The sequence below is a fragment of the Actinomadura macrotermitis genome, assembly GCF_009604375.1.
Classification (GTDB): domain Bacteria; phylum Actinomycetota; class Actinomycetes; order Streptosporangiales; family Streptosporangiaceae; genus Spirillospora; species Spirillospora macrotermitis.
The window spans coordinates 392,476-446,913 of the sequence record NZ_WEGH01000002.1; the positions used below are offsets into that span (position 1 = coordinate 392,476).

Consider the following 54,438-nt stretch of genomic DNA (forward strand, 5'->3'; position numbering starts at 1 on the left):
ACGGCGGGAGGTTCGTGCTCCGGGTCATCGCGGGCCGGCCACCGCTCGTGCTCCACGAGGACGGCACGACGTTCAGCGACGTGGTCGGCACGCCCTGGCGGGTCGGCGAGCGGGCGTCGCGCCTGGTCGTCCTCCGCGAGGGGCGGCGCTGCACGATCGTCCTGGCGATCCACCACGCGGTCGCGGACGGGCGGCTGATCACCGCGCTCCTGCAGCGGCTCGTCGAGTACTACGACGCCCTGACCCGCGGTGTCCCGGTGCCCGTCGTCCACCGCGACGACCTGGACCCACCGCTCGAAGAGGTGCTGCGCCGGGCGGGGCCCCCGCGGGCCGCCCCGCCGCCGCAGACCGCCCCGCCCCCGGAGATCGCCACGCTGGCGCCGCAGTCCGCGCCGGCGAACGGACCGGTGGGCTTCGGCTTCCGCAACCTCCCGTTCGACCGGGAGACCACGGCCCGGTTCATCGCAGCGGCCAAACGGCACGGGCTGTCGGTCGGCAGCCTGGTCGCGGGGGTCATGGCGGCATCGCTGCGGGCCCTGCACGAGTCCGGGGAGCCGCTGGTGCTGGCGCTCTGCCTCCAGGTGGACCTGCGCGGCCGGCTGACGCCGCCGATCCCGCCGGAGGCGGCCATGAGCGCGGTCGGCAGCGTGATCATCAACCTGCCGGTGCCGCCGGGCGCGTCCCCGGCCGAGGTGGGCGTCCAGGTGGACGGCGAGATGGAGGTCGCCGCGGAGCGCGCGCTCCACCAGGCGCGGCTGCTCGCGGCCGGAAGGCTGGACCTGCCGCGGACCCAGGAGATCTCGGTGAGCATCTCCAACCTCGGCCGGCTGGCCTTTCCGTCCACCGCCGGCGACCTCCGGTTCGGGACGATCCGCTCCGTGGCCACCATGCCCTTCATGCGCGTCCCCGCCCTGGTCTCCAACACCACGAACGGCTCGCTGAACCTGGACCTCATCTACAACCGCGCGTTTTTGACCGACGAGCTGGTGCGGCGCCTGACACGGGAAATCGAGAACCGCATGGCAGCGCCGGCCGCGACGGGTGCGAGTTCCCCCGTCTGAGGCGTTCCCTTCCCTACAGCTGGGAGACAACTATGCAAGTCACAATGGAACAGGCCGAGCTTCTCATTCTCGCCGCGGGCGGGCGCGAAACCGAACTCGCCGCCGCCATCGAGGAGGTCGGGGCGAAGGCCGTCTGCTCCCTCGCCGTGGAAGAGCTGGTGTTCCGCTGCCGGCTGCCGTCCAACAAGACCCACGTCCACGTCCGGCTCGACCTGCTCCACGGCGGGGAGAGGTTCACCCACACGATCGGCGTGCAGGCCGGCCGGCCGGTCACTCTGGTCGAGGGCGAGCCGGACACGGCCATCTTCCTGCTGGAGTTCGAGCTCGCCGAGCTCGTCCGGAGCCTCTACGGCCCGCTGCGGGAACGCCGCCCCGGCACGCACCGCAGCAGGCTGCTCGTGGAGCGGCCCACGGCGAAGGCGTTGTACGACGGGCCGCTGCGCGGGGACTGGTACTCGGTCGGACGCGCGGTCGACACGGTGCTCAGCGGCTGCTCCGCCGGGCCGTCCGACCTCGGCGAGCTGTCGGTCCGGCACGGCACCGACAAGTGGGGCACCTGGCACTGGTACACCCCGCACTACGAGCGGCACCTGCGCGCCCTGCGCGGCGAACCGGTGCGGCTGCTGGAGATCGGGATCGGCGGGTACGACGACCCCGGCCTCGGCGGCTGGTCGCTGAAGATGTGGAAGGCCTACTTCCCGCGCGGCCTCATGACCGGGCTGGACGTCTTCGCCAAGCACGGGCTGGACGAGCCCCGGCTGCGCACCGTGCGGGGCGACCAGAACGATCCCGGTTTCCTCCGGGCGTTCGGCGAGGAACACGGGCCGTTCGACGTCATCGTGGACGACGGGAGCCACGTCAACGAACACATCCTCACCTCGTTCGAGGCGCTGTTCCGGTACGTCCGGCCGGGCGGCTTCTACATCATCGAGGACATCTGGACCGCCTACTGCACCAAGTTCGGCGGGGACGAGAGCCCCGTCTCCCCGCCGACCACGTCGATCGGGATGCTCCAGGCGCTGCTCGACAAGCTGCACTACCAGGAGCGGCCGGGCGAGGCGGGCGACGACATCGCCCAGAGCGTGGTGGGCGTGCACGTCTACCACAACATCGCGTTCATCGAGAAGGGCCACAACGCCGAGGGCGGGATCGCGCCCGCGGTCTCGCAGCTCTTCGAGTCCTCGCCCTCCACACCGCGATGATGAAGATCGAGCCGATGTCCGTCCTGGACGCCTACCGCATCACCCCGACGCATCTGGAGGACCGGCGCGGCAGCTTCTACGAGTCGTGGCGGTTCGAGGAGCTGGCCTCCCATCTCGGCCGCCCGTTCGTGGTGCGCCAGGCCAACTTCTCGGCGTCCAGGCGCAACACGCTGCGCGGCATTCACGGGACCACCAGCCCGCCGGGCCAGGCCAAGCTGGTGACCTGTGTCAGGGGGGCCGCGCTCGACGTCGTGGTGGACCTGCGCGTGGGCTCGCCGACCTTCGGACGGTTCGACATCACGCCGCAGGAGGCGGAGTCCGGCATCGGCGTCTACCTGGCGGACGGGCTCGGCCACGGCTTCCTGGCGCTGACGGACGACACGTGCATGAACTACCTGTGCGACACCGAGTACGTCCACGGAACGATGCTCGACATCCAGGCGCTGGATCCGCAGCTGGGCATTCCGTGGAATCTGGACGGTGAGCCGATCAGGTCGGACAAGGACGCGGCGGCGCCGACGCTGGCCGAAGCGGCGGCGGCGGGCCTGCTGCCCCGCTACCGGCCGGGCGGCACCCTACCTGGGGAAGAGGAGGCTCATGACGGACGGACGCGTCCCGGTCCGGTTAGGGGTGATCGGTTGCGCTGACATCGCCCTGCGGCGGACCCTGCCCGCGATGCGGGCGGACGGCGGTATCGAGGTGCGCGCCATCGCGAGCCGCGACGTCGCGAAAGCGGAGAGGTTCGCCGGCGCCTTCGGCGCCGGGACGGCGTTGGGCGACTACGCGGAGCTGCTCGAACGCGACGACGTCGACGCCGTCTACATCCCGCTTCCGGCCGCGCTGCACGCCGAATGGGTCGAGCGGGCGCTGCTGGCGGGCAAACACGTCCTCGTCGAGAAACCGTTCACCACCGAGCGGCGGGAGACCGAGCGGCTCATCGCCCTGGCGCGCGAACGAGGGCGCCTGCTGCTGGAGAACATGATGTTCCTGCACCATACGCAGCACGCCCGCGTTGACGATCTGGTCTCGGGCGGGGCCATCGGCGAGGTCCGGGCGCTGGCGGCCGGCTTCACCATCCCCCCGAAGCCGCGTGACGACATCCGGTACCGGCCCGACGTCGGCGGCGGCGCCCTGGTGGACATAGGCGTCTATCCGGTCGCCGCCGCGCTCCGGTTCCTCGGGCCGCACCTCAGGCTCGTCGGCGCGGTGCTCCGCGCCGAAAGGGAGGGCGGGGCCGTGGTGGGCGGCGGCGTCCTGCTGTCCGATCCGCAGGGGGTCACCGCCCAGCTCACCTTCGGCATGGAGCACTCCTACCACTCCGGTTACGAACTGCGGGGCAGCTCCGGCCGGCTCGGGCTGGAGCGGGTGTTCACGCCGCCGCCCGCGTACAGCCCGGTCGTCCGGATCGAGCGCCAGGACCACCGGGAGGAGATCGTCCTGCCACCGGCGGACCAGTTCGCCAACGTCGTCGGCCTCTTCGCCGCCGCCGTGCGCGAGGGCGGCGATCTGACGTCCTGGAACGAGGAGTCGCTGCACCGGGCAGGGCTGCTGGACGACATCCGCGACAAGGCCGAGTACACCCGCGTTTCCCGGGCTTGAACCGGACGCGGCACCGCCCGGGTGGGTCGGTGCCGCGTCCCTGCGAGGCGATGCCGTGCCGTCAGGCGGCGCCGCCCCGCACCGCGGTGACCACCAGGGTGGTGAAGTGATTCGTGAAGCTTCCGCCCGCCTCGTCGATGGCTGCGCCGATGCCCGCCAGCACCTGGTCCAGGACGTCGCGGGGGAGCCGGGTGTGGAGGCCGGTCGTCGGCAGCTGGTCCAGCCACTCGTCGCGGGTGTAGGTCTGCTCCCACGTGAAGTGCCACTGCTCCGCGTCGCCGAACGCGCCCGCCTGCCGCATGCCGTCGGCGGCCTTGTCCCCCAGCGCCGAGTACCCGCCCGCACCGGACGGCGCGGGCAGGCGGGCGGCGGGCGAGTCGGGGACGACCCGGCGGTAGACCTCGGCGAACGCCTCGCCGAGGTCGGGCGGCACCTCGGCCGCGTTCCAGAACACCGCCAGCCGGCCACCGGGCCGCAGCGCCTCGGCGGCCTTGGCCGCGCCGACGACCGGATCGACCCAGTGCCAGGTCTGCCCGGAGACGATCGCGTCGAAGTGCCGGCCGCGGGGGTCCCACTCCTCGAACGTCGCCACCTCGACCTCGAGTCCGGTGCGCCGCGCGAAGTCCGCCATGCGCTCGTCCGGCTCGACCCCGAGCACCGTGCAGCCGGCCGCCCGGAACTGCCGGGCGGCGATGCCGGTGCCGATCCCGACGTCGAGCAGGCGCGGCCCCGGGCTGGCGGCGGTGATCGCCGCCACCATGGCGTCGGGGTAGCGGGGCCGTGTCCGGTCATAGCGTTCGGCGTCCACGCCGAACGACTCCGCTGCCCGCTTGGCCTCCCCGGGCGTGAAAATCGAGGCGGGCGCGTTCTCCGGCGGTTGAGTGGTCATGCGCCCACTCTAAGAGGGCGCTTGCCCATTGGTCAATCGGGCGCCCCCGCGATTAGCAGCCGGAGCGCCGTCCGAATACCCCCAAAATTCGCAATTGCCACCCCCATGGCCATCCGCCAACGTCGATTCATGCGCATCCTTTTCCTTCCGTTCTCGGCGCCGTCGCACTACCTGCCGATGGTGCCGCTGATCTGGGCCTTCCGTGCCGCGGGCCACGACGTCCGGGTGGCGGCGCAGCCGTCCGTCACGGCCGCCGTCGTCGGTTCCGGCCTGCCGCTCGTCCCCGTCGCCGAGTCCTACGACATGGCGGTCGAGGTCCGCCGGAACCGCCGGCTCCTCGACGGGGCCGACAGCGACCCGATGGCGATGTTCCGGGCGATGACCGAGTCGCACACCGCGCTCGCCCGCGCCGTCGCCGCCGACGCCGTCCCGCTCGCCCGCGACTGGCGCCCCGATCTCGTCGTGGGCGATCCGCTCATGCTCGCCGCCCCGATCGTCGCCGCGCGGGCCCGGGTCCCGCTGGTGACGCAGCTGTGGGGGGCCGACATCATGCGGATGTTCGGCTACCCCGGCGCGGGCCAGCCGGTGGAGGACTGGCCCGAGTCTCTGCGGGCCCTCCACGCGGAATACGGATGCGAGCCGAAACCCGAGAGCGCCACCGCCACGATCGACGCCTGCACGACGCGCTTGCAGGTCAGCGAGATCCCGTCCCGGATTCCGATGCGGTTCGTCCCCTACAACGGCGCAAGCGTCATCCCGCCGGCCCTCGTGAGCCCGCCCCGGAAACGGCGCGTCCTGGTCACCTGGGGATCGATGCTGGTCCGCCGCGAGGGCATCGGAAGCTTCCCGCTGACCGACGTGATGGACTCCCTGGCGGACTTCGACGTGGAGATCGTCCTCGCCGTGGCGGGCCGGGACCGCGAGTTCACCGAGAGCCTGCCGCCCGCGGTCAGGGTCGTCGAGAACATCCCGCTCAACGAGATCCTGCCGACCTGCCACGCGATCGTCCACCACGGCGGCAGCGGCACGATGATGACGGCCGCCTGCCACGGCGTCCCGCAGGTTTCCCTCACGGCGACCCCCGATGTGGTCGCCTACTGCGACCGCATGGCCGCCACCGGAGCAGGCACCAACATCCCCGTGGCGACCGCGACCCCCGGCCTGGTGAAGTCCGCGATAACAGAAGCCCTGACCAACGAGAAGGTCCGGGACGCCGCCAACGATCTCCGCACCGAAATGGCGGCACAACCCGCCCCGGCCGAGGTCGTCGATCGCCTGGTCCGGCTGGCGTCCTCTGCCACCGGTTAGGTCGTGTTCCACAGTCCGGTGCGCCGTGATCGCTCATTGGGCGAGGTCTTCGGCAGAGGGCTCATCGACCGGCTCGATGGTGGGCCAGGGCAGCCGGCCCTTCTGGGTCACCAGCACCAGCCGGGGCTGAGCGCGGGGCCCCGGGCGGTGGGCGTCCGGGGCTTTGTGCGTTGGCGGGGGCGTTCGAGCAGGCAGGGTGATTCTCAACTAAAACGGTAGGAATAGTTGCGTGGCGGGGGCCGGGCGTGTTCTCATGACGGCATGCGCGTTCGGGTCTCTCTCGTTCGGCGGCGGCATGTCGACCTCCGCCGTGTCACTGCTGCGAGCTGTCCGGCGGTCTGATCCGCCCGCTCCCTCTCTTCCGAACCCGTTTTCAGGTCCGTGTGTCGCCGGGCCGTGCTTCAGGAGTGATCCCCCCATGCTCGACCACAGATTCCGTGTTGCCGGAGCCGCTGTACTCGGCCTTGCGCTCGCCGGGTGCGGGGCGTCCGCCACGGGCGCCACCGGCGGTGTCAAGATCGGCTACTTCCAGGGGGCCGTGGCCGGGCCCGAGGCTGTCGTGGCGGCCAACCCCGAGCTGGCCGCGAAGGTGCCCGGGAAGATCGAGCTGCGGCCCATCGACAGCGGGGTCGCCGGGATGGCGCAGCTGCGGGCCGGTGCCTTCCCGTTCGTGTCCGGGGTGGGCAACCCGCCGCTGGTGGGGGCGTTCAGCAACGGGACGGACGTCAAGGCGGTGTTCGTCGAGAGCATCGACGCGTCCGGGCTGGCCGTCAACGACAAGATCAAGGCGCCCGGCGACCTGACGAAGGTCGGTGTGCTGGTCGGGTCCACGCTGGACTTCCAGCTGCGGGGATGGCTCGCGTCGCAGCGGCTGACCGGCAAGGTGCAGATCGCCAGTTTCGCCAGTGAGGCCGCGGAGGCCGCCGCCTGGAAGGCCGGCAAGATCGACGCGGTCTACATCAGCCGGTCGTTCCTGCTGGAGCTGCAGAAGCACAAGGCGAGGGTGCTGGTGGCCTCGGCCGACGTCGCCAAGCTCGGGTACGCGGCGGTCAACCTGCTGGCTGTCACCTCGGCCTACGCCAAGCAGCATCCCGATGTCGTGCAGGGGCTCGTCTGCCAGATCTCCAAGGCGCAGACGCTGGTGAAGGGGCCTGACGTCGGCAAGTACGTGACGCCCGCGTCGCGGTTCCTCGGCGTGAAGCCGGAGGACGCGATCACGGCCACCAAGTCCTATCCGTATGTGCCGGCGGAGGAGGAGGGGGCTTGGCTGAAGGGAGCCGATGGGAAGGCTTCCTCGGGACGGCTCGCGCAGAACTTCAAGCTGACCGGTGAGTTCCTCGTCGCGCAGGGACGGGCGAAGTCCGTGCCCACCGCCGAGCAGATCGCCGCTCACATCGACCCCTCGTTCTGGGACAAGGCGCAGGCGGGAGGTTGCAAATGAGCGCCGTCGTCGAGAGTCCCGCCGTCGCCGAGCAGGCGACGGGGGTGCGGATCCGGGACGTCCATAAGACGTTCCATCGGAAAAGGCGCCCCGGCCGTGCCGCTCTGGAGGGGGTCAGCCTCGACGTCGAGCCGGGCGAGTTCCTCTGCCTGCTCGGGCCGTCGGGGTGCGGGAAGTCCACGCTGCTCAGCATCATCGCCGGGTTCACGTCCGCTGATTCCGGTGAGGTGATCGTTGGCGGGCGGGCGGTCACCGGGCCTGGTCACGAGCGGGGTGTGCTCTTTCAGACGCCGAACCTGTTCCCGTGGCTGACCACCTGGCAGAACGTTCTGTACGGGCCCAAGGCCCGGGGCGTTCTCACCGCCGAGGTGCGGGAGGAAGCCGCGGAGCTGCTGGAGACCGTGGGCCTCGCCGACGCGCGGGACGCCTATCCGCATGAGTTGTCCGGGGGGATGCGGCATCGGGCCGCTTTTGCCCGGGTGCTGATCAACCATCCGGGCGTCCTGCTGATGGACGAGCCGTTCGGCGCGCTCGACGCCATCACCCGGGCCGGCATGCAGCGCTTCCTGCTGGAGCTGTGGCAGAAGCGGCGCACCACGATCGTGTTCGTCACCCACGACGTCGAGGAGGCGGCCCTGCTCGGCGACCGGGTGTGCGTGCTGTCGGCGCCGCCCGGCGGCACCAAGGCCGTCCTCGACATCGGCCTGCCGCGGCCCCGCTCTTACGACGACACCGAGACGCTGGAGTTCGTGCAGGCCAAGCGGCGGATCAGGGAGGTGCTGGAGCGATGACCGCTGTGATCGAGGCCGTCGTCGTGCCGCGGCGGCGCCGCTCTTACCGGCGGGTCGGCACCGGGGCCGGCTCGCTCGTGCTGGTGCTGGTGCTCTGGGAGGCCGCGGCCCGGGTCATCGGTGATCCGGTCACGCTGCCGACCGTCACCGAGACCGTGCGCACCTTCGGCGAGTACCTCGCCAAGCCCTACCCGGAGGTGCAGGGCAAGACGCTGCTGCAGGACGCGCTGATCAGTACCGGCCGCATCCTCGCCGGGTTCCTGCTCGGGTCCGCCGCGGGGCTGCTGCTCGGCGCGTCGATGGCGGGCGTGCGGGTGGTCCGCGAGCTCGCCGATCCGGTCATCGCGGTCGTCCGGCCGCTGCCGCCGATCGCGTTCATCCCGCTGCTGGTCGTCTGGTTCGGCATCGGCGAGACCTCGAAGATCGCGCTGATCCTCTTCGGGGTGCTGCCGGTGGTGACCGTCGCGACGCTCGGCGCGCTGGACGCCGTCCCCGCCGAGCTGGGCCACGCCAGCCGCAGCCTCGGCGCCTCGCCGCTGCACACGATGCTGCACGTGCGGCTGCGCGCCGCGGTGCCCGGCGTCATCACCGGCATGCGCATCGCGATGGGCGGCGCCTGGACCGCCATCATCGCCGCCGAGATGATCGCCGCCACCGGCGGCGTCGGCTTCCTGATCCTGCAGGCCGGCAACTACCTCCAGACCCCGCTGATCTTCAGCGGGATCGCCGAGATCGCCGTCCTCGGCTTCGTCTTCGACGGCCTGCTGCGGCTGCTGCTGCGGCTGGCCGACCCCACCGCCCGCTGATCCCGAAGGAGAGACCCGTGTCCGAGCCCCGCCCGATCGGCGGCCGCCTCGGCGCCGAGTACACCGGCGCCGACCCCAACGCCCTGCCCCTGGAGGAGATCAACGCCGCGCTGCTGAAGCACCGGGTGCTGGTGTTCCGCGACGCCGGCCTGGACGACGAGGGCCAGCTGCGCTTCGCCTCCCGGTTCGGCCCGCTGACCAAGGCCCACCCGACCGTCCCCTCCGTCGAGGGGCAGCCCGACATCCTGCCGGTGCGCGGCGAGGAGGGCATCCGCTCCAACACCTGGCACACCGACGTCACGTTCATCCGCACCCCGCCGAGGCTGAGCACGCTGCGCGCCCTGGTCGTCCCCGCGCACGGCGGGAACACCCTGATCGCCGACTCCGCCGCGGCCTACCGCGACCTGCCCGAGCCGCTGCGCGAGTTCGCCGACCGGCTCTGGGCCGTCCACACCAACGACTACGACTACGCGCTGCCGCGCGTCAACGCCGACAAGGCGGCCGAGTACCGGCAGGTGTTCACCTCGCGCCGCTACCGGACCGCGCACCCCGTCGTGCGGGTGCACCCCGAGACGGGCGAGCGCGGCCTGTTCATCGGCGGGTTCGCGCAGAAGCTCGTCGGCCTCTCGGGGACCGAGTCGCGCGACATCCTGCGCCTGCTGCAGGCCTACGTGACGCGCCCGGAGAACGTCCTGCGCGTCCAGTGGAACCCGGGCGACCTGGTCCTGTTCGACAACCGCATCACCCAGCACTACGCCCCCGACGACTACGGCGACCAGCCGCGCGTCCTGCACCGTGTCACCGTCGCCGGGGACGTCCCGGTCGGCGTCACCGGCGACACCAGCTACATCATCGAGGGCGACGACGCCGACCACTACACGGCGCTCCCCCGGGAGGAGGCGCTCGCCGGCTGAGCCGCCTGAACGGGCCTGGGCGGCGTCGCCCAGGCCCGTTTCGGCGTCAGCGGGCCCAGATGGCGGCGTAGCGGGCGTTCGCGCCCGCGCCGCCGGCGGCCACCTGGATCGGGTGGAAGCCGCGGGCCTTGAAGTAGTCGAACCGCTGCTGGTAGCCCGACGACGACATGCCGGTGTACTCGTACCAGGCGCCGATCCGGTCGTTGCGCCAGATGGCGGTGTAGGTCAGGCCGGTGCCGACCGCCACGAACGACGGGCGCCAGCCGCGCTTCATCTGCGCCTGGAACAGCTTGTCGTGCGCGGCGAAGGACCTGGCCACCGACACGTTCCACTTCACGTGGCGCGGGTTGGCGTTCCAGACCGCGACGTAGCGCGGGGACTTGGCGCTGCCGTAGGCGTCCACCGACACCGGGATGAAGCCGTGCTGGGCGGCGTACTTGTTGTACTTGGCCAGCCCGGCGGCGGTGAGGTTGGCGTGGGCGGAGAACTTGCCGCCCTTCTTCTCGAAGATGCCCGCGTAGAGCGCCGTCTTGCCCTCGCCGGTGGCGGTGACGACGGTCGGCTGGTAGCCCTTCTTGCGCAGCGCGTTGAACGACGACTGGAAGCCGGCGGCGTTCTTCCCGACGACCTCGGTGAAGGCGGGCCCGGACCGCTTGACCCACACGGCCGCGTAGGCGGGGTTGGCCCGGTTGGAGACGTTCAGCGAGATGGGCCGGTAGCCGGCGCCCTTCAGCTTCTTGTAGGCCGCCAGGTGATAGGCGGCCGTCTTGCCGTGGTAGGCGTAGAACGCCGTGCGCGCCGCGGCGGCGGCGTCGGCGGCGACCGGCGCCGCGGTGCGCGGCCGGGCGTCGGCGGACGACCCCGACACCTGCGCGACGGTGACCGGCACGGCGATCCCGACGGCCAGCACGGCGGCCGCCGCGATGCCCCGGCGGCGGGTGAGGTACTGCTTCATCGACACACACTCCTGTTTCCGGCCGTGTCCGGAATGCATGGCGGGGACACGACCTAACCGGGCGATCGTAGCGATCGCCCGGCGCGCGGGGAGCGCCGATGGGCGAAGGCCGATGTTCCCCGCCGCGGCCACGGGGGAAGAGCCACCTGGTAAGAGGACGATCAGGCCAGGTCAGCGCCGGGCCGCCGGGCGAGGGGCCCGAGACAAGGAGACGACATGCAGGCCTTGACCGTGGTCCCGTCGCAGCAGGGCTCGCTGGCGGTCACCGAGGTGCCCGATCCGGTGCCGGCCGACGGGGAGCTGCTCGTCGACGGGATCGCCGTCGGCGTCTGCGGGACCGACCGGGAGATCGCCAACGGCGAGTACGGGTGGGCGCCGCCGGGGCGGGAGCGGCTCGTCATCGGGCACGAGTCCCTCGGGCGGGTCCGCGAGGCGCCCCCCGGCAGCGGGTTCGCGCCCGGCGACCTGGCCGTCGGGGTGGTCCGCCGGCCCGACCCGGTGCCGTGCGGCGCCTGCGCGCACGGCCAGTTCGACATGTGCCGCAACGGCCGCTACCGCGAGCGCGGCATCAAGGAGCTCGACGGGTACGCCTCCCAGGCCTGGACGGTGCCGGCCGACTACGCCGTCCGCCTCGACAAGGACCTGGCCGACGTCGGCATGCTGATGGAGCCGACCACCGTCGTGGCCAAGGCGTGGGACGAGATCGAGAAGATCGGCTCCCGGGCCTGGTTCGAGCCGCGCACCGTCCTGGTCACCGGCGCGGGGCCGATCGGCCTGCTGGCCGCGATGCTGGGGGCGCAGCGGGGCCTGGAGGTGCACGTGCTCGACCGGGTCACCGACGGCCCGAAGCCGGACCTGGTCGCCGGCCTCGGCGCGACCTACCACCACGGGGACATCGCCGACGTCGGGTTCGCCCCCGACGTCATCATCGAGGCGACCGCCGTCGGGAAGCTGGTGTTCGACTCCATGACGGCCGTCGGCCCCTACGGCATCGTCTGCCTCACCGGGGTGTCCCCCACCGGCCGCGACCTGACCGTCGACGCGGGCTCCATCAACCGGGACCTGGTGCTGGAGAACGCGGTGACCTTCGGCTCGGTGAACGCCAACCTGACGCACTACGCCATGGCCGCCGACGCGCTGGCCAAGGCGGACGTGAACTGGCTGCGCCGGCTGATCACCCGCCGCGTCCCGCTGGCGGACTTCGCCCGCGCGTTCACCGCCGAGGCCGACGACATCAAGGTCGTCATCGAGGTCGGCGGCTAGCCCTCACTTCGGCGGGGTCACCGTCACGGTGACCGAGCCGCCGCCGGGGCCGGACCGACCCGGGCCGGTGCTCGCGGCGTTGACGACCTTGTCGATCCGGACGGTGTAGCCGTTGGCCAGCCGCTGCGTGTGGCCGGCCCTGCCGCTCACCCGCCAGTTCCCCTCGGCCGGGACCTCGTAGCCGGCGAGGACGACGAGGGTGGCGGCGTCGTGCGCGGCCTGCCCCACGCCGAGGCGCAGGCCGCCCACCCAGCCGGTCGTGCCGCGGGCCAGGTCGACGGTCTCGCGCTGCGGGTTCACCGGCGGGCCGAGGCGGGCGGTGGGGATGGGCTCGGGGGACGTCTTCATCGCGGAACGGTGCTCCTTGGACGAACCGCAGCCGGCCGCCCCCGGCAGGGCCAGGGCGCAGGCGAGCAGGATCGGCGCCGCGCGGCGGAGGCTCCTGGGGGCCATGGCACGATTCTCCCTCACTTGATCGGGTTCATGTCCACGTCTTCGAAGTACTTGTGGAACTCCTCCATGGTGATGGTCGCGTGGTCGTACCCCCAGGGGTTGTACAGCTCGACCTTGCCGTCCTTGGTGATGCCCTTGACGACGTAGACGTGGTCGGCGTGCAGCCGCGAGCTCGGCCCCTCGTAGATCGGCTTGCCGCCGACCTTGTCGCTGTCGGGGGTGAGCAGCGTGACGCCGGCGCCGCTGTCCAGCCACTTCTGCAGCTGCTCCTGGCTCACGTTCTTGGGGTTCTTGGACTCCCCCGACTTGCCGGTGAGGATCTTCATGCCGTCGCCGCCGTCGCCGGAGACGAGCTTGCCGTAGCTGCCGCGCTTGGCGGCGAGCGCCTTCTCCAGCACGAGCGGCCAGACGACGGGCGGCTGCCCGGCCGGGCTGGCGTAGGACAGGCTCCCGTTCTTGTCGATCGGGAAGTAGGGGGTGACCGTCACCTTCTCGCCGTCGGGGAAGGTGACGGTGTAGGTGCCGTTCGGGTTCTGCCGGATCATGTTCTTGATCTGCTCGCGGCCGGCCGGGGTCTGCGACAGCGCGCCCATGCTCGCCAGCCACCAGCAGTCGCCGATGCCGCCCTGATTGATGTCGGTCAGCGACGGCTCGCCGGTCGTGCCGAACAGCTGCCCGTTCGGGACGGTGCCGTAGTCGGTGGCCGGGTTGGACGGCTTCTTGCCGTGATCGCGGACGTCGGTGAAGTCGGGGTCGATGGACTTGGGGGCGACGCGCTCGAGGTGGTGCAGCAGGGAGGCGTCGGCGCGCACCTTCAGCACGCCGACGACGCCGTCCTCCTTGAGCAGCCGGCGGATCTCGTCGTCGCTGAGCTCGGCGAACAGCGCGTTGATCTCGCCGGGCGACATGCCCGACAGGACGTCCTTGGGGCTCTGCGGCTTGTCGCAGCCGAAGAACTGGTACCAGGCGCAGTCGCTGTCCAGGTACTTGCGGACCTTGTCCGCCGCCTCCTTGCCCTTGCGGGTCTCGGCGTCGGTGGGCTTCGGCGGCGGCTTGTCGGGGTCGGTGTTGCGGTTGCCCCACTCCTGCTGGCTGGGCGGGTTCGGCTGCTGCCCCTCGTGCGCGGCCGGCTCCGCGCAGCCGGTCCTGCCGGCGACCTTGCAGATCCCGGCCTCGATGCCGCCGGCGACGGTGTCGCCCACGCCCGAGAGCGTGACGGCGGCGGCGATGCCGGCGATCAGCAGGATCACGGCGATGTAGGACACCGCCCCTTCGCCGCGGTCTGCGGTGCGCACGTCCACGCCCTCACCCCGTCTACCTGGAACGCGTTCCACCCAAGCAGGCGTGATCGTCGCGGACATGAGCCTTCGGACCCAACCTGGGCCCAGGGCGCACCGGTCCTTTCCCGGCCTGGCCGGGCCGCCGCCAGGCAGCGATAACCCGTTATCGGGGCGAACGTGCGCCGACGGCCGGAATAAGGCAGGTCAGCGGCCGGTTCGGGGTGATCATGACGAAGCTGAGCGTGCAGTACCTGGGCGGCCCGACCGTCCTGCTGGAGACCGGCGGCCGGCGGTTCCTGGTCGACCCGACCTTCGACGCCCCGGGCGACTACCCGGTCGGCGCGCGGAAGCTGACCAAGACGACGGCCGCGGTCCTCGGGCCGGACGAGGTCGGCGCCGTCGACGCGGTGCTGCTCTCGCACGACCAGCACCCCGACAACCTGGACGCCGGCGGCCGCGCCTACCTTCGGACCGCGCCGCTGACGCTGTCGACCGCCGCGGCGCAGGAGCGGCTCGGCGGCACCGTGCGGGCGCTGCCGAACTGGGAGAGCGTGCAGGTGGGCGGCGTGCGCGTCACCGGGGTGCCCGCGCAGCACGGGCCGGACGGCTCCGAGCACCTGGTCGGCGAGGTCACCGGCTTCGTGCTGGCCGGGGACGCGATCCCGACGACGTACGTGTCCGGCGACAACGCCTCGCTGGACGTGGTGCGGCGGATCGCCGAGCGGGTCGGGCCGGTGGACGTCGCGGTGCTGTTCGCCGGGGCCGCGCAGACCCCGCTGCTGGACTACGCCGACCTCACGCTCGGCAGCGAGCAGGCCGCCGAGGCCGCGAAGCTGCTCGGCGAGCCGGTGGTCGTGCCGGTGCACTTCGAGGGCTGGGCGCACTTCACGCAGGGGCGCGCCACGCTGGCCGGGCCGTTCGAGCGGGCCGGGCTCGGCGACCGGCTCCGGCTGCTCGAAGCGGGCGAGCGCTTCGAGTACTGATCGCTGCTCTGAGGGCCGGGACGATGTCGTCCCGGCCCTTCGTGCTTGCGGAATGAAGGGATTCCCGCCGGGTACAGGGGGTGCACCCGTGGAAGTGGGGGGACCTCGATGGACCAAGGGCTGGTGATGCTGGCCGCCTGGGCGCAGTTCCTGCTGCTGCTGGCGCTGCTCGGCTATTTCCTGGCGAGGGGCCGGTGAACGCCTGGAGGGCGCCCGCCGCCGCACTCGTGCTGGTGCTCGCCTGCGCGGGCTGCGCGAGCTCGTCGCGCTCCGATGAGGACTACCGGCGCAAGGCCGCCAAGACGGCCGAGGCCGCCGCGTCCGCGGTGCGGACGGCCGAGATCGGCGTGCGGGCGGCCGGGGACGGCAAGGCGACCGGGCCCTACCTGTCGGCGCTGCTGAACGAGGCCGACAAGGACCTGAACGAGGTGGCGGGCGGGTTCATGTCCCGCCAGCCGCCCGGCGGGGACGCCGACAAGGTCCGCGAGCGCACCGGGAAGCTGCTGGACCAGGCCGTCGACGTGCTGGACGACCTGCGGATCGCGGTCCGGCGCGGCCAGATCGGCCGGCTGCCCGAGGTCGGCAAGGACCTGCCGCAGATCGCGGACCGGCTGGAGTCGCTGGACAAGGAGCTCGCGTGAAACGCCTCCTCGCGGTGACGCTGGGCATCCTGACCGCCATCGGCGGGTTCGTCGACATCGGCGACCTGGTCGCCTCCTCGCTCGTCGGCGCCCGGTACGGGTTCGCGCTGGTGTGGATGCTGCTGCTCGGCCTGGTCGGCATCTGCGTGTACGCCGAGATGGCCGGGCGGGTCGCGGCGGTGTCGGGGCGGCCCACCTTCGACCTGGTGCGCGAGCGGCTCGGCCCGCGCGTCGGGCTGGCCAACCTGACCGCGTCGCTGCTGGTCACGCTGCTGACGCTGGCCGCCGAGCTGGCCGGCGTCGCGCTCGCGGTCGAGCTGGTCAGCGCGGTGCCCTACCTGCTGTGGGTGCCGGCCGCCGGGCTGCTGGTGTGGCTGGTGATCTGGCGGGTGCGGTTCGAGACGATGGAGCGGATCTTCGGGCTGCTCGGCCTGGTGCTGATCGTGTTCATCGTGGCGGTGTGGCGGCTCAGCCCCGACTGGGGCGACGTGCTGCACCAGGTGACCGCCCCGAAGGTGCCCGCGGACGAGCCGGTGCCGACCTACCTCTATTACGCCATCGCCCTGTTCTCCAGCGCGATGACGCCGTACGAGGTGTTCTTCTTCTCCTCCGGCGGCATCGAGGAGCGCTGGAAGGCCACGGACCTGGCGACCGTCCGGATCAACGCGTTCATCGGCTTCCCGCTCGGCGGGCTGCTCGCGCTGGCGATCATGTCGGCGGCGGCGCTGGTGCTGAACCCGGCGGGCGTCAGCGTCGACCACCTGTCGCAGGTGGTGCTGCCGACCTCGGTCGCGCTCGGGAAGTTCGGGCTGGGGCTGGCGCTGCTCGGGGTGTTCGCGGCGACGTTCGGGGCGGCGCTGGAGACCGCGCTGTCGTCGGGCTACACCGTCGCGCAGTACTTCGGCTGGACCTGGGGCAAGTCCGCCGCCCCGCGCCGCGCCGCCCGCTTCCACGTCGTGGTGCTGGTCGCGCTGCTGGCCGGGACGGCGCTGATCCTGACCGGCCTGGACCCGGTGAAGGTGACCGAGTACTCGCTGATCTTCGCGGCGGTGGCGCTGCCGCTCACCTACCTGCCCATCCTGGTCGTCGCCAACGACCGCGAGTACATGGGCGAGCGGGCCAACGGCCGGCTCGCCAACGTGATGGGCACCGTCTACCTGGTGATCGTGCTGCTCGCCGCCGTCGCCGCGCTGCCGCTGATGTTCGCCACGAAAGCAGGACAGTGATGACCACCCACGGACCCGACCCGCACGAGCGCGTCCAGGGCCACGCCTACAGCGCCCGCTTCCACCTGCTGGACCGGCAGGTCGTCGCCGGCGACGGCACCCCGATCTGCAAGGTCGACGACCTGGAGCTGACCGGCCGCGACGGGCGGCTGTACGCGACCGCCGTGCTCGTCGGCCCCGCCGCGCTGGCGCCCCGGCTGCGCGGGCGGCTCGGCCGGCTGGTCGCCGCGGCGCACCGGCGGCTGGTCGTCGGCGGCGACGGCGCGCCGCCGCGGATCCCGCTGGAGCGGGTGCGCGGGATCGGCGCGGCCGTGACGGTCGACGCGCGGGACCTGCGCGTGCACGCGCTGGAGGACTGGTGCCGCGACAACGTCGTCGGCCGGCTGCCGGGGGCGCGCCATGCGGCTGGCTGATCTGATCGGCGCGCTCGTGCTGGACCCGGAGGAACGGCGGGTGGGGCGGGTCAGCGACGTCCGGCTGGTCGACGAGGGCCCGGCCGGGCTGCGCGTCGACGGGCTGGTGGTGTCGCCGCGCCTGCGCGGGCAGCTGCTCGCCTACGACCACCGGCCGGTGGAGCGGCCCTGGCTGCTGGCGTACTTCGCCCGCCGGGGCTCGGCGCGCGCGCTGTGGGTGCCGTGGGACGACGTCGCCGGCGTGCGGCCGGACGAGCGGACCGGGGAGCCGGGCACGGTCCGGCTGACGCGCGGCGCGGGCGAACTGGGGCCGCTGGCGGAGGCCTACCGCTCCTGGTCGTGACGGGCGTTCTGCGCGGCGATCCAGGCGTCGACCTGTTCCCAGTGCGCGTAGAGCCAGTCGATCCGGGCCTGCTCGCCGGCCGGGACGTCCTCGGCCGCCACCCGCCACCAGTGGGCGCGGACGGCGCCGGTGAGGGGGACCTGCCGCCACACGTCGGCGGCGCCGGCCATGCCCTCCAGCCCGTGGTGCGCGACGAACACCACGTCGGCGTCGGGGGCGGCGGCGAGGGCGGCGAGGGCGCCGCCCGAGCGCGGCGGCATGACGTGCCGCATCCGGGCGGCGCGGGCGGCCTCGCGGGTGCGGCGGTCGCGGTTCAGGCGGCGGATCGCGCGGCGGCGGCGGTCGGGGGTGAAGTTGCCGCCCTCGGGGAAGATGACGAGCGCGTCGCGCGGGCCGAGGCCGGTGGCCAGCTCCCCGATCCGCTCGGCGGCGCCGTCACCGGGCGCGACGAACACGTTCGGCAGCCGGTTCCCGGCGATGTCGATGCACGGGTCGAGCTGCAGCAGCGCCTTCATGACGACGCGGGGGCGGCGCCGGTAGACGGCGAGCAGGTGGTGGACGAGCAGCAGCGCGTCGCCGGGCCCGGCGTGCCGGCTGAGCACGATCAGCGGCCGGCCGCGCGGGTTGGGCGGCTCCCAGCTGCCGCTCTCCTCGATGCGCAGGCCGAGGCGGCGCGTCGCGGCGCGGTGCAGCCCGGTGACGTAGCGGCCGATGACGGCGTAGTGCCGGTCGCGCAGGGCGTCCGCGCGGGCGCGGCCGGGGTGGCGCAGCCAGAGCAGGGCGAGGGTGAGGACCGCCGCCGACTCCAGCGTCGCCCAGGCGAGCGCGAACCACAGCAGCCGGACCGCGCGGTTGCGGCCGCCGCCGATCCGCGACGCCAGCGCCGCGACCGGCCAGACCAGCGGGAACAGCGCGACGAGCAGCAGCGTCAGCAGGAACAGCAGCGGGACGAACAGGACACGGCGGACGGGGGGCGGGGGCATCTCACGCCTGTTCCTTCAGGTAGCGCAGCGACGCCTGGTAGGCGCCCTCGATGTACGCGGCCATGCCCCCGGTGCGGCGGTAGCGCACCTGGGACAGGTCGACGCCGGCCTTCTTCGGCGGGCCGCCGGCGGGCAGGACGTGCACCACGACCTCGTCCGGCAGCGCCGACATCTCCTCGAAGAAGCGGTGCCGGCGCGCGATCTCGAACGCGACCAGGCCGACCTCCCAGGGGCGGCGGGGCGGCGCCAGGTCGCGTTCGATGCGGCCGACGTGCAGCACGTAGACGGTGGTGGCGCCGAGCTCGACGGCGCGGCCGACCGGGATGCTGTGTACCAGGCCGCCGTCGTAGTAGTGGCGGTCGCCGATGCGCACCGGCGGCAGCAGGCCGGGCGCGGCCGAGGACGCGAGCACGGCGGGCACGAGCGGCCCCTCGCTGAACCAGTGCGCCATCGCCTTCTCGATGCTCGCCGCGACGCACTGGAACGGGACGGCCAGCTCCTCGAACGTCGCGACCGGCAGCAGCTCCTCCAGCATCGTGCGCAGCGGCCCGGCCGAGTGCAGGTGGGTGCCCGAGCGGGCGAGCCGCAGCAGCCGCCCCCAGACGCCCGAGCCGAGCGCCTCGCGGACGGCCTCGTCGGACCACATCCGGCTGAGGCGGTCGACGGCGGCGCCGGGGTCGGCGGCGACGAGCACGCCGTTGAGGGCGCCGATCGAGGTGCCGACGACCAGGTCGGGGCGGATGCCCGACTCGTCGAGGGCGCGCAGCATGCCGACCTCGTGCGCGCCGAGCACGCCGCCGCCGCCGAGCACGAAAGCCGTCCGTGATGCCCGCTCCACCGGCGTCCTTTCGTCCGCGTCCTGCCGGGAGCCTCTCCCCCAGCGGAGCGGATAAACCGGACCGCCGAGCGGGCACCATGGAGGGGTGACCGGAACAGGGATGCTCGCCGAGCTGGTCTCGCGCGGGGACACGGTGGTCCTCAGCGGGGCCGGCCTGTCCACCGAGTCGGGCATTCCGGACTATCGGGGGCCGACCGGGCGGCGGCGGGCCGGGCAGCCGATGACCTACCAGGCGTTCACCGGCGATGCCGAGGCGCGCCGCCGGTACTGGGCGCGCAGCCACGCCGGGTGGCGGCACATCGCCGGCGCCGCGCCGAACGCCGGGCACCGGGTGGTGGCCGAGCTGGAGCGGCGCGGCCTGGTCGGCGGGATCATCACCCAGAACGTGGACGGGCTGCACGCGGCCGCCGGCGCGCACCAGGTGATCGAGCTGCACGGCGCGCTGGACCGCGTCGTCTGCCTGTCGTGCCGGGCCCGCAGCGCGCGCACGGAGCTGGACCGGCGGCTGCGCGCGGCCAACCCGGGCTGGGAGGCGGCGCCCGGCCGGGTGAACCCCGACGGCGACGCCGTGCTGGACGACGAGCGGGTCGCGGCGTTCCAGGTCGTGGGCTGCCCGCGCTGCGGCGGCCTCCTCAAACCCGACGTGGTGTTCTTCGGCGAGAACGTGCCGCGCGCCCGGGTGGACGAGTGCTTCGCGCTGGTCGCGGGCGCCGGGCTGCTGCTCGTCCTCGGCTCGTCGCTGACGGTCCGGTCGGGGTACCGGTTCGTGCAGCGCGCGGCGGCGCTCGGCGTGCCCGTCGCGATCGTCAACCAGGGCGCGACGCGGGGCGACGGCGACGCCGTGCTCACCCTCGACGCGCCGCTCGGCGCGGCCCTCACCGGGCTGCTGGCCGAGCTGGACGGGGCGGCCTCGCCGGCCCGGTGACCCACCCCGCCCTCCTCGCGCCGTCCGGGCCGGACGCACAATGGCGGGGCGTCTGCAGAAAGGACCAGGTCATGGAGGACGAGCACCTCCTGCTGATCTACCGCTCGCCCGTACGCCAGTGGCGCCGCACCGCCGGGTGGATCGCGGACGCGCTGGCGCGCGAGGAGAAGGTGTACTGCACGCACCGTCCCGGCGACGACGTGCTGGCCCGGCTGACCGGCGGGACCGCCCCCGAGTCGGTGGACCTGGCGCGCGGGACGCGCGAGCTGCTGGAGGAGGCGCTGCGCTCGGGGCGGCTGGAGCTGCTGGACGCCGCGCACCGGCACGACGGCACCGGCGGCGACCACCGGGCGCTGCGGGACCGGCTGCTGGAGCTGGTCGAGCGGGCCCGCGCCGACGGCCACGCCGGGGTCGCGATGACCGCCGACGAGGTCGCGATGCACATCCTGGCGCCCGACCCGGCCGAGCTCGTCGCGCACGAGCGGGACCTGGCCCGGCTCGCCGCCGGGCAGCGGGTCCGGCTGCTCTGCCGGTACCAGCTGGACGCCGGGCCGCCCGGGCTGCTCACCGAGGTGGCGGGCGCGCACGGCGGCGTCGACGACCTGCTGTGGTCGGCGCAGCGGCGCGGCGACCGGCTGCTGGTGTGCGGCGAGGTCGACGCCGCCGACGCGGACCGCTTCGCCGCCGTGCTGGCCGGCGCCGTGCGGGAGGGCGTCGCCTCCGTCGACCTGGCCGGCGCCCGGTACCTGTCGGCCGCCGGGATCGCGGCGCTGGAGGAGGCCGCGCGGCTGCGCGCCGGGCAGGGCGGCACGCTGGAGCTCACCGGCGTCCCGCCGCTGCTGCGCAACGCGCTGGAGGCGGTCGGCCTCACCGAGCGGGTGCCGGCGCTGATCAGCGCCGCGCCGCCGGACGGGTCCTGCCTGCCCGCCGAGGAGCTGGCCGAGGTCACCCAGCTGCTGCTGAAGGCCGGCAGCGTCGCCGAGGTCCTGCAGCGCATCGCCGACGCCGCGCTGCTGCTGGTCCCCGGCGCCGACGTCGTCAGCTTCACCCTGCGCGAGGAGGACGGCACCCTGCACACCCCCGTGCAGACCTCGCCGGCCGCCGGCGAGCTGGACCGGGTCCAGTACGAGATCGGCGAGGGGCCCTGCCTGGACGCCGTGCTCGCCGACGGGCCCGCGTTCGTCGAGAGCACCGGCCTGGCGGACGAGCCGCGCTGGCCCCGGTTCGGGCCGGTCGCCGCCGGGCACGGGATGAACGCCGTGCTGACCACGGCGCTGATCCCCGGCCCCGGCCCCGAGGTCGCGGCGGGCGCGCTCAACCTGTACTCGCGCGGCACCGGCGGCTGGGACGCCGGCAGCCGCGACGTCGCGCTGGTCCTGGCCGGCCACGCCTCGCTCGCCCTGGCCGGGCTGCGCGCCCGCGACGCCGCTGACCTGGCGGCCGCCGACCTGCGCCGCGCCATCGACAGCCGCGACGTCATCGGGCAGGCCAAGGGGATCTTGATGTCGCGGCGCGGGATCACCGCCGAGGAGGCGTTCGCGCTGCTGTCGCGCACCTCGCAGAACCTCAACGTCAAGCTCGCCGACCTGGCCCGGGTGCTGGCCGAGCGGCCGGGTGAGGTGGACCTCCCGGACGGCTGAAGCCCTGGTCAAGTGCCGTGTTTGGCCGCGTGACGCCGGGTAGGTGCCTGACCTGACCACCTACCGAGCCCGGGAGGCCCGGCGCATGCGAGCCGTCGTCATCAACTGCACGCTGAAGCCCTCGCCCGAAACGACCAACACCGGCGCGCTCGCCGAGGTGGTGGTGGGCGCGCTGCGCGAGCGCGGGGTGCAGGTCGAGACGGTCCGGGCCGTCGACCTGAACCTGCCGCCGGGCGTGCGGACCGACATGGGCGAGGGCGACGACTGGCCGGGCGTGCACCGCTCGCTGCTGGACGCGGAGATCCTGGTGATCGCCACGCCGACCTGGGCCGGGCACCCGTCCTCCATCGCGCAGCGGGTCATCGAGCGGATGGACGCGATGATGTCGGAGACCGACGACGCGGAGCGGCCGGTCGCCTACAACCGGGTCGCGGGCGTCGTCGTCACCGGCAACGAGGACGGCGCGCACCACGTCATCAGCGAGGTCGCCGGGGCGCTCATCGACTACGGCTACACCGTGCCCGGCCAGGCGTGGACCTACTGGAACCGCGGCCCCGGGCCGGGCCCGAGCTACCTGGACGCCGACAGCGGGCACGACTGGTCGGCCAAGACCGGCCGCGCGATGGCCGCGAACCTGGTGGCCGTCGCCGAGGCGCTCGCCGCCCGGCCCATCCCGGCGCCCCCGTCCTAGACCACCCCCGAAGCAGGGAGAACCTCCATGAAGGCCGTCACCTGGCATGGCAAGCGCGACGTTCGGGTGGAGTCGGTGCCCGATCCGGTGATCAAGGAGCCGACCGACGCGATCATCAAGGTCACCTCGACCGGGGTCTGCGGCTCGGACCTGCACCTGTACGAGGTGCTCGGGCCGTTCCTCAGCGAGGGGGACGTGCTCGGCCACGAGCCGATGGGCGTCGTGGAGGAGGTCGGCGCGGACGTCGCGCACATCTCCCCCGGCGACCGGGTGGTCATTCCGTTCACCATCGCCTGCGGGCACTGCCACATGTGCGGGCTGAAGCTCTACTCCCAGTGCGAGACGACCCAGGTCCGCGAGCACGGCATGGGCGCGGCGCTGTTCGGCTACACGAAGCTGTACGGGCAGGTCCCGGGCGGGCAGGCCGAGTACCTGCGCGTCCCGCAGGCCCAGTTCGGGCCGATCCCGGTACCCGAGGGGCCGCCGGACGAGCGGTTCGTCTACCTGTCGGACGTGCTGCCGACCGCCTGGCAGGCGGTCGAGTACGCGCAGATCCCCGTCGGCGGGTCCGTCACCGTCCTCGGGCTCGGGCCGATCGGGCAGATGTCGGCGCGCATCGCCCGGCACCGCGGCGCCCGCGTCATCGGCGTGGACCTGGTGCCCGAGCGGCTGGCGATGGCGCGGCGGCACGACATCGAGACCCTGGACCTGCGCGAGGCCGGCGACGTCGCGGCGGCGGTCCGCGACCTGACCGACGGGCGCGGCACCGACGCGGTGATCGACGCGGTCGGCATGGAGGCGCACGGGTCGCCGGCCGGCAAGCTCGCGCAGACGCTGACGGGGTTCCTGCCCGACCGGGTCGCCGCGCCGCTGATGACGCACGCGGGCGTGGACCGGCTGGCCGCGCTGACGCTGGCCATCGAGACCGTCCGGCGCGGCGGCACCATCTCGATCTCGGGCGTGTACGGCGGGACGGCCGACCCGATGCCGATGCTGCAGATGTTCGACAAGGGCATCACGCTGCGGATGGGGCAGGCCAACGTCCGGCGCTGGATCGACGACCTGATGCCGCTGGTCACCGCCGACGAGGACCCGCTCGGCGTGATGGACCTGGCCACCCACCGGCTGCCGCTGGACCAGGCCCCGCACGCCTACGAGATCTTCCAGAAGAAGCAGGACGGCGCGATCAAGGTACTGCTGACGCCCTGACCGGCCCGGCCGGCTCTTTGCCTGATACCTACCAAAGGTCCGTTGACTCGGTCCCCGTGCGCGGCACATTCTGAGGAGGTGCCGGCCGCCCGCACGGGGCCGCACGGGTCCAGCAGCGCGGCCCGCCCTGTTCCCTACAGGTGTGAGGTGAGCGATGCTGAGCAGCACGACGCACGTCGAGCGCACCGCCGACGCCGCCGTCCTGTACTTCCCGCCCGAGGTCGACCTGGCCAACGCGGACGACCTGCGCTCGGGCGCCCTGCGCCTGCTGAACCGGGGCGTCCCCGCCCTGGTCATGGACCTGATCGGCTGCCGCTTCTGCGACTCCAGCGGCGTCAACGTCATCCTGCGCGCCCACATCCGCGCCAAGGCCCTCGGCACGCCGCTGTACGTGCGGCTGCCCGCGACGGGCCTGGTCCGGCGGATCTGCGACATCGCGGGCGTCACCCGCCTCGTCCCCCTGGCAGACCACAGCGCGTCCCCCGCCTAGCGTTCCCCCGCGAAAGCCGCACCGAAGACGGCGGCGCCCGTCCAGATCTTTCATTCATCGGACGGGCTGAGGCCCGGCACGGGATCGTTGTCCTGTGCCGGGCCTGAGGTTTTCGGGAATGGCAGGGGTTTGTTCTGTGAATGCGGTTCCCCAGTGGGGAACCGGGGGCGTGGGTTAATGGAAGATGCTCACCCCGCCCGGGCCGACCAGCAGGCCGACGACGATCAGGACGGCGCCCCACAGGATGTCGCGCCGCGCGATGAGCACATAGATGCCGGAGATGACCAGGACCACTGCGATGAGCCAGAGTAGAAAAGCCATGCGCCAGGGATCCCCGCAGCGGTCTATGTCAAACAACATCTATCGGGGAAATTAACCGGATACAGATCACATTCGGCCGTCGCGGAATGTGATCGAGGGGTCACTTTCACGGACGGGCGGCGGCGGGGTCACGGGGCGTCGCCGGGGCGGTCCGGAGCGTGCCGGATCTCCGGGATGCCGCTGCGCATCGCGATTTTGCGGATATTGTTCCCCATTGGGGTTGTTGCTCTACCTAAGGAAGACGGTGCGACGGGGAACCGCGTTGATCGCGCTCATGGCGGTGCTGGCCTCGGCCTGCTCCGGAGGCAGTGACGGCAAGACCACGACGTCCGAGGGCGGGCACGACGGCGCCCCCGCGGTGACGATCAGCCCGGCGAACGCGGCCGTCGACGCCGCGCCCGACAAGGGCGTCACGGTGACCGCGGCGGGCGGCACGCTCAGCCAGGTGTCGGTGAAGTACAAGGGCGCCGACGTCCCCGGCACGCTGTCGGACGACAAGCGGACCTGGCACTCGGCCTGGACGCTCACGCCCGGCGGCAGGTACCAGGTGACGGCGACCGCGGCGAGCGCCAAGGGCAAGACCACGACGGCGACCAGCGCGTTCCGGACCGGGAAGAACGTCGCCGCCACCAAGATCCTCAACGTCATCCCGGCGACCGGCGACAAGGTCGGCACCGGCATGCCGATCCTGATCCAGTTCAGCAAGGCCGTCCCGGCCAAGGCGCGGCCGGCCGTCGAGAAGGCGCTGGAGATCACCTCCACCCACCCGACCGAGGGCGCCTGGCGCTGGCTGAGCGCCGGCGAGTCGTTCAACGGCCTGCCCTCGGTGGTGTTCCGGCCGCGCAAGCCGTGGACGCCGAACCAGAAGGTGCGCGTCACCGCGCACTACGCGGGCCTGCGCATCGGCGACTCGGTGTACGGCGACAAGGACGTCACCCACGACTTCACGATCGGCGACTCGCACGTCATCACGGTCAACGCCAAGACCGACAAGCTGGTGGTCCGCAAGAACGGCAAGGTCGTCAAGACCTGGGGCGTCAGCCTCGGCGCGGGCGGCGACGTGCAGGCCGACGGCGTCGACCACCTGCTCACCACCAGCGGCGTGCACCTGACGATGAACAAGAGCAGGCTGGAGCGCATGCGGCCGCCCGGCAAGAAGAAGGGCGACCCGGGCTGGTACGACGAGCAGGTGCCCTGGGCCTACCGCATCTCCAACAGCGGCGAGTACATCCACCAGAACATGGACGACCCGTCCTGCCTCGGCAACCGCAACTGCAGCCACGGCTGCGTGCGCTCGCCCGAGTCGGCCGCCATGTGGTTCTACAAGTGGGCCTACATGGGCGACATGGTGACGATCACCGGCACCGCCCGCAAACTCGACTGGACCAACGGCTTCGGCTACTGGCAGCTGCCGTTCGAGCGCTGGACGCAGGGCGGCGCGCTGAAGCAGCCGGTCACCACGACGGCGCGGGCCGCCTCCTGACGGCAGGCTTTGCCGTTCCGGGACGGACGACTGGTGTTACCCCAAACCCTCCCAGGTAAGGGCTGGTAGCAGGAATACCGCTGTGCTACCAGGTGCCGGGAGGAAGCGTGTTTCTACGGGGCTTTCCGGGACGTCCTACCGCGCTCGACCTCGGCAGCACCCTCGTCCGGATGCACATCGCCGGGCGCGGCCTCATCGCCGCCGAGCCGTGCGCCCTCGCGCGCTGCCGGCAGACGGGCCGGGTGCTGGCGGTCGGCCGGGCCGCGCTGGAGCTGGCGGCCAAGCGTCCCGACGTCAAGCTGATCCGGCCGGTCCGCCTCGGCGTGCCGGCCGAGCAGGAGGACACCGAGGCGATCTTGCGGCGGCTGCTGCGCCGCAGCCACGGCAGCCGCTACTTCGCGCGGCCGCGGATGGTGGTGGCCGCGCCGAGCTCGATCACCCCGGTGCAGCACGGCGCGGTCTGCGAGGCCGCCTACCGGGCCGGGGCGCGACGGCTGACCGTGGTGCCGCGGCCGCTCGCCGCGGCGGTCGGCGCGGGGCTGCTCGGGCCGGGCCGCGAGATCGCCGTCGTCGCCGACATCGGCGCGCACGTCACCGACATCGGCCTGGTCTCCTTCGGCGGGCTGGCCGGCTCGGCGACGCTGCCGATCGGCGGCGCCACGCTGGACGAGGCGATCGTCGACCTGGTGCGCACCACGCACGAGCTGATCATCTCCGCCGAGACCGCGGAGGCCGCCAAGATCGCCATCGGCACGGCCGCGGCGAACCGGGTCCGGCACGAGCGCCGCTGCCAGGTCTACGGGCGCGACGTGCACTCGGGCCTGCCGCGCACGGTGATGCTGTCCTGCGCCGAGGTGCACGAGGTGATCATGCCGCCGATCACCTCGATCGTGGCGGCGATCGCCGACCAGCTGGCCGCCAGCCCGCCCGACATCGCCGCCGAGCTGGTCAGCGCGGGGATCACGCTGACCGGCGGCTCGGCCGCGATCGAGGGGCTGGACCGGCTGGTGCACAAGGCCACCGGGCTGCCGGTGCGGGTCGCCGACGACCCGGCCAACGCGGCGGTGACGGGCGCGGCGGCGCTGCTGGTGCAGCACCGCAAGAACACCGTCGGCGACCGGGCCGGCGACTACGGGCTGCTGTCGCTGCCCAAGCAGCGGTGGCCGTCGCGCGGCAGGTGAGGCCCGCGGCCGGTCACTCCCAGCGGGTGCCGGTGAGGCGCTCGTAGACCTCGACGTAGCGGGCGCGGGTGGCGTCCACGACCTCCTGCGGGATCTGCGGGCCTGGCGGGGTGCGGTCCCAGTCCAGGGTGCTGCTCCAGTCGCGCACGTACTGCTTGTCCAGGGAGTGCTGGGCCCGGCCCGGCCGCCACTCGTCCATCGGCCAGAAGCGCGAGGAGTCGGGGGTGAGCACCTCGTCGCCGAGCACGAGCGTGCCGTCGGCGGCGCGGCCGAACTCCAGCTTGGTGTCGGCGATGATGATGCCGCGCTCGGCGGCCAGCGCGGCGCCGCGCCGGTAGACCTCCAGCGTGGTCTCGCGCAGCTCGGCGGCGGTGTCGGCACCGATCTCGGCCACCACGTCGTCGTAGGTGATGAACTCGTCGTGGCCCTCGGTGGCCTTGGTGGTCGGGGTGAAGACCGGCTCGGGCAGCCGGGACGCCTCGGCCAGCCCCGGCGGCAGCGCGACGCCCGACACCGTGCCGGACTTCTGGTACTCCTTCAGGCCGAGGCCGGCCAGGTAGCCGCGCGCGATCCACTCGACCGGCAGCATGGTGAGCCGCCGGACGCGCAGCGCCCGGCCCTCCCACTCATCGGGCACGTCGGTGGCCGAGACGACGTGGTTGGGCACCACGTCGGCCAGCTGCTCGAACCACCACAGCGACAGCCGGGTCAAGATCTTGCCCTTGTCCGGCACGATCGTGGGCAGCACCACGTCGTACACGCTCACCCGGTCGGAGGCGACCAGGATCAGGTCGCCGCCGTCGGCGTAGACGTCGCGGACCTTGCCGGAGTGGAGCAGTTCCATGGTGTTCCCTCAGCTCGAGATCTCGTACTCGTAGGTCATCCAGCGGCCCGCGACCGAGACGAACTCGCCGTACTCCAGCACGGTGCCGTGCTCGTCGCGGATCCAGTTGCGGCCGCGCAGCACCGGCGCGCCGGGCTCGACGCCGAGGTCGGCGGCGTCGTCCCCGGTGGCGCGGCCGGCGGTGATCTGGTCGGTCTGCGGGCCGGCCGCGGCGCGCCCGGCCGCCTCGCGCAGGTAGCCGGGCGTGCCCCGGCCGAGCCGCTCGGCGGCCAGCAGCGCCGGGGCCCGCTCGGCGAGCGCGCCGTCCAGCCAGGACGTGGACGCCGAGACGGGGGCGCCGTCCTTGTAGGTCACCCGGTGCCGGCGCACCACCGGCGCGCCGGGCGGCAGGCCGAGCGCGTCGGCGACCCGGCCGGGGGCGGTGGTCAGCTCCGCCGCCCTGATCTCGGTGTGCTCGTCGGCGGGGTGGACCCGCCCGGTGCCGAGGGCGGCGACGACCCGGTCGCGCGGGGCGGTCAGCGTGCCGCGGGTGGTGACGATCGTGCCGACGCCGGGCACCCCGACGGCCAGTCCCTCGGCGCGCAGCGCGGCCAGCACCTTGGTCGCGGTCGCCATCGAGACGCCCCAGTCGCTCATGATCCTGCGGGCGGACGGCACATGGTCGCCCTCGCGGAGCGCGCCGGACTCGATCCGGGCCCGGATGTGCTTGACGACCTGCAGGTAGGGCGGGTCGGCGCGGTCGATCCGTGCGGTCATCGCACCTCCTCGGGGCCAGTGTACTAGTGCACTACACACCACGTCCGCATTGGGCCATTTGCCGGGAAACGGTGGTGGCGTTGGCATCTGACGGCGATAGTGACCCCTTGTGGGTTTTCAACCTGACTGGAGGGGACCATGAAGAAGATCATCGTGCACCGGACCGGGCCCGTGACGCTGCGCGGCGCGGCGAGCGCCAAGCACATCGGCTGACGTGACGCTTCGGCGGGCCGCGGGACCGGCCGGTCCCGCGGCCCGCTCTCCTCTACGCGGAGGCTCCCCCTCGTATGAAGAGCACGGCATGCAAGAGCACGGCATGAGGATCACCGCCGACCGCCGGATCGGCGGCCCCTACACCGCCGCCGCCGCGCTGCTCGGCGCACTCGTCCCCGAGGCACTGGACCGGCGTCCCGGCCTGGTCGCCTCGCACGCCACCGAACTGCGCGCGGTCGCGCCCGGCCTCGCCGTCCCCGCCCCGGCGCACCTGCCGCTCGTGGAGCGGGTGCCGGCCGATGAGCGGGTGCTCGTCCCGGCGCCGCGCCGGACGCTGCGCCTGGCCAACGGCGTCGCGGCGTTCCTGACCGGCCTGCTGGAGGGCCGGGACCGGCCGCTGGCGGTGACCGTGACGGCGTTCGCCGAGGCCGACCCCGCCGACCGCGAGCTGTTCGCGGTGCTGGCCCGGCGCGTCGACCCGGGCCTGCTGCGCGTCGAGACCGTGGCCGAGGGCGCGGAGCCGCCCGACCGCACGCCCGCCGAGCACGACGCGCTCGCCGACAAGGCCGACGACGGCGCCGTCGGGCCGCGGCTCGGCGCCGTCCCCTACCACCGGGCCCGCGGGACCGACCCGCTGCGCGCCGCCGCCGCGCACCGGTTCGCGACCGGGTGGTGCCTGGCGCAGGGCTGCCACCACGCCGTCGCCGAGCTCGGCCTGCGCGGCCTGGAGTTCGCCGACCCCGGGCGCGACGCCGCGACCTGGTGGGGGCTGGTGCACGACACCGCCGTGGCGCTCGGGTCGCTGCGGCGCGAGGAGGAGGCCGCGGCGCTGCTGCACGAGGCGCGGGCCGCGACCGCCGACCCGGCGTGGCACTCCACGATCGCCTACACCCTCGCCATGCTGGCCACCCGGCACCACGACCCGGCGCGGCGCGACCTCACCGCCGCGCTCGGCTGGGTCAACACCGCCATCGCGCTCGGCGAGCACCTGCCGGACCCGGCGGAGCGGGCCGTCAAGCTCGGCTTCGACCTGAACGGCAAGGCGCTGATCGAGATGCGCCGGGGCCGCGCCGAGGAGGCGCTGCGGCTGGTCCAGGGCGCGATCGACCTGGCCGGCGAGGCGCTCGCGCCCGGCGCGCAGCCGGTGCACCGCATGGTGCTGCTGGCCAACCGCGCGCAGCTGCTGGACCGGCTCGGCCGCCACGCCGACGCGCTCGCCGACTGGGACGCCGTCATCGCCGCCGACCCGGCCTACCCCGACTACTACATCGACCGCGGCAACCTGCGGATGCGGCTCGGGCGCACCGGCGAGGCCGTCGCCGACTACGAGGCCGCGCTGCGCGCCGGGCCGCCGTTCCCCGAGCCGTACTTCAACCGGTCCGAGGCGCGGTTCGCCGCCGGGGACCTGGCCGGCGCGCTCGCCGACCTGGACGAGGCGCTCGCCCTGGACCCCGGCTTCACCGAGGCCCGCGTGAACCGCGCCGGGCTGCTGGCCGCGCTCGGCGAGCCGGAGCGGGCCCGCGCGGACTGCGTCGAGGGACTCGCCCTCGCCCCCGGCGACGCCTACCTGCTGGCGGCGCTCGGGCAGGCCGAGCTGGCCGACGGCCGCCACGAGCAGGCGCGCCGGGCCTTCGACGAGGCGCTGGAGGCCGACCCGGCGCTGGTCGCGGCGTGGGCCGGGCGGGCCTCGCTGGCGTTCGACGCCGGCGACCCGGCGGGCGCGATCCACGACCTCGGCCGGGCCCTGGAGTTCGGCGAGGACGCGGCGCTGCTGTACAACCGGGCGGTCGCGCTGCGTGCGGCGGGCCGTCCCGAGGAGGCGCGCACCGACCTGCTGCGGGCGCGGGAGCTGGCGCCCGACGACGACGACATCCGGGAGGCGCTGGCGGGCTGACATGGGACGCCGCTACCGGTTGCTGCTGGCCGCCTACCTCATCTCCTCGCTCGGCAACTGGATCTACAAGCTGGCGTTGCCGCTGCTGGTCCTGGCCCGGACCGGGTCGCCGCTGCAGACCGGTGCGGTCTACACGATCGAGTACCTGCCGTTCCTGCTGCTGTCGCTGCCGGGCGGGGTGCTGGCGGACCGGTTCCAGCAGCAGCGGCTGCTGGTCGCCGGGGACACCGCGGCCGGCGGTGTCGCCCTCGCGCTCGGCCTGGTGGTGGCGGAGGCGGGGCCGCTGTGGGCGGTCTACGCGCTGGCGTTCGTGCTGGCGTGCGCGGAGCCGGTCTACCACCCCTCGTTCCAGAGCCTGATCCCGCGGGTGGCGCCGCAGGAGCGGCTGGCCGAGGCCAACGCGCGGCTGTACGGCGGCGACAACCTGGTGAACATGGGCGGCCCGGCGCTGGCCGGGGCGCTCGTGGCGGCCGCCGGGCACGCCGCGACGATCCTGGTGGACGCGGCGACGTTCCTGGTGTCGGCGCTGCTCATCGCGCTGATCGGGCGGATGCCGGCCGTTCCCCGCGAGCACGGCCGGCCCGGCGCGGAGCTGCGGGCGGCGGTCGGGCACGTGCTGCGGGACGGGGTGCTGCGGACCGGCGCGCTGATGTTCGCCGCCGGGAACCTGCTGGTCTGGACGGTCCAGGCGAACTTCGTCTACTACGTGGCGCACTACCGGCACTACGGCCCGGCGCTGATCGGCGTGATGGTGGCGCTGCAGGGCGCGGGCGCGCTGGCCGGCGCGTCGCTCGCCGCCCCGCTGATGCGGCGCCGCGCGCCGGGCGTGCTGATGGTGGCGGGCGTCGCCGGGATGGGCGCGTCGATACTGCTGCTGATCCCGGCGCGCGCCGTGCCGGCGGTCGGCCTGGCGTGGACGGCGGTGTTCGCGTGCGGGGCGCTGGCCAACGTCGCGTGGTTCACGCTGCGGCAGCGCACCGCCCCGCCGGAGATGCTCGGCCGGGTCGTCGCGGCGACCCGGATGGCGGCGTTCGCCTCGGTGCCGCTCGGGACGCTCGCGGCGGGCGGGCTGGAGTCGTGGCTGCACGACATGTACCTGGTGATGGGGCTGGCCGGGATCGGGCTGCTGCTGGTCGCCGCGGCCGCCGCGCGCACCCCGCTCGCCCGCGGGCCGGGGGTCAGCGCGCGGACGTGAGGGCGTCCTCGATCCAGGTGTCGGTCAGCGCGTGGTCCAGCAGCAGGTGCCCGGCGCCGAGGATGCTGGCGTCGGGCCCGGCGCGCGAGGTGGCGATCTCCAGGTTGCGGGTGGCCAGCGGCAGGCAGCGCTCGTAGATGACGCCGCGGACGGTGGCCACCAGCGGCTCGGCGTTGGACAGGCTGCCGCCGATGACCAGCGCGTCGGGGTTGAAGAAGTTCACCAGCGCGGTGAGCACGTCGCCGATCAGCCGGCCGGCGGTGCGCACCAGGCTGGTCGCCTGCGGCACGCCGTCGGCGACCAGCTCCACGATCTGCGACGGCCGGTCCACCGCGATGCCCTGCGCGGCCAGCGCGTCCGCGAGCGCGGCGCCGCTCGCGTGCGCCTCCAGGCAGTCGGGGTGGCCGCACGAGCAGTCGACGGTCGCCGCCGACAGGATCCGCACGTGGCTGATGTCGCCGGCCGCGCCGCGCCCCTGGTGCAGCCGGCCGCCGGCGATGACGCCGCAGCCGATGCCGGTGCCGAGCTTCAGCACCATCAGGTTGTCCAGGCCGGGCCAGGAGTGCCGGTGCTCGCCGACGGCCATGAGGTTGGCGTCGTTCTCCACCAGGGCGGGCGCCCCGGCGTGCGCGGAGACGAAGTCGCGCACGGCGAAGTCGTTCCAGCCGGGCATCCGCGACGGCGACACGACCTGGCCGGTGGCCGGGTCGACCGGGCCCGGCACGCCGAGGCCGACGCCGCGCACCGGGACGTCGCCGTAGCCGTGCGCGCGGGCCAGGGCGCGCATGCTGTCGACGACCGAGGCCAGCGTCGCCTCCGGGCCGGCCGCGATGTCGCAGGCCAGCTCCGACAGCGCGATCGGCGTGCCCGCCAGGTCCAGCACCGCCAGGCGCGCGTGGTGGGCGCCGAGGTCGGCGGCCAGGAAGACGCCGGCCTCGCGGCTCAGCCGCAGCCGCCGGGGGCGGCGGCCGCCGCGCGAGGCGCCCGCGCCCTCCTCGGCGAACAGGCCGGCCGCGATGAGCTGCTCGACCCGCAGCGAGACGCTGGAGGGGGCCAGGCCCGAGAGCCGGGCCAGCTCGGCGCGGGACTCGGCGCGGCCGGTGGCGACGAGCCGGACCAGCCCGGCCGGTCCGTCGTCTCTGGGATTGCGCACCCCGAATGAATAGCACGGTCCCGCTTCGTCCATCAACGCATTGACTTGCGTCGATTTCAGACTCTATGGTCCACCTTAGCTTCGATTTCGAAGGAAGTTAAGGCGATGGTGACCGAATGATCGAGGTTCGCGGCCTGACCAAGCGCTTCGGCGGCCACACCGCGCTGCGCGGTGTCGACCTGGACGTGGCGCGCGGCGAGGTGGTCGTGGTGATCGGGCCGTCCGGCTCGGGCAAGTCCACGCTGTGCCGGTGCCTGAACCGGCTGGAGACCGCCGACGAGGGCGAGATCCGCATCGACGGCGAGCCGCTGCCGGCCGAGGGACGCGCCCTGGCCCGGCTGCGCGCCGACGTCGGGATGGTCTTCCAGTCCTTCAACCTGTTCCAGCACCGGACCGTGCTGCAGAACCTCACGCTCGCGCCCGTCCGGGTGCGCGGCGTGCCGCGCGCCGAGGCCGAGGAGCACGCCCGCGGGCTGCTGGAGCGGGTCGGCATCGGCGACCACGCCGGCAAGCTGCCCGCGCAGCTGTCGGGCGGCCAGCAGCAGCGGGCCGCGATCGCCCGCGCGCTCGCGATGCGGCCGAAGGCGATGCTGTTCGACGAGCCGACCTCCGCGCTCGACCCCGAGATGGTGGGCGAGGTGCTGGACGTCATGACCGGCCTCGCCCGCGAGGGCATGACGATGGTCGTCGTCACCCACGAGATGGGCTTCGCCCGCAAGGTCGCCGACCGGGTGGTGTTCATGGCCGACGGCGAGATCGTCGAGAGCGGCCCGCCCGCGGACTTCTTCGCCGCCCCAAAGAGCGACCGGGCCCGCGACTTCCTCGCCAAGGTCCTCAGCCACTGACCGACCCGCCCCCCGCCCGCGTTCCGCGAACGCGTACCCCCGAAAGGCAGAAAGATCATGGTGCGTTTCCCCGCAGGTCCGCGGCGCACGGCGGTCGCCGCCGCCGCGCTGCTCTCGCTCACCGGCCTGGCCGCCTGCTCCGACGGCGGCGGCAGCGCCGCGGTCCCCGGCGGCGGCGCCGCCAAGGGCGCGGCCGACGAGCTGGTCGCCGCCGCCCCGGTCGCGGCGTCGCTGCCGGCCGGCTCGACCATGGAGAAGATCAAGAAGCGCGGGCAGCTGATCGTCGGCGGCTCGCTGGACGCCCCGCTGCTGTCCCAGCAGAACCCCGGCACCCGCAAGGTCGAGGGGCTGGACGCCGACTTCGGGCGGCTGCTGGCCAAGTACATCATCGGCAAGCCCGAGGTGAAGATCGTCAACTCGGCGTCGGAGACCCGCGAGGCGCTGCTGGCCAACGGCACCGTCGACGTGGTCCTGCAGACCTACAGCATCACCCCCGAGCGGGCGAAGAAGGTCGCGTTCGCCGGGCCGTACTTCAGCTCCGGCCTGGTCATCGCCACCAAGAAGGACAAGCAGGGCATCGCCAAGCCGGCCGACCTGAACGGCAAGACGGTCATCGCGGGCGCCAACACCCCGGCGATCGCCGCCGTCAAGAAGGCCGCCCCGCAGGCCAAGATCATCACGTTCGGCAGCGACCCCGAGTGCACCCAGGCGCTGAAGCAGGGCCGCGGCGACGCCTACGTGCAGGACCAGGCCGTGCTGCTGGCCACCGCCAAGCAGGACCCCGAGGTGCGCATCCAGGGCGGGCCGTTCACCGCCGACCCCTACGGCATCGGCCTGAAGCACGGCGACGCCCAGATGAAGCAGTTCGTCAACGACTGGCTGAAGACCATCCAGGCGTCCGGGCTGTGGGCGAAGACCTGGAAGAACTCCATCGGCACCGTGGTGCAGGGCGACGCGCCCCAGCCGCCCGCCATCGGATCGGCCCCCGGCTCGGAGTGAGCCGCCCGGCCGCCGCCCGGACGAGGCGGCGGCCGGACCCCGTCCCGCCCTCCGGCGGACCGTCCCAAGGACAACATGGACGTCATCACCCGTCACCTCCCCGAGTTCGGCGCCGGCCTGCTGCAGACCGTCGAACTGTCGCTGCTCGCCCTGGCCGGCGCGCTGGTCGCCGGCGTCGTCGTCGCCGCGCTGCGCGCCGCCCCGGTCGCGGTGCTGCGCGGCGCGGGCATGGCCTACGTCGAGATCCTGCAGAACATCCCGCTGCTGGTGTGGCTGGTGCTCGCGGTGTTCGGCCTGCCCGAGATCGGGGTCACCGCCGGGCTGTTCACCACCGCCGTGGTCGTCATCGCGCTCTACCAGGGCGCCTACGTGGCCGAGGCGGTCCGCTCGGGCATCAACGCGGTCCCGGTCGGGCAGGGCGAGGCGGCCCGCGCGCTCGGCCTCACCTTCACCCAGTCGCTGCGGCTGGTGATCCTGCCGCAGGCGCTGCGCACCGTCGTCCAGCCGCTCGGCAACCTCGCCATCATGACCATCATGAACACCGCGCTGGCCGCGGCGGTCGGGCTGGTCGAGCTCACCGCCGCCGCCAACCGCGTCAACCTCGCCGAGGCCGACCCCATCTGGATCTTCGTGACGGCCGGCCTGTGCTACATGGCGCTGTCGGCGCTCACCGGCCTGGTGTCGGGCGTGCTGGAGCGCAGGCTGGTGATCCTGCGATGAACGCACGGCTGCTGTTCGACGAGCCCGGCCCGCGCGCCCGGCGGCGCATCCGCGTCGCCACCGCCGTGTCGGTCCTGGTCCTGCTCGCCCTGATCGGCCTGGCGCTGCGCCAGTTCGCCGACCACGGCCAGCTCGCGGCGTCGCGCTGGCGCCCCTACGCCACCTGGCCGATGTGGCGCTACCTGCTGGACGGCCTGCGCGCCACCGTGTACGCCGCCGCCGTGTCGATCGCGCTGTCGGCCGCGGCCGGCATCGCGCTCGCCGTCGGGCGGCTGTCGCCGTCGCGCTGGATCCGCTGGCCGTCGGCCGCCTACGTCGAGGTCGTGCGGACCGTCCCGGCGCTGCTGCTCGTGTACGTCGTGCTGTTCGCGCTGCCCCGGTACGGGCTGGACCTGCCGCTGTTCTGGAAGCTGGTCGTCCCGCTCACGGTGTCCAACGCCGCCGCGTTCGCCGAGATCTTCCGCGCCGGCATCGCCTCGGTGGAGCGCGGGCAGGGCGAGGCGGGCCTCGCGCTCGGCCTCACCCGCGGCCGCACGCTGCGGCTGATCGTGCTGCCGCAGGCGGTGCGGCGGGTGCTGCCGTCGCTGATCAGCCAGTCCGCCGGGCTGCTGAAGGACACCTCGCTCGGCTTCGTCGTCAGCTACGCCGAGCTGCTCTACAGCGGCAAGGTGCTGGCGAACTACAACCACCTGCTCATCCAGACCTACCTGGTGATCGCGGTCATCTACCTGGTCATCAACGCGGCGCTGGCCAAGGCGGCGCGGACGCTGCAGGCCCGGCAGGGCGTCCGGGCCGCCAGGCCCGCGCGCGTCCCCGCCGCCACGCCCTGACGCCCTGAAAGGAAGACATGTACCCCGTCCTGGCCGAGGTCGTCCGCAACGGATTCACCGAGAGCCTGCACTACGGCAGCGTCGCCGGGCTCGCCCCCGACGGCACGCTCGCCTACCGGCGCGGCGACGTCGCCGGCACCGTCCTGCCGCGCTCCACCACCAAGCCGTTCCAGGCGCTGGCCTGCCTGGCGGCGGGCGCGCCGCTGGCCGGGGAGCGATTGGCGATCGCCGCGGGCAGCCACACCGGCGAGGACTTCCACGTCAAGACGGTCGCGGCGATCCTGGCGGACGCCGGGCTCGGCTTCGACGACCTGCGGTGCCCGCCGTCGTGGCCCGAGGACGAGGCGTCGCGCGACGCGCTGGTCCGCGCCGGGCACGGGCCGTCGGTCCAGCACATGAACTGCTCGGGCAAGCACGCCGCGATGCTCGCCGCCTGCGCCGCCAACGGCTGGCCGACCGAGAGCTACCTCGACCCCGGGCACCCGCTGCAGCAGGGCGTGCGCACCACCATGGCCGACAGCGCCGGGGAGTCGCCGGCGCCGGTCGCCGTCGACGGGTGCGGCGCGCCGCTGTTCGGCCTCACGCTGACCGGCCTCGCCCGCGCCGCCCGGTCGCTGGCCACCGCCGCCGGCGGCCCCGCCCGCGCCGTCGCCGACGCCATGCGCGCCCACCCCGAGTACGTCGGCGGGACCGGGCACGCCAACACCGAGCTGATGCGGGCGCTGCCCGGCGCCGTCGTCAAGGGCGGCGCCGAGGGCGTCCTCATCGCCGCCACCGCCGCCGGGCACGCCGTCGCCGTCAAGGTCGTCGACGGCAGCCCGCGCGCCACCACCGCCATCGCCCTGCACGCGCTGCGCGCGCTCGGCGCCGACATCACCCCGGCCGCCGCCGCGCTGGGCGACGTCCCCGTGCTCGGCGGCGGCCGCCCGGTCGGCGCGATCCGGGTCACCGAAGGGAACTAAGTGAGCCTCACCTACGAGATCTGCATCGAGGATGTCCAGGGCGCGGTCGCCGCCGCCAAGGCCGGCGCCCACCGCGTGGAGCTGTGCGCCGCCCTGTTCGAGGGCGGGATCACCCCGACCCTCGGCACGCTGCGCGCCGCGCTCGCCGCGGCGCCGGGGGTCCGGGTGCACCCGATCATCCGGCCGCGCGGCGGCGACTTCATCTTCGACGCGCACGAGGCCGACGCGATGGAGCACGACGTGCGGCTCGCCCGGGAGGCCGGCGCGCACGGCGTCGTCATCGGCGCGCTCACCCCCGAGGGCACCGTCGACGTGCCGCTCACCGAGCGGCTCATCGCGGCGGCGGGCGGGCTGCCGGTCACCTTCCACCGCGCGTTCGACATGACCGCCGACCCGTTCGCCGCCCTCGACACCCTGGCCGGCCTCGGCGTCGCCCGCGTCCTCACCTCCGGGCAGGAGGTCAGCGCGCTGGAGGGGGCGCCGCTCATCGCCGAGCTGGTCCGGCACGCCGGCGACCGGATCGTCATCATGCCGGGCGGCGGCATCACCGACCGCAACGTCGCCCGGATCGTGGCCGCCACCGGCGTCAAGGAGATCCACTTCGCCGCGCTGGCCGCCGAGCCGAGCCCGGCGGTGCACCGCAACCCCCGCCCCTTCATGGGCGGCGAGCTGCGCCGGCCCGAGTACGAGCGGGTCGTCACCAGCGGCGCCGGCATCACCTCGGTCATTCGGGGCGCCGCCGGCTGACCGCGCCCCTATCATGATCGGCTCCTGCGCCGATCATGATGGGAGAACGGATGCGCACGTTCAGTGACGCCCTGCTCGAGCTGGCGGCCCCGCACCTGGCCGTCACCGCCGAACGGCTGGAACGGCACCACTCCGCGCTCGCCGGGCAGCCCTTCGAACGGGACCTGGCGCGCGGCACCGGACGGGTCGGCGACCGGGACGTGCGCGTGGGCGTGCTCGGCAGCTACGCCGAGAACCGCACCTTCCAGTGGTTCTGGGCGGCGGGCGTGCGGCCCGGCTCGCCGGGGGCCGAGCACGCCGAGCGGCTGCGCGCGCTCGGCGAGGAGCACGGCGTCCCCGAGCTCACCGAGCCGCTGCTGGACCTCGGCGCGTTCTACGACCCCCGGGCCGCCGCCGACGACCTGGCCGTCATGGCGCTCGGGCTGCTCGGCGCCGCCGGGGTCCTCCGGCACGGGCACGGCGGCCGGGCGCTCACCTTCATCGTCACCGACGGGCTCGCGCTCCCGGACGGGCCGTCCGACGCGGCCGCCGTGTACCTGCGCGGCGGCGCCGCGCTGCTCGGCGTGCACGACCGGGAGCGGCTCGGCGCCGCGATGCTGCGCGGCTACGCCGACCACCACGGCCTGGCGTGCCGCGACGACGGCGGCGAGACGGTCGTCGAGCTGCCCGGCGGCGCCCTGGCCGGAGCCGGGCCGGACGGCAAGCTCACCGCCGAGGGGGACGCGACCTCCTACCCCCGGGTCATCGAGCTCGACGTGCCCGCTCCCCTGCCCGGCCCGCTCCTGGAACACCTCGCGCCCGCCGTGGCCTGCGGCTTCGACGGCGAGTTCGGCATCTACGACCATCTGCGCGAGAAGGGCTGGGACCGGCGCAACTACGACTGGGACCCCGGCGCCGGCCTGCTGCGCTTCGGCGACGCCCTGGAACTGCAGGCCCACGAGGTCGGCGTGCTCCGCCCGAACGGCGTCTGGGAGTGGACGGGCGACGCGGCGGAGACCCGGTCGGCCCTCACCCGGCTCGGCGCCGAGTGGCTGGCAGCCGACCGCGTCGACCTCGGCGACCACCCGCGGCAGCCGCACGTCGCGGAGCTCCTCGCCCGCTCGGCCGCGCACCTCGGCGGCGCCCGCGCGCTCTGGCAGGTGACCGACGGCGACGGCGAGCACCACCTCGCCGTCACCGACCCCGGCACGCCGCGCTCGTCGGAGGACGGCATGATGGCGGCCATCGAGACGGCGGCCTCCGTCGTGCAGCAGCTCGTCCTGCGGCAGGACCGCTACCCGGTGATGCGCGCCATGGTCCTCGGCCTGTTCGAGCGCGCCGGGCTGGTGCCCCTCTACGTCGGCGAGCCCGAGCTGCTCATGGGCAACATGGGCCTCAACCAGCTGCGCGTCTACTTCAGCGCCGACGGCACGGTCGACAACGTGACGTTCGGCCTGATGGGCGGCGCCTTCGGCTGATCAGGCGGAGGCGTCCTCGCCCGCGCGCAGCTCGTCGGCGGCCTCCTGGTAGGCCTCGGCGGCGCGGGCGAAGTAGTCGAACAGGACCGCCTGCTGCTCGGGCGGGTAGGAGCCGATGATGTCGCCGACCCGCCGGCGGACCGGGGCGAGCACCCGGTCCAGGTCGGCGGGCCGGCCGACCGGCTCCACGATCACCTTGCGGCGGTCGCCGGGCACCGGGACGCGGCGGACGTGCCCGGCCGCCTCCAGCCGGTCGACCAGCCGGGTGGTCGGGCCCGTCGTCAGGCCGGTGCGCGCGCCGAGCTCGCCCGGCGTCATCGGGCCCGCCAGCTCCAGGATGTTCAGCGCGTACAGGTCGGTCGCGCCGAGCCCGACCGCCTTGGCGCTGGCGTGGCCGTGCAGCATCACCGCGCTCAGGTAGCGGCGGTAGGCCCGGCCCGCGTCCGGCTGTTCCGTCGGCACGGCGCCCCCTTCTTCAGCGAAGACGAATCCGCAGCGAAGTTAACACGGGGGCGCCAGCAGGCCGCCCATGGCGAGGTCCACCAGGCGGCCGGCCTGCTCGGGGGACGTCCGCTCCCCCGTCCAGGCGGCGGCGTTCATCAGCGCGAACAGGTCGGCGCCGGTCGCGTCCCGGCGCAGAGCGCCGGCGGCGCGGGCGTTCTCCAGCAGCCGGTCGCCGATGTCGGCCATCCGCACGCAGGACTCGTGCAGCTCGGACGCCTCGTCGTCGATGCCCTCCGCCAGCTCGGCGGCGAGCCCCTGGTAGGCGGCGGCATGTTCGGTGACCGCGTGCACCCACGCGGTGAGCGCGGCCGCCGGGTCCGGGGCGGCGAGCAGCTCCTCGCCGCGCCGGAACAGCTCGGCGTTGCGGTCGCGCAGCAGCGCGCCGAGCAGGGCGCGGCGGGTCGGGAAGTGGCCGTAGAGGGTGCCGGTGGCGACGCCGGCGCGGCGGGCGATCCCTTCGAGCGAGGCGTCCGTCCCCTTCTCCCGGAAGGCGGCGTCGGCCTCGGCGAGCAGGCGGTCGCGGTTGCGCAGCGCGTCGGCGCGCGGGCGGCGGGCGGCGGCCATCGGGCCCCCCTTGCTAAATCGAGGGTGCCTCGGTTTAATTTTCCCGAGGGTGCCTCAGCTTATCCGGGAGACAGTCATGATCTTGATCACCGGGGCCACCGGCTCCATCGGCCGCCCGCTCGTCCGGCGGCTGCGCGCCGCCGGCGTGCCGTTCCGCGCGCTGGTCCGCGACGCGGCCAAGGGCCGCGCGCTCGGCTGCGACTTCGCCGTCGGCGACTTCGACGACCCCGCCTCGGTCGAGGCCGCGCTGGAGGGCGTCGACCGGCTGTTCCTCAACGGCGCGGGCGCCCTGCCCGTGCCCGGTGAGCAGCCCATGGTCCGCCAGCAGAAGGACGCCATCGACGCCGCGCGGCGCGCGGGGGTCCAGCGGGTCGTGAAGGTGTCGGTCTGGCACGCCCACCAGGGCGGGCGCCTCGCCGAGGGCGCGCACTGGGAGATCGAGCAGCACCTGAAGGCGTCCGGGCTCGGCTGGTCGCTGCTGCAGCCGAGCGGCTTCATGCAGAACTTCGTCACCGGCGCGGGCTCCTTCAGCGCGGACGGCGACCTGGTCGGCTCGTACGGCGACGCCCGCGTCTCCTACATCGACTGCGCCGACATCGCCGACTGCGCGGCCGCGCTGCTGACCGGCCCCTACGGCGCCGGCGAGACGTTCGTCCTCACCGGCCCGCAGGCCCTCACCCAGGCGGAGATCGCCGGCATGCTCTCGGCCGCGCTCGGCCGGACCGTCCGCTACGTCGACCTGCCGCCGGACGAACTGGCCGCGACCCTGCGGTCGCAGGGCCTGCCCGCCCGGTTCGCCGAGGACGTCGCCGTCCTGCTGAAGGAGGTCGCGGCCGGCTCGCTGGCCGCCACGACCACGGCGGTCCAGGACCTCACGGGACGCCCTCCGCGCACGTTCGCCGAGTTCGTCTCCGCCAACCGCGAGGCCCTGGCCGCCTAGCCCGCTACTGCGTCTCCCAGCCGCCGATGGTGTGGGCGATGACGTTCCACAGCGCCTCCTTGTCGGCCTTGGACAGGCCCTCGGCGGGACCGTCGTAGTCCGCGCAGATCTTCTGCTTCACCAGGTACTTGCCCTGCGACTGGTACGCGCGGATGCCGCCGTAGCCCCAGTAGACGCAGTTCTTCCAGCTGGGCTCGGAGATGCTCATGATCTTGCCGCCGAGGCTCTTGTCCATGGCGGCGTAGAGCCTGTCGAAGCAGGCCTTCGGCGCGGCGGGGTCGAAGATGTGCTTGGCGGGCGAGATGCCGGCGCCGGCGGCGGCGGCGAACAGCTCGCGGACGGTGGCCTCGGCGATCCCGCTCGCGGCGGCCAGGCCGCGCACCGACTCGGTCAGGTCCTCGCCCGCGCGCTCCAGGCCCGCCAGGATGAGCTGGTCCAGGACGCGCTTGCCCTGCTCGGTCGGGACGTGCCCGAGGGCGATGCGGTGGTAGCCGGGGACGGGCCCGTCCCACTTGTCCATCCGCCCCTCCTGGAGGTTGTACAGCTCCTCCATGTAGACGGTCTTGGCGCCCAGCAGCGCCGGCCCCTCCAGGGCGCCGCTGCGCATGCCGATGTTCATGTAGGTGATGCCGCGCTTGTTCAGGTAGGCGAACAGGGCGAGCTGGGTGCGGCGGTCGCCGTCGGTGAACGGGCTGCCGGGGTCGTTCCAGAACTCGGTGAAGTCGATGTCGGCCTTGTCGGACAGGCCGTGCCCGGCGTCGCCGATGACGACGGCCTTGGCGTTCGGGATGAGCCATTGCTTGGTGATCGGGTCGGCGATGCGGACGGCCTCGATCAGCTCGCCGGTCACCTTGACGCTGGTGTCGAGCTCGGGGTGCGCGCCGCCCTTGGTGCCGCTGCGGCGGAACCAGATGAACGCGTAGACGTTCCTGGTGTCGAACCGCTTGCCGACCCACTCGGCGAGGCTCTTGCCGCCCTTGACCGGGCGCAGCGAGCCGTCCTCCCAGCCGGTCGGCAGCCACTCGGCCTGCAGGGCCGCGGTGGCCTTCTTGGCGCCGGCCCGGTAGGCGTCGGCGACCATGGCGGTGGCGGTGCCGATGGGCACGCACTTGCCGACCTTGCTCAGCGGCTCGGGGACGCCGGAGGGGAAGACGGTGTCGGGGAAACGGCCGTCGATGGAGAGCCGGTAGGCGGCCTCGCAGTCGGTGGTCGGGATCAGCGCGACCCGCGGGTGCCAGGTGTCGGACGACTTGTCGTAGAAGCGCAGCAGGTGCGCGCGGGCATCGCGGTCGGAGTTGGCGCAGGGGTCGTAGAACAGCGCGACGTGCGCCTTGGGGTTCAGGGTGAGCGCCGCCGAGACCCCGAACATGTCGCCGGTCATGTACGCGGCCTGCGCGATGAAGATCGCGTCCGCGGGCGTCTTCCCCATGAAGCGGTACTTCAGCTTGGCGAAGGTCATGCCGTCCGAGCGCCACTTGGCCGCCCGGCCGAGGACGTGTGCGGCCGAGGCGAGCTGGCCGTTCATGCGGTCGGCGCCGGTCCCGGTGACCTTCGGCTGGGCCGCGACGAGCTTGGCGGCGCGGTCGGGGTCGTAGGCGGGGTCGGAGGCGGCGCGGCGCGCGACGCGCAGCAGGCGGCGCAGCAGCCGCTCGCGCTCGGTGGCATCGAGGCCCTTGGCGGAGAGCGCCTTGCCGATGTCGGTGAGGTCGGACTCGATCTGGCGCTGGTACGGCGTGGTCATGACGGCTCCCGGTGGGGGACGAGGGAAGGTGCACACCCCCTCGCGCCCCTCACCCGATCGCTGCCCTGACCCTGTGTCAACGGGCTGCCACAGATCGTTTGGACGCGGTGCAGGTCGGTGGTGTCCGGCGGCCTGATGCGGCCAGCGCCGCACGGGTTTCGGCCTGGTCACCAGCCCGTATGGAGCAGGGCTTGGACGGCGATCGCCGTGGCGGCCTGGACGCCGAGCCAGGCGCGGCCGGGCGTGCGGTGCAGGGCCGCGATCGGCACGATCCACCCGGCGAACGGGACCCAGATGCGTTCGACTTCGCCCTTCGTCACGCCGGACAGGTCCAGGGCGAGAGTGCCGAGGAGCGCGGCGGCGGCGAGCAGGGCGACCGGGGCGTAGGGCGGCATCCGCTGCCGCAGCGCGCGCGCTGCGGCGGGCAGCGCGGCGGCCACGGCGGGTCCGGTGAGCAACGCGAGGACGGCGTAGTTGCCGAAGAGGAAGAACCAGTAGGGGCGCCGGGCCGATCCGCCGGCGGCGTCGTAGGCCTCCTTGGTGGCGAGCACGCCGTCCGGCCACCAGAACCCGCCCAGGGTGAACGCGACCGGCACGACGGCCAGCCCGGCGAGCAGCGGGATCCAGCGCGGGCGGATGATCAGCGCCACCGCCGCCGGGACGGCGAACATCGGCAGCAGCCCGTAGCTGAGGAACGGCAGCGCGCCGAGCAGCAGGCCCGCGGGCAGGGGGCGGCGGTGCGCCAGCAGCGCGGTCCCCCACGCGGCGACGAAGAGGAAGAACACGTCCATCGAGGTCGCGACGAACAGCGCGAACGGGGCGAGCGCGAGGTAGGGCAGGGCGCGGCGCGCCGTCTCCTCGCCGGCCAGCGTCCGGACGGTCAGCGCGATCGCGATGATCGACGACGAGCCGGTGGTGATGAGGAACGCCGCGGCCCAGCTGGTGCCGGGCAGCCCGATCGCGTCCAGCGCCCACAGCGTCAGGGTGGGCAGCGGCGGGTGGCCCTTGACGTGCGTCGGGTAGTCGTTCAGCCGGTCGGTGAAGGTGCGCAGCCAGCCGGCGGGGTCGGCGCGGACGGCGGCGAGCCCGGCTGGGTACTCGGTAGGCCAGTCCAGCGGCGCGTGCAGCGCGGACCAGCCCTCGCTGACGGCGAGCACGACCGCCCAGGCCGCGCCGACCGCCCAGCTCAGCAGCAGCAGGCGGCGCCAGGGCAGTCGGCGGGCGAGAGGCGGCAGCACCGCAATGGCGACCGCCGCGAACGCCGCTGCTGGCAGGAGCTGCCAGGTGAGCAGGCGCACAAAGGCGTGCATCGGGGCGACGGCGTCCTCGGTCTGGTGGGTGACCTGGCCGAGCGTGAACATCACGCCGACGAGCAGGGCCCAGGCCAGCAGCGCGACCGGCACGGGTCGTCGCAGCGCGCGCGCTGCGGGGAGCGCGGGCCTCATCGGAGCCGCCACCGGACGAAGGCGGCAGTGGTGGCGACCGCCGCCAGCACGATCAGCAGGTTCCGGCCGTAGTCGAGCGGCAGGATCGACGGGTTGTCCGGGTGGCGGCCGAGGCGCAGCACCATCGGCAGCGCGACGAGCGTGATGACGCCGCCGACCGCGAGCGCGCCCTGCAGCACGTGGCGGCGGGCGGTGACCGCGCCGGCGAGCAGCACGGCCGGGGCGAGGACGGCGTCGTGCAGCACCACCGCCCCGACGACCCACTTCGCCCAGCCGAGCAGGTCGGGCACGTGCAGGAACAACCCGCGCGCCCCGATCGCCATCAGCGCGACGCCCGCGCCATAGGCGAGGAATCTCATGCCACCACCACTTCGGTCAGCCATTTGGTCTGGAGCACCCCGGGCCGGTTCGGCGCGATCAGCCGGCACGGCGCGCCGTGGTCGGGGGCGAGCGGCTCGCCGTTCAGGCCGAGGGCGAGCAGGGTGAGCTCGTCGTGCCAGTGCGGCGCGTCGACCCACGAGCTGCGATACGCGCCGCCGCGCTCCAGCGACTCGACGCGGACACGCGCGCCGCCGGAGACGCCCGCCGCACGCAGCACGTCGCGGAGCCGGACGCCGTCCCAGGTGCCCCACGCCGTCCAGCCTTCGACGCACGAGATCGGCAGCCGCACCGTGTGCTGCGGCAGCGCGCGCAGGTCGGCCAGGGACAGCGACAGCTCGCGGCCGACGCGGCCGGTGACGCGCAGCCGCCACGCCGGGCCGGCGGCGGTGACCCCGGCGGCCTGCGCGGTCTTGTTCACCGGCAGGCCCTGCGGGCCGGTGCCGGGGCGGCGCGGCGCGAGCAGGTCCAGCGCGGCGAGCGGCCGGAACGCCTCGCCGACGGTGGTGAGCGCGACGACGCCGCTCGTGGCGGCGACGGTCAGCAGGAAGCCGCGCCGCCATACGCCGTCCTCGGGCCGGGTCATGACGGTCCGCCGCGCGGTGGCCCACTGGTTCGCCACGTGCACGACGAGCGCGCCGACGAGCAGATAGGACGTCCAGTAGTGCGCGACCGGGAAGTTGAACGGGAACGGGTACCAGTAGGCGATGTTGAACAGGCCGGTGGCGAGCTGGAACAGCGAGGTGCCGACGAGGACCAGCACCGCGAGGCGCTCGGCGGCGTGCCCGGCGGAGCGGAACGGCGGCCAGGCGAACAGCTTGGGGTAGACCGTCCACAGCTTGGCGAGCAGCAGCGGGATCGTGGCGAGGCCGCCGATCACGTGCAGGCCCTGCGTGACGCTGTAGAGGCCGACCGGCCGCGACGGCCACACCATCCAGTCCGGCGGGTGCTGCATGAAGTGGCTGATCAGGCCGGTGACGAACGCCGTGGTGAAGGAGACGCCGAGCGCGATGCCGAGCCAGGCGGCGACGCGCTCGTCGTGCAGGCGGCTGGTGAAGCGCCTCCCGATCGCGGCCGGATTCAGTAGCGCAGTGCCACGAACCATCTCCCCGCCTCCTCCCAGCGGTCGGTGACGCGGAGCCAGGGGACGAGCGTGGCGACGTCGTCGGCCGACACCGTCGCCCACGAGAACCACTCCCCCGCCCGGTCCTCCGCGCGCAGCCGCACCCGCTCGACGCGGGACGCGGTGCCCGGCGCGGTGACCTCGGCCAGCACCCGGCCGCCGGGCGCGAGCAGGCCGCAGACGCGGTGCAGCAGCGCCGCCGGATCACCGCCGATGCCGATGTTGCCGTCGGCGAGCAGCACGGTCGCGTAGCAGCCGGCGCCGGGGACCTGGTCGAACACGTCGCGGCAGAGGGCGAGGCCGCCCGCGGCGACGGTGAGCGCGACCGCGTGCGGCGCGATGTCGATGCCGAGCGCCAGCAGGCCGCGCGCGGTGAGCGCGACGGTGAGGCGGCCGGGGCCGGAGCCGACGTCCAGGACGGGCCCGGCGCAGCGGTCCAGCAGGCCGGCGTCGCCGGGCTGCAGCGTCCGCCAGTCGTCGACCGGCAGCGGGCGGCGCGCGCCGGCGGCGTCCTCGATCTCCACCCCGTCGTGGCCGCGCAGCGCCTGCGCGTACAGCTCCCCGATCACGCGGCCACCCCCTGCAGCGCGGCGGCGAACCGGCCGTGCGGGGCCAGGCGGGCGACGTGCGCGGCATCGGCGGGGGTGTCGACGTCGGTGAGCTCGGGCAGCAGCGCCACGTCCAGGCCGCGCAGCCGGGCGAGCTGGCGGCGGCCGGTGTCGGGCCGCGACATCGGGACGCCGCGCAGCAGCGCCGCGTCGGGGCGGCGCAGGCCGAGCAGCCAGAACCCGCCGTCGGCGGCGGGGCCGAACACCGCGTCGCGGGTGCGCAGCGCGTCCGCCGCCGACTCCAGCAGCGCGGGGGTGACCTGCGGGGTGTCCATGCCGATCAGGACGAGGGGCCGGCCGGCGTAGGCGTCGTCGAACGCGTGCGCGAGCCGCTCGTCCAGCCCGGCGCCGCGCTGCGCGATCACCTGGACGCCGGCCGGCAGCCACGGCCCGGCCCGCCCGGCGAGCGCGAGGGTCCGGGCCCCGGCCGGCGTGGCCGCGACGGCGTCGAGGGTGTCGGCGAGCGCCGCCTCGGCCAGGCGAGCGGCCTGCTCGGGCGTGTAGACGGGCGTCAGCCGCGTCTTCACCCGCCCCGCGACGGGCTCCTTCGCGATCACGATCAGGTCGGCGTTCACGCGGCCACCTCGGCCAGGACGCGGCGCATGTCGCGGACGGCGCGCAGGGTGCCGCGGGCCGTGCCGGTGACCTTGGAGCGGCCGGTGCGGGGCAGGTAGGCGACGTCGAGCTCGGTGACCGTCCAGCCGGCGCGGGCGGCGGCGAGCACCATCTCCAGCGGGTAGCCGAAGCGGCGGTCGGCGAGGCCGAGGTCCAGCAGCGGCGCGCGGCGGGCGGCGCGCATCGGGCCGAGGTCGTGCAGGCGGGTCCCGGCGCGGCGGTTCAGCGAGCGGGCGAGGACGGCGTTGCCGAGGCGGGCGTGCGGCGGCCAGGCGCCGCGGCCGGCCGGGCGGCGGCGGCCGAGGACCAGGCCGGCGGCGTCCAGCCCGGCGACGAGGCGCGGCAGCTCGCGGGGGTCGAGCGAGGCGTCGGCGTCCATGAAGCAGACGACGTCGGCGGTGGCGGCCTCCAGGCCGGCGTGGCAGGCGGCGCCGAAGCCGCGCCGCGGCTCGGCGACGACGAGGGCGCCGTGCCCGGCCGCCACCTCGGCGGACCCGTCGGTGGAGCCGTTGTCGACCACGATGGGCCGGAAGCCGTCCGGCATCCGGGTCAGCACCCATGGCAGGGCCGCGGCCTCGTCCAGACAGGGGAGGATCACCTCGATCATGCGGGCACCCCCGCGAACTCCGCCATGCCGTCGGTGAACGGGACCTGCGCGGTGAAGCCCAGTCCGGCGCGGGCGCGTTCAGGGCTGGCCACGATGTGCCGGACGTCGCCGAGCCGGTATCCGCCGGTGACGACCGGTTCGGGCCCGCCGTAGGCGGCGGCGAGCGCGGCCGCCATGTCGGCGATCGTGCGGGGCTCGCCGCTGGCGATGTTGTAGGCGCCCTCGCCTTCGAGCGCGAGGACGTTGGCGCGGGCCACGTCGCGGACGTGCACGAAGTCGCGGCGCTGGCCGCCGTCCTCGAACACCAGCGGCGCCTCGCCGCGCTCCAGCCGCGACCGGAACAGCGCCGCGACGCCCGCGTACGGGGTGTCGCGCGGCATCCGCGGCCCGTACACGTTGTGGTAGCGCAGCGCGGCCACCGTGCCGCCGGTCATCCGCGCCCACGACGCCGCCAGGTGCTCCTGCGCGACCTTGGTGTCGGCGTAGACGTTGCGCGGGTCGAACGGCGCGTCCTCGCCGACCGTGCCGGGCGCCAGCGGCGCGCCGCAGACCGGGCACGGCGGCTCGAACCGCCCGGCGGCCAGATCCTGTTCGGCGCGCGGCGCGGGCCGGACCGGGCCGTGCTCGGCGCAGGCGTAGGCGCCCTCCCCGTACACCACCATCGAGGAGGCCAGCACGAGGCGCCCCACCCCGGCCCGCGCCATCTCCGCCAGCAGCACGGCGGTGCCCTGCGCGTTCGCCGAGGTGTAGGCGGGCAGGTCGAACACGTCCACGCCGAGCCCGACCATCGCGGCCTGGTGGCAGACGGCGTCGACCCCGCGCAGCAGCGGCGCGACGGCGCCGGGGTCGCGCACGTCCTGGCCGTCGCGCAGGTCCAGGGTGCGCACGTCGTGGCCGGCGGCGTCCAGCGCCTCGGCGATATGGGAGCCGATGAACCCCGACGCTCCAGTGAGCAGCACTCGCATGGTGCGAACGTAGGACGCGAACCGCGGGAAAACCCGGTTCAGGCCCGTCCCGTACGCACCTCGTAAGAATTACCGCTCGTTCTCGGCGACCCGCTGATGCAGCCGCTCCCTGATCTCGTCCGGCGTGTACGCGCGCCGCCGCCGCTCCTGCCGCACGATGACCGCCCCGGTCGCGGCGACCCCGACGAATCCGGCGATGCCCAGCGCCTTCCACCACTTCATGTGCCTAAAGTAGCGATCATGTCCGGCACGAGCATCGGTCTCGACGAGGCCGTAGAACTGACCCGCACCGGTGACGTGTGGCTGTTCCGCGGCCGCACCGCCGCCGACCGGGCCATCCAGACGATGACCAACAGCCCCGTCAACCACGTCGGCATGGCGGTGGTGATCGACGACCTGCCGCCGCTGATGTGGCACGCCGAGCTCGGCCGGTCGCTGCCGGACCTGTGGTCGGGCGGCAACCACCGCGGCGCCCAGCTGCACGACCTGCGCGAGGCCGTCGTGGCGTGGTGCACCAGGTACGAGCAGCGGGCGTGGCTGCGGCAGCTCGACCCGCCCGCGACGCGGGAGATGGAGGACGCCGCGCTGCGCACGGTCGCGCGCCTCGACGGCACCCCGTTCCCCTCCACCGGCCGGCTCGCGTCGCGGTGGCTGCGCGGCCGCATCCCGGTGCGCCGCCCGAAGGAGCGCGACATGAACCTGGAGACGGCGTTCTGCGCGGAGATCGTCGCGTCGACCTACCAGGACATGGGGCTGCTCTCCAAGGACCGCCGCCCGAACTGGTACGACCCGGGCCGCTTCTGGAGCGGCGACGACCTGGAGCTGGCAGGCGGAGCCGCCTTGGGCGGCGAGATCCGCGTCAATTTGTAGGCGCGCTCTCCCAGTGCCCGCCCCGCTTCATGCCAGGCGCGACGGGATCAGGTCAGCGATGCGGTCCAACACCTTCGCGCCGTCCGCGACGCGAAAGCAGTGGTTTCCGTAGGGCGGGCGCCGGTCTCCCGGCGCCCGCCCTATGTTCAGGCCAGACGCGACGGGATCAGGTCAGCGATGCGGTCCAGGACCTTGGCGCCGTCCGTCGGGGGCTTGCCCTGGGCCATCTCCGGGCTGCCGCCGCCCTTGCCCTCCAGCGCGGCCTTCACCAGGTCGGCGGCGGACAGGCCGCGGTCGCGGGCGGCCGGGTTGGTGGTGACGACGAACCCGGACTTGGCCAGGACCGCCACGACGGCCGCCCGGCCTCCAGGGACGCCGTCACGGATGCTGCTCGCGAGCGCACGCGCGTCGCCGTCGGTGGCGGTGCCGATGTAGGCGACGCCGTTGATGTCGACGGCGTCGCGGGCGAGCTGCGCCGCCTGCCCGGCGGTGATCTCGTCGCGCAGCTTCTGCGCGTCGCGCTCGGCCTTCTTGGCGCGCTCGACGAGCGCGGCGATCCGGTCGGGCAGCTCCTCGCGCGGCGCGTTCAGCTGCTCGGCGATGCGGGTGACCAGGTCGCGTTCGCGGGCCAGGTAGCGGAAGCCCTCCAGGCCGGTGACGGCCTCGATGCGGCGCTGCCCGGCGCCGACCGACGACTCGCCGGTGAGCGCGACCGTCCCGATCTGCGCGGACCGGTCGACGTGGGTGCCGCCGCACAGCTCCCGCGACCACGCGCCGCCGATCTCCACCACGCGCACGTTCTCGTCGTAGGTCTCGCCGAACAGCGCGAGCGCGCCGATCTCGCGGGCCTGCGGCAGCGGCATGTAGCGGACGTCGACCGGCAGGTCGCGGCGGATCGCCAGGTTGGCGGCCTCCTCGATCTCGCTGCGGGTCTCGGCGGACAGGCCGCCGCGCCAGGAGAAGTCCAGCCGCAGGTAGCCGGGCCGGTTGTAGGAGCCGGCCTGCAGCGCCGCCGGGCCGAGGACCTGGCGGAGCGCGGCGTGCACGACGTGGGTGCCCGAGTGGGCCTGGCGGGCGCCGACGCGCCATTCGGGGTCGACCTTGGCGCGCACCGGCGTGCCCGCGGCCAGCTCGCCGCCGACGACGCGCACCTGGTGCACGACCAGGCCCTTGACGGGCCGCTGCACGTCCAGCACCTCGGCCGACACGCTCGGGCCCTCCAGGACGCCGGCGTCGCTGTCCTGGCCGCCGGACTCGGCGTAGAACGGGGTCTTGTCCAGCACGACCGAGACGATCTGCCCGTCGCGGGCGACGGGGACCGGCGCCCCCTCGTGGAAGATCGCCAGGACGGTGGAGTCGGTCTCCAGCGTCTCGTAGGCGAGCCAGTCGGTCGGGCCGGACTCGTCCAGCACCGCGCGGAACAGGCCGGTGTCGGCGTGGCCGGACTTCTTGGCCTGCGCGTCGGCCTTGGCGCGGCGGCGCTGCTCGCTCATCAGCTCGCGGAAACCCGCGACGTCGACGGCCAGGCCGCGCTCGCCGGCGATCTCCACGGTGAGGTCGATGGGGAAGCCGTAGGTGTCGTGCAGCTGGAACGCGGTGGCCGCGCCGAGCCGGTCCTCGGCGGTGTCCAGGGCCTGGTCGAGGATGACGCTGCCCTGGCGCAGCGTGCCGCGGAACGCCTCCTCCTCGCCGTAGGCGTAGGACGAGATGCGCTCGAAGTCGGCGGCGAGCTCGGGGTAGGACGGCGCCATGACGTCGCGGGCGACCGGCAGCAGCTCGGGCAGCACCGGGTCCTCGTAGCCGAGCAGCCGCATCGCGCGCACCGCGCGGCGCAGGATGCGGCGCAGCACGTAGCCGCGGCCCTCGTTGGCGGGGGTGACGCCGTCGCCGATCAGCATCAGCGCGGTGCGGACGTGGTCGGCGACGACGCGCAGCCGCACGTCGTCGGGGTGGCTCTCGGCGGCCGAGTGGCCCGAGTGCTCGCCGTAGCGCTTGCCGGCCAGGCGGGCGGCGGCGTCCAGGATCGGGCGGGTCTCGTCGATCTCGTAGAGGTTGTCGACGCCCTGCAGCAGCGTGGCCATCCGCTCCAGGCCCATGCCGGTGTCGATGTTGCGGGCGGGCAGGTCGCCGAGGATCGGGAAGTCCTCCTTGCCGCTGCCCTCGCCGCGCTCGTACTGCATGAAGACCAGGTTCCAGAACTCCATGTACCGGTCTTCGTCGACCTCGGGGCCGCCCTCGCGGCCGTAGGCGGGGCCGCGGTCGTAGTACAGCTCCGAGCAGGGGCCGCAGGGGCCCGGGACGCCCATCGACCAGAAGTTGTCGGCCTTGCCGCGCCGCACGATCCGCGCCTCGGGCAGGCCGATCACGTCGCGCCAGATGCCGTAGGCCTCGTCGTCGTCGAGGTAGACCGTCGCCCAGATCCGCTCGGCGTCCAGGCCGTAGCCGCCGTCGTCCTGCGCCTTGGTGACCAGGTCCCAGGCGAGCCGGATCGCCTCCTCCTTGAAGTAGTCGCCGAAGGAGAAGTTGCCGTTCATCTGGAAGAACGTGCCGTGCCGGGTGGTCTTGCCGACCTCGTCGATGTCCAGGGTGCGGATGCACTTCTGGACGCTGGCGGCGCGCGGGTAGGGCGGGGTGACCTGGCCGAGCAGGTAGGGCTTGAACGGGACCATGCCGGCGTTGACGAACAGCAGGTTGGGGTCCTCGGCGGGCAGCGGGGCGCTGGCGGCCACGGTGTGCCCGCGCTGCTCGAAGTGCTCCAGGAATCGCCGCTTGACCTCTGCCGTCCGCACGACACCGCCCCCTTCGTTCCCGCGAACCGTTCGCGGACATCGATGGTATCGGCGTCCTGAGCAGGCTCCGGCTTCTGAGATCCTCGTCCCCATGCAGCAAGCGTCACGTCCCGACCGCCGGCTCGACCTGAGCGACGAACGCGTCCTCGCCTTCTGGCGGGAGCGGCACCTGTGCACGCTCACCACGCTCCGCCCGGACGGGACGCCGCACGTGGTGCCGGTCGGCGCGACGCTCGATCCCGAGGCGGGGGTGGCCCGGGTGATCACCTCGGCGGGCACCCGCAAGGCGCGCAACGCGGCGGCGGGCGGGCCGGTCGCGCTCTGCCAGGTCGACGGGCGGCGCTGGGCGACGATCGAGGGCCGCGCCCGGGTGCTGGACTCGGCCGAGGCCGTCGCGGACGCCGAGGCCCGGTACGCCGTCCGCTACAAGCCGCCGCGCCCGAACCCCGAGCGGGTCGTCATCGAGATCGCCATCGAGCGGATCATCGGTCTTGTCTGAGACGTCCGTCGTCGGGATCGGCGCGGACGGCTGGGCGGGCCTCGCCGAACCCTCCCGGGACGCGCTGCGCACCGCCGAGGTGATCTTCGGCGGCGGCCGTCAGCTGGACCTGCTGCCGTCCTCGGTCACCGGGGAGCGGGTCGCGTGGCCGTCGCCGATGCTGCCCGCGCTGGAGGGCCTGCTCGCCGCGCACGAGGGGCGGCGGATCGCGGTGCTCGCGAGCGGCGACCCGATGTTCTACGGGATCGGCGGCACGCTGGTGCGGCTGCTCGGCGCGGACCGGCTGCGGGTGCTGCCGCATCCGTCGTCGGTGTCGCTGGCCTGCGCCCGGCTCGGCTGGCCGCTGGAGGAGACCGAGGTCGTCAGCGCGGTCGGGCGGCCGGTGGAGGCGCTGCGCGCCGTCCTCGCGCCGGGCCGGCGGGTCCTGGTGCTGAGCGCCGGCGCGGACACGCCCGCGCGGATCGCCGAGCTGGCCGGGGACGCCGAGCTGACCGTGCTGGAGCGGCTCGGCGCGCCGGACGAACGCGTCGGCCCCCTCCACGACGCCGTCGACCCGCTCAACATCGTCGCGGTGCGCTGCGGGGACGCGCCCGCCCTGCCGCGCGTCCCGGGCCTGCCCGACGACGCCTACGAGCACGACGGGCAGCTCACCAAGCGGGAGATCCGCGCGATCACCCTCGCCGCGCTCGCGCCGCTGCCCGGGCAGCTGCTCTGGGACGTCGGCGGCGGCGCGGGCAGCATCGGCATCGAGTGGATGCGGGCGCACCCCTCCTGCCGGGCGGTCGCGGTCGAGGCCGTGCCCGAGCGGGCCGCCCGGATCACCGCGAACGCCGCCGCGCTCGGCGT

Annotated in this window: 58 protein-coding genes (2 of these 58 cut by a window edge); 36 read left to right on the forward strand and 22 right to left on the reverse strand. The window is 74.0% G+C overall.

All coding sequences use genetic code 11. The annotated features are described in order from the left end of the window. The 4 genes in view from ACRB68_RS13580 to ACRB68_RS13595 are tightly spaced (at most 44 nt apart) and all read left to right on the forward strand, a layout consistent with a single transcriptional unit that may run on beyond the window. A protein-coding gene (locus ACRB68_RS13580) for a phthiocerol/phthiodiolone dimycocerosyl transferase family protein (protein ID WP_153532856.1) crosses the window boundary here: on the forward strand, window positions 1–1,061 show its 3' portion. Its footprint begins 178 nt before the window's first position; only the last 1,061 of its 1,239 coding nucleotides appear in the window; its start codon lies beyond the left edge, outside the window; it ends in the stop codon at window positions 1,059–1,061. A 44-nt stretch (window positions 1,062–1,105) separates the two neighbouring features. Continuing rightward, entirely contained in the window at window positions 1,106–2,263 is a 1,158-nt protein-coding gene (locus ACRB68_RS13585; RefSeq protein WP_153532857.1) for a class I SAM-dependent methyltransferase, read from the forward strand. Window positions 2,264–2,277: 14 nt separating this feature from the next. Beyond that, window positions 2,278–2,910 (forward strand): dTDP-4-dehydrorhamnose 3,5-epimerase family protein, encoded by a 633-nt coding sequence (locus tag ACRB68_RS13590; protein ID WP_235959377.1) that lies wholly within the window; start codon window positions 2,278–2,280, stop codon window positions 2,908–2,910. Continuing rightward, on the forward strand, window positions 2,861–3,862 hold the full coding sequence (locus tag ACRB68_RS13595; RefSeq protein ID WP_153532858.1) for a Gfo/Idh/MocA family protein: 1,002 nt from the start codon (window positions 2,861–2,863) through the stop codon (window positions 3,860–3,862). The genes ACRB68_RS13590 and ACRB68_RS13595 overlap by 50 nt, the downstream gene beginning before the upstream one ends. 61 nt (window positions 3,863–3,923) lie before the next feature. On the opposite strand, the gene ACRB68_RS13600 is transcribed toward ACRB68_RS13595, so the two are convergent. Beyond that, entirely contained in the window at window positions 3,924–4,751 is an 828-nt protein-coding gene (locus ACRB68_RS13600) for a class I SAM-dependent methyltransferase (protein WP_153532859.1), read from the reverse strand. Between the two features lie 129 nt (window positions 4,752–4,880). Between ACRB68_RS13600 and ACRB68_RS13605 the strand changes: the two genes are divergently transcribed. The 6 genes from ACRB68_RS13605 (at window position 4,881) to ACRB68_RS13625 (ending at window position 10,011) form a co-directional block, all read left to right on the forward strand. Next, the gene (locus ACRB68_RS13605; protein WP_153532860.1) at window positions 4,881–6,059 is read left to right on the forward strand and encodes a nucleotide disphospho-sugar-binding domain-containing protein; all 1,179 of its coding nucleotides are present in this window, start codon (window positions 4,881–4,883) and stop codon (window positions 6,057–6,059) included. Between the two features lie 261 nt (window positions 6,060–6,320). Beyond that, window positions 6,321–6,401: a putative leader peptide gene (locus tag ACRB68_RS42805; protein ID WP_407924296.1), complete on the forward strand. Its 81-nt coding sequence runs from the start codon at window positions 6,321–6,323 to the stop codon at window positions 6,399–6,401. 76 nt (window positions 6,402–6,477) lie between these two features. Further along, the gene (locus ACRB68_RS13610; protein WP_153532861.1) at window positions 6,478–7,500 is read left to right on the forward strand and encodes an ABC transporter substrate-binding protein; all 1,023 of its coding nucleotides are present in this window, start codon (window positions 6,478–6,480) and stop codon (window positions 7,498–7,500) included. Then, a complete protein-coding gene (locus tag ACRB68_RS13615) occupies window positions 7,497–8,291 on the forward strand; it encodes an ABC transporter ATP-binding protein (RefSeq protein WP_153532862.1) in 795 nt (264 codons plus the stop codon). The genes ACRB68_RS13610 and ACRB68_RS13615 overlap by 4 nt, the downstream gene beginning before the upstream one ends. Beyond that, window positions 8,288–9,097, forward strand: a complete 810-nt coding sequence (locus tag ACRB68_RS13620) for an ABC transporter permease (protein ID WP_153532863.1) — start codon at window positions 8,288–8,290, stop codon at window positions 9,095–9,097. Before ACRB68_RS13615 ends, ACRB68_RS13620 begins: the two co-directional genes overlap by 4 nt. 17 nt (window positions 9,098–9,114) lie before the next feature. After that, entirely contained in the window at window positions 9,115–10,011 is an 897-nt protein-coding gene (locus tag ACRB68_RS13625; RefSeq protein WP_328594162.1) for a TauD/TfdA dioxygenase family protein, read from the forward strand. Between the two features lie 46 nt (window positions 10,012–10,057). Here ACRB68_RS13625 and ACRB68_RS13630 read toward each other — a convergent pair whose 3' ends face one another. Beyond that, entirely contained in the window at window positions 10,058–10,966 is a 909-nt protein-coding gene (locus tag ACRB68_RS13630) for a hypothetical protein (RefSeq protein ID WP_153532865.1), read from the reverse strand. 216 nt (window positions 10,967–11,182) lie between these two features. On the opposite strand from ACRB68_RS13630, the gene ACRB68_RS13635 reads away from it, so the two are divergent. Continuing rightward, window positions 11,183–12,229, forward strand: coding sequence for a glucose 1-dehydrogenase (locus tag ACRB68_RS13635; protein ID WP_153532866.1), 1,047 nt, complete (start codon window positions 11,183–11,185; stop codon window positions 12,227–12,229). A gap of 3 nt (window positions 12,230–12,232) precedes the next feature. Here ACRB68_RS13635 and ACRB68_RS13640 read toward each other — a convergent pair whose 3' ends face one another. Next, window positions 12,233–12,682, reverse strand: a complete 450-nt coding sequence (locus ACRB68_RS13640) for a hypothetical protein (protein ID WP_153532867.1) — start codon at window positions 12,680–12,682, stop codon at window positions 12,233–12,235. A 14-nt stretch (window positions 12,683–12,696) separates the two neighbouring features. After that, window positions 12,697–13,977, reverse strand: coding sequence for a C2 family cysteine protease (locus ACRB68_RS13645; protein ID WP_194293307.1), 1,281 nt, complete (start codon window positions 13,975–13,977; stop codon window positions 12,697–12,699). A 212-nt stretch (window positions 13,978–14,189) separates the two neighbouring features. Between ACRB68_RS13645 and ACRB68_RS13650 the strand changes: the two genes are divergently transcribed. The 5 genes from ACRB68_RS13650 to ACRB68_RS13670 all read left to right on the forward strand — a co-directional run bounded on the left by ACRB68_RS13650 (window position 14,190) and on the right by ACRB68_RS13670 (window position 17,568). Next, window positions 14,190–14,945: an MBL fold metallo-hydrolase gene (locus tag ACRB68_RS13650; RefSeq protein WP_153532869.1), complete on the forward strand. Its 756-nt coding sequence runs from the start codon at window positions 14,190–14,192 to the stop codon at window positions 14,943–14,945. A gap of 194 nt (window positions 14,946–15,139) precedes the next feature. After that, window positions 15,140–15,586 carry a hypothetical protein gene (locus ACRB68_RS13655; RefSeq protein WP_153532870.1) on the forward strand — a complete coding sequence of 149 codons (447 nt, stop codon included), beginning with the start codon at window positions 15,140–15,142 and terminating at the stop codon, window positions 15,584–15,586. After that, window positions 15,583–16,812 (forward strand): NRAMP family divalent metal transporter, encoded by a 1,230-nt coding sequence (locus tag ACRB68_RS13660; RefSeq protein WP_328594163.1) that lies wholly within the window; start codon window positions 15,583–15,585, stop codon window positions 16,810–16,812. Before ACRB68_RS13655 ends, ACRB68_RS13660 begins: the two co-directional genes overlap by 4 nt. Continuing rightward, entirely contained in the window at window positions 16,812–17,225 is a 414-nt protein-coding gene (locus ACRB68_RS13665; RefSeq protein WP_153532871.1) for a hypothetical protein, read from the forward strand. The genes ACRB68_RS13660 and ACRB68_RS13665 overlap by 1 nt, the downstream gene beginning before the upstream one ends. Continuing rightward, entirely contained in the window at window positions 17,212–17,568 is a 357-nt protein-coding gene (locus ACRB68_RS13670) for a hypothetical protein (RefSeq protein WP_153532872.1), read from the forward strand. Before ACRB68_RS13665 ends, ACRB68_RS13670 begins: the two co-directional genes overlap by 14 nt. On the opposite strand, the gene ACRB68_RS13675 is transcribed toward ACRB68_RS13670, so the two are convergent. Beyond that, complete coding sequence (locus tag ACRB68_RS13675) at window positions 17,550–18,551, reverse strand: 1-acyl-sn-glycerol-3-phosphate acyltransferase (RefSeq protein WP_153532873.1); 1,002 nt, start codon at window positions 18,549–18,551, stop codon at window positions 17,550–17,552. The genes ACRB68_RS13670 and ACRB68_RS13675 overlap by 19 nt on opposite strands. 1 nt (window position 18,552) lies before the next feature. Beyond that, window positions 18,553–19,389, reverse strand: coding sequence for a patatin-like phospholipase family protein (locus ACRB68_RS13680; RefSeq protein WP_328594164.1), 837 nt, complete (start codon window positions 19,387–19,389; stop codon window positions 18,553–18,555). An 85-nt stretch (window positions 19,390–19,474) separates the two neighbouring features. Between ACRB68_RS13680 and ACRB68_RS13685 the strand changes: the two genes are divergently transcribed. From ACRB68_RS13685 to ACRB68_RS13705, 5 genes are all read left to right on the forward strand, one after another. Further along, window positions 19,475–20,314 carry an NAD-dependent protein deacetylase gene (locus ACRB68_RS13685; RefSeq protein ID WP_328594165.1) on the forward strand — a complete coding sequence of 280 codons (840 nt, stop codon included), beginning with the start codon at window positions 19,475–19,477 and terminating at the stop codon, window positions 20,312–20,314. Between the two features lie 71 nt (window positions 20,315–20,385). Next, window positions 20,386–21,954 (forward strand): ANTAR domain-containing protein, encoded by a 1,569-nt coding sequence (locus tag ACRB68_RS13690; protein WP_153532875.1) that lies wholly within the window; start codon window positions 20,386–20,388, stop codon window positions 21,952–21,954. 85 nt (window positions 21,955–22,039) lie between these two features. Further along, complete coding sequence (locus tag ACRB68_RS13695) at window positions 22,040–22,645, forward strand: flavodoxin family protein (protein WP_153532876.1); 606 nt, start codon at window positions 22,040–22,042, stop codon at window positions 22,643–22,645. 27 nt (window positions 22,646–22,672) lie between these two features. After that, a complete protein-coding gene (locus tag ACRB68_RS13700; RefSeq protein ID WP_153532877.1) occupies window positions 22,673–23,854 on the forward strand; it encodes a zinc-dependent alcohol dehydrogenase in 1,182 nt (393 codons plus the stop codon). 154 nt (window positions 23,855–24,008) lie between these two features. Then, window positions 24,009–24,344 (forward strand): STAS domain-containing protein, encoded by a 336-nt coding sequence (locus tag ACRB68_RS13705; protein WP_153532878.1) that lies wholly within the window; start codon window positions 24,009–24,011, stop codon window positions 24,342–24,344. A gap of 174 nt (window positions 24,345–24,518) precedes the next feature. On the opposite strand, the gene ACRB68_RS40160 is transcribed toward ACRB68_RS13705, so the two are convergent. Then, the gene (locus ACRB68_RS40160) at window positions 24,519–24,665 is read right to left on the reverse strand and encodes a GPGG-motif small membrane protein (RefSeq protein WP_194293308.1); all 147 of its coding nucleotides are present in this window, start codon (window positions 24,663–24,665) and stop codon (window positions 24,519–24,521) included. Between the two features lie 244 nt (window positions 24,666–24,909). On the opposite strand from ACRB68_RS40160, the gene ACRB68_RS13710 reads away from it, so the two are divergent. Both ACRB68_RS13710 and ACRB68_RS13715 read left to right on the forward strand, forming a co-directional pair. After that, complete coding sequence (locus ACRB68_RS13710) at window positions 24,910–26,148, forward strand: L,D-transpeptidase (protein ID WP_328594167.1); 1,239 nt, start codon at window positions 24,910–24,912, stop codon at window positions 26,146–26,148. Window positions 26,149–26,255: 107 nt separating this feature from the next. After that, the gene (locus ACRB68_RS13715) at window positions 26,256–27,329 is read left to right on the forward strand and encodes a rod shape-determining protein (RefSeq protein ID WP_328594169.1); all 1,074 of its coding nucleotides are present in this window, start codon (window positions 26,256–26,258) and stop codon (window positions 27,327–27,329) included. Between the two features lie 13 nt (window positions 27,330–27,342). Here ACRB68_RS13715 and ACRB68_RS13720 read toward each other — a convergent pair whose 3' ends face one another. Continuing rightward, the gene (locus ACRB68_RS13720; protein WP_153532880.1) at window positions 27,343–28,173 is read right to left on the reverse strand and encodes a phosphoribosylaminoimidazolesuccinocarboxamide synthase; all 831 of its coding nucleotides are present in this window, start codon (window positions 28,171–28,173) and stop codon (window positions 27,343–27,345) included. A 9-nt stretch (window positions 28,174–28,182) separates the two neighbouring features. After that, complete coding sequence (locus tag ACRB68_RS13725; RefSeq protein ID WP_153532881.1) at window positions 28,183–28,929, reverse strand: GntR family transcriptional regulator; 747 nt, start codon at window positions 28,927–28,929, stop codon at window positions 28,183–28,185. Window positions 28,930–29,245: 316 nt separating this feature from the next. On the opposite strand from ACRB68_RS13725, the gene ACRB68_RS13730 reads away from it, so the two are divergent. Together ACRB68_RS13730 and ACRB68_RS13735 are read left to right on the forward strand one after the other, a co-directional pair. Further along, a complete protein-coding gene (locus ACRB68_RS13730; protein WP_235959379.1) occupies window positions 29,246–31,036 on the forward strand; it encodes a tetratricopeptide repeat protein in 1,791 nt (596 codons plus the stop codon). A gap of 1 nt (window position 31,037) precedes the next feature. Further along, complete coding sequence (locus ACRB68_RS13735) at window positions 31,038–32,231, forward strand: MFS transporter (protein WP_153532883.1); 1,194 nt, start codon at window positions 31,038–31,040, stop codon at window positions 32,229–32,231. On the opposite strand, the gene ACRB68_RS13740 is transcribed toward ACRB68_RS13735, so the two are convergent. Further along, a complete protein-coding gene (locus tag ACRB68_RS13740) occupies window positions 32,215–33,384 on the reverse strand; it encodes an ROK family protein (RefSeq protein ID WP_328594170.1) in 1,170 nt (389 codons plus the stop codon). The genes ACRB68_RS13735 and ACRB68_RS13740 overlap by 17 nt on opposite strands. Before the next feature lie 116 nt (window positions 33,385–33,500). On the opposite strand from ACRB68_RS13740, the gene ACRB68_RS13745 reads away from it, so the two are divergent. The 7 genes from ACRB68_RS13745 to ACRB68_RS13775 all read left to right on the forward strand — a co-directional run bounded on the left by ACRB68_RS13745 (window position 33,501) and on the right by ACRB68_RS13775 (window position 39,944). After that, a complete protein-coding gene (locus tag ACRB68_RS13745) occupies window positions 33,501–34,229 on the forward strand; it encodes an amino acid ABC transporter ATP-binding protein (protein ID WP_153532885.1) in 729 nt (242 codons plus the stop codon). A gap of 57 nt (window positions 34,230–34,286) precedes the next feature. Further along, window positions 34,287–35,228, forward strand: coding sequence for a glutamate ABC transporter substrate-binding protein (locus tag ACRB68_RS13750; protein WP_153532886.1), 942 nt, complete (start codon window positions 34,287–34,289; stop codon window positions 35,226–35,228). A 75-nt stretch (window positions 35,229–35,303) separates the two neighbouring features. Then, the gene (locus ACRB68_RS13755; protein ID WP_153532887.1) at window positions 35,304–35,948 is read left to right on the forward strand and encodes an amino acid ABC transporter permease; all 645 of its coding nucleotides are present in this window, start codon (window positions 35,304–35,306) and stop codon (window positions 35,946–35,948) included. After that, complete coding sequence (locus tag ACRB68_RS13760; protein WP_153532888.1) at window positions 35,945–36,778, forward strand: amino acid ABC transporter permease; 834 nt, start codon at window positions 35,945–35,947, stop codon at window positions 36,776–36,778. The genes ACRB68_RS13755 and ACRB68_RS13760 overlap by 4 nt, the downstream gene beginning before the upstream one ends. 17 nt (window positions 36,779–36,795) lie before the next feature. Further along, window positions 36,796–37,740, forward strand: coding sequence for an asparaginase (locus tag ACRB68_RS13765; protein ID WP_153532889.1), 945 nt, complete (start codon window positions 36,796–36,798; stop codon window positions 37,738–37,740). Beyond that, window positions 37,741–38,487 (forward strand): copper homeostasis protein CutC, encoded by a 747-nt coding sequence (locus tag ACRB68_RS13770; RefSeq protein ID WP_328594171.1) that lies wholly within the window; start codon window positions 37,741–37,743, stop codon window positions 38,485–38,487. A gap of 50 nt (window positions 38,488–38,537) precedes the next feature. After that, entirely contained in the window at window positions 38,538–39,944 is a 1,407-nt protein-coding gene (locus ACRB68_RS13775; RefSeq protein WP_153532890.1) for a DUF6882 domain-containing protein, read from the forward strand. On the opposite strand, the gene ACRB68_RS13780 is transcribed toward ACRB68_RS13775, so the two are convergent. Then, window positions 39,945–40,406, reverse strand: a complete 462-nt coding sequence (locus ACRB68_RS13780; RefSeq protein ID WP_328594172.1) for a MarR family winged helix-turn-helix transcriptional regulator — start codon at window positions 40,404–40,406, stop codon at window positions 39,945–39,947. A 39-nt stretch (window positions 40,407–40,445) separates the two neighbouring features. Further along, on the reverse strand, window positions 40,446–41,012 hold the full coding sequence (locus tag ACRB68_RS13785; RefSeq protein WP_153532891.1) for a TetR/AcrR family transcriptional regulator: 567 nt from the start codon (window positions 41,010–41,012) through the stop codon (window positions 40,446–40,448). Between the two features lie 76 nt (window positions 41,013–41,088). On the opposite strand from ACRB68_RS13785, the gene ACRB68_RS13790 reads away from it, so the two are divergent. Beyond that, window positions 41,089–41,952 (forward strand): SDR family oxidoreductase, encoded by an 864-nt coding sequence (locus ACRB68_RS13790; RefSeq protein WP_153532892.1) that lies wholly within the window; start codon window positions 41,089–41,091, stop codon window positions 41,950–41,952. A gap of 4 nt (window positions 41,953–41,956) precedes the next feature. On the opposite strand, the gene ACRB68_RS13795 is transcribed toward ACRB68_RS13790, so the two are convergent. From ACRB68_RS13795 to ACRB68_RS40165, 9 genes are all read right to left on the reverse strand, one after another. Then, a complete protein-coding gene (locus ACRB68_RS13795; protein WP_153532893.1) occupies window positions 41,957–43,693 on the reverse strand; it encodes a hypothetical protein in 1,737 nt (578 codons plus the stop codon). 167 nt (window positions 43,694–43,860) lie between these two features. Continuing rightward, window positions 43,861–45,138, reverse strand: coding sequence for a hypothetical protein (locus tag ACRB68_RS13800; protein WP_153532894.1), 1,278 nt, complete (start codon window positions 45,136–45,138; stop codon window positions 43,861–43,863). After that, window positions 45,135–45,497, reverse strand: a complete 363-nt coding sequence (locus tag ACRB68_RS13805; protein ID WP_153532895.1) for a hypothetical protein — start codon at window positions 45,495–45,497, stop codon at window positions 45,135–45,137. The genes ACRB68_RS13800 and ACRB68_RS13805 overlap by 4 nt, the downstream gene beginning before the upstream one ends. Continuing rightward, complete coding sequence (locus ACRB68_RS13810; protein ID WP_153532896.1) at window positions 45,494–46,621, reverse strand: molybdopterin-dependent oxidoreductase; 1,128 nt, start codon at window positions 46,619–46,621, stop codon at window positions 45,494–45,496. Before ACRB68_RS13810 ends, ACRB68_RS13805 begins: the two co-directional genes overlap by 4 nt. Beyond that, window positions 46,597–47,208: a class I SAM-dependent methyltransferase gene (locus ACRB68_RS13815; protein ID WP_328594175.1), complete on the reverse strand. Its 612-nt coding sequence runs from the start codon at window positions 47,206–47,208 to the stop codon at window positions 46,597–46,599. Before ACRB68_RS13815 ends, ACRB68_RS13810 begins: the two co-directional genes overlap by 25 nt. Beyond that, window positions 47,205–47,822 carry a TIGR04282 family arsenosugar biosynthesis glycosyltransferase gene (locus tag ACRB68_RS13820; protein WP_328594176.1) on the reverse strand — a complete coding sequence of 206 codons (618 nt, stop codon included), beginning with the start codon at window positions 47,820–47,822 and terminating at the stop codon, window positions 47,205–47,207. The genes ACRB68_RS13815 and ACRB68_RS13820 overlap by 4 nt, the downstream gene beginning before the upstream one ends. After that, complete coding sequence (locus tag ACRB68_RS13825; protein ID WP_153532897.1) at window positions 47,819–48,469, reverse strand: glycosyltransferase family 2 protein; 651 nt, start codon at window positions 48,467–48,469, stop codon at window positions 47,819–47,821. Before ACRB68_RS13825 ends, ACRB68_RS13820 begins: the two co-directional genes overlap by 4 nt. Next, on the reverse strand, window positions 48,466–49,434 hold the full coding sequence (locus tag ACRB68_RS13830) for an NAD-dependent epimerase/dehydratase family protein (RefSeq protein ID WP_153532898.1): 969 nt from the start codon (window positions 49,432–49,434) through the stop codon (window positions 48,466–48,468). Before ACRB68_RS13830 ends, ACRB68_RS13825 begins: the two co-directional genes overlap by 4 nt. A 69-nt stretch (window positions 49,435–49,503) precedes the next feature. Further along, entirely contained in the window at window positions 49,504–49,656 is a 153-nt protein-coding gene (locus ACRB68_RS40165; protein ID WP_194293309.1) for a hypothetical protein, read from the reverse strand. An 18-nt stretch (window positions 49,657–49,674) separates the two neighbouring features. Here ACRB68_RS40165 and ACRB68_RS13835 point away from each other — a divergent pair, with 18 nt between their 5' ends. Next, window positions 49,675–50,304 carry a hypothetical protein gene (locus tag ACRB68_RS13835; protein WP_153532899.1) on the forward strand — a complete coding sequence of 210 codons (630 nt, stop codon included), beginning with the start codon at window positions 49,675–49,677 and terminating at the stop codon, window positions 50,302–50,304. A 146-nt stretch (window positions 50,305–50,450) separates the two neighbouring features. Here ACRB68_RS13835 and alaS read toward each other — a convergent pair whose 3' ends face one another. After that, entirely contained in the window at window positions 50,451–53,093 is a 2,643-nt protein-coding gene (gene alaS / locus ACRB68_RS13840) for an alanine--tRNA ligase (protein WP_328594177.1), read from the reverse strand. A 91-nt stretch (window positions 53,094–53,184) separates the two neighbouring features. On the opposite strand from alaS, the gene ACRB68_RS13845 reads away from it, so the two are divergent. Then, complete coding sequence (locus ACRB68_RS13845) at window positions 53,185–53,592, forward strand: pyridoxamine 5'-phosphate oxidase family protein (RefSeq protein WP_153532901.1); 408 nt, start codon at window positions 53,185–53,187, stop codon at window positions 53,590–53,592. Continuing rightward, a protein-coding gene (gene cbiE, locus ACRB68_RS13850) for a precorrin-6y C5,15-methyltransferase (decarboxylating) subunit CbiE (protein ID WP_153532902.1) crosses the window boundary here: on the forward strand, window positions 53,585–54,438 show its 5' portion. It continues 310 nt past the right edge of the window; only the first 854 of its 1,164 coding nucleotides appear in the window; its start codon is at window positions 53,585–53,587; its stop codon lies off the right edge, out of view. The genes ACRB68_RS13845 and cbiE overlap by 8 nt, the downstream gene beginning before the upstream one ends.

Bases quoted from the DNA above. Each gene is read 5' to 3' on its own strand.
- ACRB68_RS13605 (WP_153532860.1), top strand. From the start codon at position 4,881: ATGCGCATCCTTTTCCTTCCGTTCTCGGCGCCGTCGCACTACCTGCCG.
- ACRB68_RS13765 (WP_153532889.1), top strand. From the start codon at position 36,796: ATGTACCCCGTCCTGGCCGAGGTCGTCCGCAACGGATTCACCGAGAGC.
- ACRB68_RS13735 (WP_153532883.1), top strand. From the start codon at position 31,038: ATGGGACGCCGCTACCGGTTGCTGCTGGCCGCCTACCTCATCTCCTCG.
- ACRB68_RS13600 (WP_153532859.1), bottom strand. From the start codon at position 4,751: ATGACCACTCAACCGCCGGAGAACGCGCCCGCCTCGATTTTCACGCCC.
- ACRB68_RS13695 (WP_153532876.1), top strand. From the start codon at position 22,040: ATGCGAGCCGTCGTCATCAACTGCACGCTGAAGCCCTCGCCCGAAACG.
- ACRB68_RS13835 (WP_153532899.1), top strand. From the start codon at position 49,675: ATGTCCGGCACGAGCATCGGTCTCGACGAGGCCGTAGAACTGACCCGC.
- ACRB68_RS13795 (WP_153532893.1), bottom strand. From the start codon at position 43,693: ATGACCACGCCGTACCAGCGCCAGATCGAGTCCGACCTCACCGACATC.
- ACRB68_RS42805 (WP_407924296.1), top strand. From the start codon at position 6,321: ATGCGCGTTCGGGTCTCTCTCGTTCGGCGGCGGCATGTCGACCTCCGC.
- ACRB68_RS13650 (WP_153532869.1), top strand. From the start codon at position 14,190: ATGACGAAGCTGAGCGTGCAGTACCTGGGCGGCCCGACCGTCCTGCTG.
- ACRB68_RS13615 (WP_153532862.1), top strand. From the start codon at position 7,497: ATGAGCGCCGTCGTCGAGAGTCCCGCCGTCGCCGAGCAGGCGACGGGG.
- ACRB68_RS13750 (WP_153532886.1), top strand. From the start codon at position 34,287: ATGGTGCGTTTCCCCGCAGGTCCGCGGCGCACGGCGGTCGCCGCCGCC.
- ACRB68_RS13585 (WP_153532857.1), top strand. From the start codon at position 1,106: ATGGAACAGGCCGAGCTTCTCATTCTCGCCGCGGGCGGGCGCGAAACC.
- ACRB68_RS13700 (WP_153532877.1), top strand. From the start codon at position 22,673: ATGAAGGCCGTCACCTGGCATGGCAAGCGCGACGTTCGGGTGGAGTCG.
- ACRB68_RS13595 (WP_153532858.1), top strand. From the start codon at position 2,861: ATGACGGACGGACGCGTCCCGGTCCGGTTAGGGGTGATCGGTTGCGCT.
- ACRB68_RS13845 (WP_153532901.1), top strand. From the start codon at position 53,185: ATGCAGCAAGCGTCACGTCCCGACCGCCGGCTCGACCTGAGCGACGAA.
- ACRB68_RS13810 (WP_153532896.1), bottom strand. From the start codon at position 46,621: ATGGTTCGTGGCACTGCGCTACTGAATCCGGCCGCGATCGGGAGGCGC.
- ACRB68_RS13805 (WP_153532895.1), bottom strand. From the start codon at position 45,497: ATGAGATTCCTCGCCTATGGCGCGGGCGTCGCGCTGATGGCGATCGGG.
- ACRB68_RS13640 (WP_153532867.1), bottom strand. From the start codon at position 12,682: ATGGCCCCCAGGAGCCTCCGCCGCGCGGCGCCGATCCTGCTCGCCTGC.
- ACRB68_RS13755 (WP_153532887.1), top strand. From the start codon at position 35,304: ATGGACGTCATCACCCGTCACCTCCCCGAGTTCGGCGCCGGCCTGCTG.
- ACRB68_RS13665 (WP_153532871.1), top strand. From the start codon at position 16,812: ATGACCACCCACGGACCCGACCCGCACGAGCGCGTCCAGGGCCACGCC.
- ACRB68_RS13635 (WP_153532866.1), top strand. From the start codon at position 11,183: ATGCAGGCCTTGACCGTGGTCCCGTCGCAGCAGGGCTCGCTGGCGGTC.
- ACRB68_RS13675 (WP_153532873.1), bottom strand. From the start codon at position 18,551: ATGCCCCCGCCCCCCGTCCGCCGTGTCCTGTTCGTCCCGCTGCTGTTC.
- ACRB68_RS13745 (WP_153532885.1), top strand. From the start codon at position 33,501: ATGATCGAGGTTCGCGGCCTGACCAAGCGCTTCGGCGGCCACACCGCG.
- ACRB68_RS13725 (WP_153532881.1), bottom strand. From the start codon at position 28,929: ATGACCGCACGGATCGACCGCGCCGACCCGCCCTACCTGCAGGTCGTC.
- ACRB68_RS13590 (WP_235959377.1), top strand. From the start codon at position 2,278: ATGTCCGTCCTGGACGCCTACCGCATCACCCCGACGCATCTGGAGGAC.
- ACRB68_RS13760 (WP_153532888.1), top strand. From the start codon at position 35,945: ATGAACGCACGGCTGCTGTTCGACGAGCCCGGCCCGCGCGCCCGGCGG.
- ACRB68_RS40165 (WP_194293309.1), bottom strand. From the start codon at position 49,656: ATGAAGTGGTGGAAGGCGCTGGGCATCGCCGGATTCGTCGGGGTCGCC.
- ACRB68_RS13620 (WP_153532863.1), top strand. From the start codon at position 8,288: ATGACCGCTGTGATCGAGGCCGTCGTCGTGCCGCGGCGGCGCCGCTCT.
- ACRB68_RS13610 (WP_153532861.1), top strand. From the start codon at position 6,478: ATGCTCGACCACAGATTCCGTGTTGCCGGAGCCGCTGTACTCGGCCTT.
- ACRB68_RS13785 (WP_153532891.1), bottom strand. From the start codon at position 41,012: ATGGCCGCCGCCCGCCGCCCGCGCGCCGACGCGCTGCGCAACCGCGAC.
- ACRB68_RS13705 (WP_153532878.1), top strand. From the start codon at position 24,009: ATGCTGAGCAGCACGACGCACGTCGAGCGCACCGCCGACGCCGCCGTC.
- ACRB68_RS13730 (WP_235959379.1), top strand. From the start codon at position 29,246: ATGAGGATCACCGCCGACCGCCGGATCGGCGGCCCCTACACCGCCGCC.
- ACRB68_RS40160 (WP_194293308.1), bottom strand. From the start codon at position 24,665: ATGGCTTTTCTACTCTGGCTCATCGCAGTGGTCCTGGTCATCTCCGGC.
- ACRB68_RS13800 (WP_153532894.1), bottom strand. From the start codon at position 45,138: ATGAGGCCCGCGCTCCCCGCAGCGCGCGCGCTGCGACGACCCGTGCCG.
- ACRB68_RS13720 (WP_153532880.1), bottom strand. From the start codon at position 28,173: ATGGAACTGCTCCACTCCGGCAAGGTCCGCGACGTCTACGCCGACGGC.
- ACRB68_RS13825 (WP_153532897.1), bottom strand. From the start codon at position 48,469: ATGATCGAGGTGATCCTCCCCTGTCTGGACGAGGCCGCGGCCCTGCCA.
- ACRB68_RS13790 (WP_153532892.1), top strand. From the start codon at position 41,089: ATGATCTTGATCACCGGGGCCACCGGCTCCATCGGCCGCCCGCTCGTC.
- ACRB68_RS13775 (WP_153532890.1), top strand. From the start codon at position 38,538: ATGCGCACGTTCAGTGACGCCCTGCTCGAGCTGGCGGCCCCGCACCTG.
- ACRB68_RS13630 (WP_153532865.1), bottom strand. From the start codon at position 10,966: ATGAAGCAGTACCTCACCCGCCGCCGGGGCATCGCGGCGGCCGCCGTG.
- ACRB68_RS13670 (WP_153532872.1), top strand. From the start codon at position 17,212: ATGCGGCTGGCTGATCTGATCGGCGCGCTCGTGCTGGACCCGGAGGAA.
- ACRB68_RS13690 (WP_153532875.1), top strand. From the start codon at position 20,386: ATGGAGGACGAGCACCTCCTGCTGATCTACCGCTCGCCCGTACGCCAG.
- ACRB68_RS13830 (WP_153532898.1), bottom strand. From the start codon at position 49,434: ATGCGAGTGCTGCTCACTGGAGCGTCGGGGTTCATCGGCTCCCATATC.